This is a genomic window from Pleionea sediminis, assembly GCF_007570825.1.
GTDB classification, from domain to species: domain Bacteria; phylum Pseudomonadota; class Gammaproteobacteria; order Enterobacterales; family Kangiellaceae; genus Pleionea; species Pleionea sediminis.
Genome location: NZ_SUNB01000001.1, coordinates 2,306,859 through 2,360,749, shown reverse-complemented (window position 1 = coordinate 2,360,749; position 53,891 = coordinate 2,306,859). Strand labels below are relative to the sequence as shown.

General features: G+C 40.8%; 53 protein-coding genes (1 of these 53 only partly in view). 33 read left to right on the top strand and 20 right to left on the bottom strand.

Annotated elements, in window-relative coordinates; all coding sequences use genetic code 11:
* Positions 1–576: 576 nt before the first annotated feature.
* Positions 577–1,359, top strand: a complete 783-nt coding sequence (locus FAX86_RS09845) for a peptidylprolyl isomerase (RefSeq protein WP_144393147.1) — start codon at positions 577–579, stop codon at positions 1,357–1,359.
* Positions 1,360–1,373: 14 nt separating this feature from the next.
* Here FAX86_RS09845 and FAX86_RS09840 read toward each other — a convergent pair whose 3' ends face one another.
* The 4 genes from FAX86_RS09840 to tyrS all read right to left on the bottom strand — a co-directional run bounded on the left by FAX86_RS09840 (position 1,374) and on the right by tyrS (position 8,587).
* On the bottom strand, positions 1,374–1,802 hold the full coding sequence (locus FAX86_RS09840) for a hypothetical protein (protein WP_144393146.1): 429 nt from the start codon (positions 1,800–1,802) through the stop codon (positions 1,374–1,376).
* A 520-nt stretch (positions 1,803–2,322) separates the two neighbouring features.
* Entirely contained in the window at positions 2,323–6,363 is a 4,041-nt protein-coding gene (locus FAX86_RS09835) for a hybrid sensor histidine kinase/response regulator transcription factor (RefSeq protein WP_144393145.1), read from the bottom strand.
* Between the two features lie 6 nt (positions 6,364–6,369).
* On the bottom strand, positions 6,370–7,278 hold the full coding sequence (locus tag FAX86_RS09830) for a hypothetical protein (RefSeq protein ID WP_144393144.1): 909 nt from the start codon (positions 7,276–7,278) through the stop codon (positions 6,370–6,372).
* Positions 7,279–7,387: 109 nt separating this feature from the next.
* Positions 7,388–8,587: a tyrosine--tRNA ligase gene (tyrS, locus tag FAX86_RS09825; protein WP_144393143.1), complete on the bottom strand. Its 1,200-nt coding sequence runs from the start codon at positions 8,585–8,587 to the stop codon at positions 7,388–7,390.
* 248 nt (positions 8,588–8,835) lie between these two features.
* Here tyrS and FAX86_RS09820 point away from each other — a divergent pair, with 248 nt between their 5' ends.
* On the top strand, positions 8,836–10,263 hold the full coding sequence (locus FAX86_RS09820; RefSeq protein WP_144393142.1) for a peptidoglycan DD-metalloendopeptidase family protein: 1,428 nt from the start codon (positions 8,836–8,838) through the stop codon (positions 10,261–10,263).
* Positions 10,264–10,265: 2 nt separating this feature from the next.
* Complete coding sequence (locus tag FAX86_RS09815; RefSeq protein ID WP_144393141.1) at positions 10,266–11,387, top strand: anhydro-N-acetylmuramic acid kinase; 1,122 nt, start codon at positions 10,266–10,268, stop codon at positions 11,385–11,387.
* Between the two features lie 80 nt (positions 11,388–11,467).
* Here FAX86_RS09815 and erpA read toward each other — a convergent pair whose 3' ends face one another.
* From erpA to FAX86_RS09800, 3 genes are all read right to left on the bottom strand, one after another.
* A complete protein-coding gene (gene erpA, locus FAX86_RS09810; protein WP_144393140.1) occupies positions 11,468–11,818 on the bottom strand; it encodes an iron-sulfur cluster insertion protein ErpA in 351 nt (116 codons plus the stop codon).
* Positions 11,819–11,984: 166 nt separating this feature from the next.
* Positions 11,985–12,482 (bottom strand): bactofilin family protein, encoded by a 498-nt coding sequence (locus tag FAX86_RS09805; protein ID WP_144393139.1) that lies wholly within the window; start codon positions 12,480–12,482, stop codon positions 11,985–11,987.
* Positions 12,483–12,591: 109 nt separating this feature from the next.
* Complete coding sequence (locus FAX86_RS09800) at positions 12,592–13,290, bottom strand: DUF6776 family protein (protein ID WP_144393138.1); 699 nt, start codon at positions 13,288–13,290, stop codon at positions 12,592–12,594.
* Positions 13,291–13,497: 207 nt separating this feature from the next.
* Here FAX86_RS09800 and FAX86_RS09795 point away from each other — a divergent pair, with 207 nt between their 5' ends.
* From FAX86_RS09795 to FAX86_RS09765, 7 genes are all read left to right on the top strand, one after another.
* Positions 13,498–15,246: a chloride channel protein gene (locus FAX86_RS09795; RefSeq protein WP_144393137.1), complete on the top strand. Its 1,749-nt coding sequence runs from the start codon at positions 13,498–13,500 to the stop codon at positions 15,244–15,246.
* On the top strand, positions 15,246–15,686 hold the full coding sequence (locus tag FAX86_RS09790) for a CopD family protein (RefSeq protein WP_144393136.1): 441 nt from the start codon (positions 15,246–15,248) through the stop codon (positions 15,684–15,686). The genes FAX86_RS09795 and FAX86_RS09790 overlap by 1 nt, the downstream gene beginning before the upstream one ends.
* A gap of 176 nt (positions 15,687–15,862) precedes the next feature.
* Positions 15,863–16,876 carry an aspartate carbamoyltransferase gene (locus FAX86_RS09785; protein ID WP_144393135.1) on the top strand — a complete coding sequence of 338 codons (1,014 nt, stop codon included), beginning with the start codon at positions 15,863–15,865 and terminating at the stop codon, positions 16,874–16,876.
* 101 nt (positions 16,877–16,977) lie between these two features.
* Entirely contained in the window at positions 16,978–18,255 is a 1,278-nt protein-coding gene (gene hemL, locus FAX86_RS09780) for a glutamate-1-semialdehyde 2,1-aminomutase (protein ID WP_144393134.1), read from the top strand.
* A gap of 151 nt (positions 18,256–18,406) precedes the next feature.
* Positions 18,407–19,642 (top strand): methyl-accepting chemotaxis protein, encoded by a 1,236-nt coding sequence (locus FAX86_RS09775; protein WP_144393133.1) that lies wholly within the window; start codon positions 18,407–18,409, stop codon positions 19,640–19,642.
* A gap of 85 nt (positions 19,643–19,727) precedes the next feature.
* Entirely contained in the window at positions 19,728–20,519 is a 792-nt protein-coding gene (locus tag FAX86_RS09770; protein WP_144393132.1) for an SDR family oxidoreductase, read from the top strand.
* Positions 20,520–20,583: 64 nt separating this feature from the next.
* A complete protein-coding gene (locus tag FAX86_RS09765) occupies positions 20,584–22,026 on the top strand; it encodes an aldehyde dehydrogenase (protein ID WP_144393131.1) in 1,443 nt (480 codons plus the stop codon).
* 67 nt (positions 22,027–22,093) lie between these two features.
* Here the strand turns inward: FAX86_RS09765 and FAX86_RS09760 are convergent, their stop codons facing one another.
* Positions 22,094–23,983 carry a DUF885 domain-containing protein gene (locus tag FAX86_RS09760; RefSeq protein ID WP_144393130.1) on the bottom strand — a complete coding sequence of 630 codons (1,890 nt, stop codon included), beginning with the start codon at positions 23,981–23,983 and terminating at the stop codon, positions 22,094–22,096.
* A gap of 164 nt (positions 23,984–24,147) precedes the next feature.
* Between FAX86_RS09760 and FAX86_RS09755 the strand changes: the two genes are divergently transcribed.
* Genes FAX86_RS09755 through FAX86_RS09740 form a run of 4 tightly spaced genes read left to right on the top strand, consistent with a single transcriptional unit; the run spans position 24,148 to position 27,083 of the window.
* Positions 24,148–24,630 carry a YajQ family cyclic di-GMP-binding protein gene (locus FAX86_RS09755; RefSeq protein WP_144393129.1) on the top strand — a complete coding sequence of 161 codons (483 nt, stop codon included), beginning with the start codon at positions 24,148–24,150 and terminating at the stop codon, positions 24,628–24,630.
* 35 nt (positions 24,631–24,665) lie between these two features.
* Positions 24,666–25,571 (top strand): 30S ribosomal protein S6--L-glutamate ligase, encoded by a 906-nt coding sequence (gene rimK / locus FAX86_RS09750; protein ID WP_144393128.1) that lies wholly within the window; start codon positions 24,666–24,668, stop codon positions 25,569–25,571.
* 6 nt (positions 25,572–25,577) lie between these two features.
* On the top strand, positions 25,578–26,615 hold the full coding sequence (locus FAX86_RS09745; protein WP_144393127.1) for a succinylglutamate desuccinylase/aspartoacylase family protein: 1,038 nt from the start codon (positions 25,578–25,580) through the stop codon (positions 26,613–26,615).
* 24 nt (positions 26,616–26,639) lie between these two features.
* Positions 26,640–27,083 (top strand): ATP-dependent zinc protease family protein, encoded by a 444-nt coding sequence (locus FAX86_RS09740; RefSeq protein ID WP_144393126.1) that lies wholly within the window; start codon positions 26,640–26,642, stop codon positions 27,081–27,083.
* On the opposite strand, the gene FAX86_RS09735 is transcribed toward FAX86_RS09740, so the two are convergent.
* Positions 27,080–27,448, bottom strand: a complete 369-nt coding sequence (locus FAX86_RS09735) for a MaoP family protein (RefSeq protein WP_144393125.1) — start codon at positions 27,446–27,448, stop codon at positions 27,080–27,082. The two genes, FAX86_RS09740 and FAX86_RS09735, sit on opposite strands and share 4 nt — an antisense overlap.
* Positions 27,449–27,546: 98 nt before the next feature.
* Positions 27,547–27,900 carry a hypothetical protein gene (locus FAX86_RS09730; protein ID WP_144393124.1) on the bottom strand — a complete coding sequence of 118 codons (354 nt, stop codon included), beginning with the start codon at positions 27,898–27,900 and terminating at the stop codon, positions 27,547–27,549.
* A gap of 92 nt (positions 27,901–27,992) precedes the next feature.
* Between FAX86_RS09730 and FAX86_RS09725 the strand changes: the two genes are divergently transcribed.
* On the top strand, positions 27,993–28,841 hold the full coding sequence (locus FAX86_RS09725; RefSeq protein WP_144393123.1) for a LysR family transcriptional regulator: 849 nt from the start codon (positions 27,993–27,995) through the stop codon (positions 28,839–28,841).
* An 8-nt stretch (positions 28,842–28,849) separates the two neighbouring features.
* On the opposite strand, the gene FAX86_RS09720 is transcribed toward FAX86_RS09725, so the two are convergent.
* The 3 genes from FAX86_RS09720 to FAX86_RS09710 are packed head-to-tail and all read right to left on the bottom strand — an operon-like array spanning position 28,850 to position 30,119.
* A complete protein-coding gene (locus tag FAX86_RS09720; RefSeq protein ID WP_144393122.1) occupies positions 28,850–29,179 on the bottom strand; it encodes a YbjQ family protein in 330 nt (109 codons plus the stop codon).
* A complete protein-coding gene (locus FAX86_RS09715; RefSeq protein WP_144393121.1) occupies positions 29,176–29,616 on the bottom strand; it encodes an anti-sigma factor family protein in 441 nt (146 codons plus the stop codon). The genes FAX86_RS09720 and FAX86_RS09715 overlap by 4 nt, the downstream gene beginning before the upstream one ends.
* A complete protein-coding gene (locus FAX86_RS09710) occupies positions 29,613–30,119 on the bottom strand; it encodes an RNA polymerase sigma factor (protein ID WP_144393120.1) in 507 nt (168 codons plus the stop codon). Before FAX86_RS09710 ends, FAX86_RS09715 begins: the two co-directional genes overlap by 4 nt.
* 144 nt (positions 30,120–30,263) lie before the next feature.
* On the opposite strand from FAX86_RS09710, the gene FAX86_RS09705 reads away from it, so the two are divergent.
* Positions 30,264–30,602: a hypothetical protein gene (locus FAX86_RS09705; protein WP_144393119.1), complete on the top strand. Its 339-nt coding sequence runs from the start codon at positions 30,264–30,266 to the stop codon at positions 30,600–30,602.
* A 20-nt stretch (positions 30,603–30,622) separates the two neighbouring features.
* Here FAX86_RS09705 and FAX86_RS09700 read toward each other — a convergent pair whose 3' ends face one another.
* Positions 30,623–31,435 carry a BPSS1780 family membrane protein gene (locus FAX86_RS09700; RefSeq protein WP_144393118.1) on the bottom strand — a complete coding sequence of 271 codons (813 nt, stop codon included), beginning with the start codon at positions 31,433–31,435 and terminating at the stop codon, positions 30,623–30,625.
* 343 nt (positions 31,436–31,778) lie between these two features.
* Here FAX86_RS09700 and FAX86_RS09695 point away from each other — a divergent pair, with 343 nt between their 5' ends.
* The 7 genes from FAX86_RS09695 (at position 31,779) to FAX86_RS09665 (ending at position 39,890) form a co-directional block, all read left to right on the top strand.
* Positions 31,779–34,802, top strand: coding sequence for a DUF3857 domain-containing transglutaminase family protein (locus FAX86_RS09695; protein ID WP_164503523.1), 3,024 nt, complete (start codon positions 31,779–31,781; stop codon positions 34,800–34,802).
* Between the two features lie 240 nt (positions 34,803–35,042).
* Positions 35,043–35,474, top strand: coding sequence for a RidA family protein (locus tag FAX86_RS09690; RefSeq protein ID WP_144393116.1), 432 nt, complete (start codon positions 35,043–35,045; stop codon positions 35,472–35,474).
* A 25-nt stretch (positions 35,475–35,499) separates the two neighbouring features.
* Entirely contained in the window at positions 35,500–36,030 is a 531-nt protein-coding gene (locus tag FAX86_RS09685; protein ID WP_205859141.1) for a 3-hydroxyanthranilate 3,4-dioxygenase, read from the top strand.
* Positions 36,030–36,851: a cyclase family protein gene (locus FAX86_RS09680; protein ID WP_144393115.1), complete on the top strand. Its 822-nt coding sequence runs from the start codon at positions 36,030–36,032 to the stop codon at positions 36,849–36,851. Before FAX86_RS09685 ends, FAX86_RS09680 begins: the two co-directional genes overlap by 1 nt.
* Positions 36,848–38,140 carry a kynureninase gene (gene kynU, locus FAX86_RS09675; protein WP_144393114.1) on the top strand — a complete coding sequence of 431 codons (1,293 nt, stop codon included), beginning with the start codon at positions 36,848–36,850 and terminating at the stop codon, positions 38,138–38,140. Before FAX86_RS09680 ends, kynU begins: the two co-directional genes overlap by 4 nt.
* A gap of 49 nt (positions 38,141–38,189) precedes the next feature.
* Positions 38,190–39,569: an FAD-dependent oxidoreductase gene (locus FAX86_RS09670; protein WP_144393113.1), complete on the top strand. Its 1,380-nt coding sequence runs from the start codon at positions 38,190–38,192 to the stop codon at positions 39,567–39,569.
* Between the two features lie 21 nt (positions 39,570–39,590).
* Positions 39,591–39,890, top strand: coding sequence for a methyl-accepting chemotaxis protein (locus tag FAX86_RS09665; RefSeq protein ID WP_144393112.1), 300 nt, complete (start codon positions 39,591–39,593; stop codon positions 39,888–39,890).
* A gap of 10 nt (positions 39,891–39,900) precedes the next feature.
* Here FAX86_RS09665 and FAX86_RS09660 read toward each other — a convergent pair whose 3' ends face one another.
* On the bottom strand, positions 39,901–40,326 hold the full coding sequence (locus FAX86_RS09660) for an HIT family protein (protein ID WP_144393111.1): 426 nt from the start codon (positions 40,324–40,326) through the stop codon (positions 39,901–39,903).
* 114 nt (positions 40,327–40,440) lie between these two features.
* The gene (gene mrcB / locus FAX86_RS09655) at positions 40,441–42,648 is read right to left on the bottom strand and encodes a penicillin-binding protein 1B (RefSeq protein ID WP_144393110.1); all 2,208 of its coding nucleotides are present in this window, start codon (positions 42,646–42,648) and stop codon (positions 40,441–40,443) included.
* A 101-nt stretch (positions 42,649–42,749) separates the two neighbouring features.
* On the opposite strand from mrcB, the gene thpR reads away from it, so the two are divergent.
* Entirely contained in the window at positions 42,750–43,325 is a 576-nt protein-coding gene (thpR, locus tag FAX86_RS09650) for an RNA 2',3'-cyclic phosphodiesterase (RefSeq protein WP_144393109.1), read from the top strand.
* Positions 43,326–43,397: 72 nt separating this feature from the next.
* Here the strand turns inward: thpR and FAX86_RS09645 are convergent, their stop codons facing one another.
* The 4 genes from FAX86_RS09645 to FAX86_RS09630 form a co-directional block, all read right to left on the bottom strand.
* Complete coding sequence (locus FAX86_RS09645; protein WP_144393108.1) at positions 43,398–44,681, bottom strand: DUF945 family protein; 1,284 nt, start codon at positions 44,679–44,681, stop codon at positions 43,398–43,400.
* Positions 44,682–44,766: 85 nt separating this feature from the next.
* The gene (gene pepB / locus FAX86_RS09640) at positions 44,767–46,056 is read right to left on the bottom strand and encodes an aminopeptidase PepB (protein WP_144393107.1); all 1,290 of its coding nucleotides are present in this window, start codon (positions 46,054–46,056) and stop codon (positions 44,767–44,769) included.
* A 113-nt stretch (positions 46,057–46,169) separates the two neighbouring features.
* A complete protein-coding gene (gene ribA / locus FAX86_RS09635) occupies positions 46,170–46,754 on the bottom strand; it encodes a GTP cyclohydrolase II (protein ID WP_144393247.1) in 585 nt (194 codons plus the stop codon).
* 160 nt (positions 46,755–46,914) lie between these two features.
* Positions 46,915–47,721 (bottom strand): alpha/beta hydrolase, encoded by an 807-nt coding sequence (locus FAX86_RS09630; RefSeq protein WP_144393106.1) that lies wholly within the window; start codon positions 47,719–47,721, stop codon positions 46,915–46,917.
* A 33-nt stretch (positions 47,722–47,754) separates the two neighbouring features.
* Here FAX86_RS09630 and FAX86_RS09625 point away from each other — a divergent pair, with 33 nt between their 5' ends.
* The 9 genes from FAX86_RS09625 to panC form a co-directional block, all read left to right on the top strand.
* Positions 47,755–48,084, top strand: coding sequence for a Rieske (2Fe-2S) protein (locus tag FAX86_RS09625; protein WP_144393105.1), 330 nt, complete (start codon positions 47,755–47,757; stop codon positions 48,082–48,084).
* 38 nt (positions 48,085–48,122) lie between these two features.
* Positions 48,123–48,833 carry a DNA/RNA nuclease SfsA gene (gene sfsA, locus FAX86_RS09620; RefSeq protein ID WP_144393104.1) on the top strand — a complete coding sequence of 237 codons (711 nt, stop codon included), beginning with the start codon at positions 48,123–48,125 and terminating at the stop codon, positions 48,831–48,833.
* A gap of 193 nt (positions 48,834–49,026) precedes the next feature.
* A complete protein-coding gene (gene dksA, locus FAX86_RS09615; RefSeq protein WP_144393103.1) occupies positions 49,027–49,479 on the top strand; it encodes an RNA polymerase-binding protein DksA in 453 nt (150 codons plus the stop codon).
* 33 nt (positions 49,480–49,512) lie between these two features.
* Positions 49,513–50,457, top strand: coding sequence for a tRNA glutamyl-Q(34) synthetase GluQRS (gene gluQRS, locus FAX86_RS09610; RefSeq protein WP_144393102.1), 945 nt, complete (start codon positions 49,513–49,515; stop codon positions 50,455–50,457).
* Positions 50,458–50,517: 60 nt separating this feature from the next.
* Complete coding sequence (gene pcnB, locus FAX86_RS09605) at positions 50,518–51,873, top strand: polynucleotide adenylyltransferase PcnB (protein WP_144393101.1); 1,356 nt, start codon at positions 50,518–50,520, stop codon at positions 51,871–51,873.
* On the top strand, positions 51,870–52,358 hold the full coding sequence (folK, locus tag FAX86_RS09600; protein ID WP_144393100.1) for a 2-amino-4-hydroxy-6-hydroxymethyldihydropteridine diphosphokinase: 489 nt from the start codon (positions 51,870–51,872) through the stop codon (positions 52,356–52,358). The genes pcnB and folK overlap by 4 nt, the downstream gene beginning before the upstream one ends.
* Entirely contained in the window at positions 52,355–53,008 is a 654-nt protein-coding gene (locus FAX86_RS09595) for a deoxynucleoside kinase (protein WP_246128539.1), read from the top strand. Before folK ends, FAX86_RS09595 begins: the two co-directional genes overlap by 4 nt.
* A 21-nt stretch (positions 53,009–53,029) precedes the next feature.
* The gene (panB, locus tag FAX86_RS09590; RefSeq protein WP_144393098.1) at positions 53,030–53,827 is read left to right on the top strand and encodes a 3-methyl-2-oxobutanoate hydroxymethyltransferase; all 798 of its coding nucleotides are present in this window, start codon (positions 53,030–53,032) and stop codon (positions 53,825–53,827) included.
* A 15-nt stretch (positions 53,828–53,842) separates the two neighbouring features.
* On the top strand, positions 53,843–53,891 hold the beginning of the coding sequence (gene panC, locus FAX86_RS09585; RefSeq protein WP_144393097.1) for a pantoate--beta-alanine ligase. Its footprint extends 812 nt past the window's final position; 49 of the gene's 861 nt are visible here — the first part of the coding sequence; its start codon is at positions 53,843–53,845; the stop codon falls past the right edge of the window.

Below are 53,891 nucleotides of genomic sequence, written 5' to 3'. Positions count from 1 at the left end.
TAATGTCGTGATGACTCTATCAACATGAGTGCCCACACAGATTACTTCATCTAAGTTTTTAAAGAGCTTTTAACCAGGAACTTGCCTTAGTTAAACAACATTGCTTTCTCAACGTCGGGGCGCGAATTATACACCCTGTTGCGGCTGAGTCAACACTTTTTTTGTTACTAAATCGCCTCAAATATCACGATTAAAAAGTTTCAACTCAAAAAGCAAAAAAAGTGAAAAACAAGTCTCTATATTTCAATGAGTTAGCATTTCTGTTTTTCTGCTTTAACTCGGAGCAAATTGCGTTTGCTGCCGAAGTGGGAGCGCATTATATAGATGATTTATGTGATCGCAAGCGCTTATTTAAATTTTTTCTAAATTAATTCGAATTAGTGACAAAAAAGATTAATTATAGCCCAACTTGAGTTATTAATAGCCAAATTGACCCTTAAACTTAAAAAAATGAACGGCTTTATTCTATTTATGCACTATATGGTCGGTGACCTTTAAGCCTTATCTTGCCAAAAAATAACTTTTCACTTAGTCTGCAGCTTACTTAAGAGCAACCAAGTAAATAAGTTATCAAATATGCATAAAAAACTAGTATTAATAGCACTCACATTGTTTACGGCTTTTTGCAATGCAACGATTGTCGAGTTTCAAACCAATCAAGGGAATTTTCGAGTCAATTTATTTGATAATGACACCCCGGAAACAGTCAATAACTTTCTTATGTACGCGACATCGGAGCGTTATGACAATGTGATAATCCATCGATCTGCACCAGGCTTTGTGATTCAAGGTGGTGGTTTCTCGATTTCAACGGACACTAATGATGAGATCCGTATCGAACAGATTGATACTTTACCCCCTATTATTAATGAGCCAGTATTTTCAAATGTTCGCGGCACAATTGCCATGGCAAAAAGCTCAGATCCAAACAGCGCAACAAGCCAGTGGTTCTTTAACTTAGAAGATAATAGCGGAGCCGTTAGTAACGCCAATCTTGATACACAAAATGAAGGCTTTACGGTATTTGGACAAGTAATCGATGATGGAATGGATGTTGTTGATCAGATTGCCGCCTTGGAAGTTTACAACTTTGGTGGAACGCTCGGACAGTTACCATTAATTGATTACACAACTGAAGATTATGCAGATGATGTCACTCCTCTAGAAGAGCAATTTGTGATCATACATTCTGTTGTTGTGATTGATGCCGATCCAGATACTGCAGAAGGCTTAGATCCAGTAAGAAATACGTTAATTAATGAAGTTGATGAAGAGGATGATTTTGACACTGGTAGCTTTGGCTACGCATTAATATCCTTGCTAATTCTAGGAACTCTTCGACGACGCAAATTTCAATAACATGCCCTTATAAGCTAGTGAGGAGGCTTTGCTTCCTCATTAGACTCTCTCGATTTTCGTAGTTTCTTCAGCGTTTTCTCCAAAGTGGTTCTGGCTTTCGAAGAAAGTTCACCACCTTTATACTCCTTAACAACAATAGACTCTAACTGTTCAACGAGAGAATCAACCGTTTGAACTTTATCAACATCGTTGTCATGCTGATTAAACAAGTTAATTCGTCGTTCAGTTTTTCTACCGATCGCCAGCAACTTATTGAAGTGGCTATCTTTATCGCGCTTACCTTCAAAGATATCAATCAAAGTTAAGAAAATGGATGCCGGACTGAGAAGAATATCGCGTAACGCATCGGCAGCAAGCTTCAACTGAAACACCGCAAGACGCCTCACTTGATGTCCGACACTTTTCGCGCTTTTTTCCGTTTGTTTTGAATTGTTATCTACCACAAAATATGACTCGCAATTAACACACTGTATTTCCCACTGTTCAACAGTATATCAACTCGGAAATCAAATTCGAAAACAATCCTTAATATCCTTTGACAGAAATAAAAACATTCGAACCAATATCTGAATGAATTTAAGAAAAAAGGCGCTGATAAGCGCCTTTTATTCGTCAACATATTTATGTGCTTGAAACTTTAGCACATCCATCCTTAGTCGTGATTTATCCCAAACTGTTTAATAACCAAACATCATCCTTTAAAATATAAGTTCCATCCTTAGCTAATAATCCGTTCGTTAATTAAACACTTTTAACATTTGCCAGATACATACATTGTTTGTCCTTAACTCCAAAACCAATGTTCCATCGCTTCAATAAGCTCTGCATCAACTGACCGAAGCCATAGTACAAAAACCTTAAATTACCCGCTCACAAGAATCGGACATTCACTGTTAAATTCCGGACAAGTAGAATTTGGTGTTAAAATTCAACAAGTTACAATGGCGAATACTTTAGGATAACTCAAGAAAATTCACCGGGAACTTGCCCAGTATATTTTTTAAATTCCTGACTAAAATAAGAGTGGGAAGAAAACCCAGCTTTTAATGAAACAACAGAAGGCGCCTCCCCATCTCTTAAAAATAAAATTGCTTTCTCCAAACGAAATTGCTTAATCAACTCTACAGGAGATAATCCCATTAAAGCTTTAATCTTTCGTCGCAATTGTCGTTCGCTCATATACAGTTGTGCGGATAAAAAACCAACGGATAATTTGGCACTCTCATAATTTTCATTCAAAATTTGATTAATCCTGCAAACGAAATCAGCATCTTTATCGGATTTAGCAGAATTAACCTCCGCTCCAAAATCCAACTCAAACTTGGCGTCAGCTCTTCCTAATGAAACTTGAGAATAAAATGACTGCAAGTTCTCTCTAAGCCTCAATAGACTTGAAACTCGAACAATTAATTCGTCATCTTCGAAAGGCTTTGTCAGATATTCATCTGCTAATAATTTCCAACTCTGCATACGACTCGCTTTATCAATCCTGGCTGTGAGCATCAACATTGGAATATGACTCGTTTTATTATTCTCTTTTAAAGATTTGCATACTTGATGACCGCTTATTCCAGGCATCATTACATCGCAAATAACAATATCAGGAATCAAATCTTCAGCTATCTGTAAGCCACTTTCACCATCAATCGCCGTAACACACTGGTAATTCTCGCAAATGACCTGATAAATGTATTGGCGCATTTGTGGATCATCTTCAATAACAAGAACTACAGGCTTATTATCGTCGATCTCAAACTGCTCAATCGATTCTTTTGCCAAACTACGATTTGAATCCTGTTGTTTCCCATTTCTAGTAAAAGATTTAGAACTGCGTTCGATCACACAAGGCATTTCAATCTCAAACTCAGTGCCAACATTCTCTCTGCTTTGAACCCAAATACTGCCTCCATGCGCATGAACTATTTCTTGCACAACAGATAAGCCAACACCGCTTCCATGTGCTTGCAAAGGCCTATTATCCCCGCGCTCGAACTTTTTAAAAATACGCTCCTGAATGTTGTTAGCCATACCAATTCCCGTATCACTAACTCGAATTTTTAAAAGACTAGAATCACTTGTGATGCTCAGTTGAATACTTCCATTGTGCACATTGTACTTAATTGCATTAGAGAGAAGGTTAGACAGAATTTTCTCTATTGAATCATGCAATACTTCAACACAAATTCCTTCTTCAATATAAGAAACGAAGCTTAACTGACTTGATTGTGCCGCATATTCGTAAGCATGAACGATTTCAATCAGTAAACTATCCAAGATATAAACTTGTTTCGGTAATGCTTTATCAATCTTCAACTTTTCGATTTCCAGCAACTCATCTACTAATTTGAGCAGTCGCTCGGCGTTGGTCTGAATTAAGTTCAATGCGACGTGTTCTTCGGGCCTGACTTTTTCGAATAAACGTTTTACTGGACCAAGAATAAGTGTCAGTGGCGTTCGGAATTCGTGAGATATATTGATAAACTCGTTATTTTTTTGCTGGAGCAACTTTTCAACAATATTCTTTTGAACCGCAAGCTCCTGAGTACGCTCTTTCACTGAAATTTCTAACATCTCTGCACGCTTCCTTAATGCCTGAGAACGGTAGTAGTAGATAACAATGGGCGAAAAGATAATCGTCAAGGCATACAATAGTTTTGCCCACCAGGTTAACCAAAATGGTGGAGAAACCCGTATTTCTAAAGCTGCATATTGATCAGTCCAGTTTCCATGAATATCCGATGCATTAACTAAAAGTCGGAAATCACCGTGCGGTAAATTAGTATAAACAGCTCTCTTATTGCTAGCTTCAGCAGGCAACCACTCTTGATGAAGCCCTTCGAGCTTATAACGATACTTTATTTTTAAAGGCGCTATGAAATTGGGAGCTGAAAAATCAAAACCAACCACACTATCCCGATAGCTTAAGTTAATTCTAGTCGCCACTAAAAGAGATTTTCCATCAGTAAACCGGTTCACTTTATCAAGCTCAACTTTTCGATTGTTCAGGTAGAAATCTCTGATGATAGGTCGATTATAATTATTCATGGTGGTGAGAGAAATTGTGTTGAATTCATTAAATCCATTCAACCCAGCGAAATATAGTTTATCATTATTCTTAGAAATATCAGCCGCTGTCGTAAACTCACTTCCCTGTAATCCTTCATCCACGGTTATATTGAGAAGATGAGTAAAATCATTTTCGAGAACAAATATTCCATTATTTGAACTTCCCCAAACTCGCCCTGATTCATCTTGTAAAACTCGATATACAGTATTACTCGGTAATCTATTCTCCGAGTGGAAATGATTGACAATATTATCTTTACTTGCGAAATACAGCCCATCCCCCAGAGTAGCAATTGCCAGACCACCATTCTCTAAAAGTTCTAAGTCATATATTGTTGTTTTTATACTTTTTAGCTCACTGTCCAGGCTGTCTCGCTCAAACTGCAATGTACTGGTATTTAGCCGATCAATACCATACTGAGTTCCAATCCATAATGACGTTCCTGCTAATTCAAGCGAATATATTTTATTATTAAATAAAGAACTCTCAGCTTCATAAAAATGTTCAAACTGATTTTTTGAATAGCTAAAACTGGATAGCCCTCCCGATGTCCCAAACCAAACTTTATCTTCGCCATCAAACTCAATAGCAAAAACATCTGCATCAGAAATACCGAATTTGGATTGATCAGGTAAATAATGCTTTGCTTCATCACTGACTAAGTCGTATCGAATTAATCCACCGCCAGAAGTACCTATCCACAGCTCACGCTCTTTTCCAATTTCAAATGACACAGCTCTCTTTAAGTAAGAGTTAATATCTGCTTTATCAGAAACTAAGTTTTTACAACTGTTATTTTCGATTTCGATAACAGATAGACCTCTCCCCCAAGATCCAATAATGAGCTTGTCATCTATTGCTCTTATGGCGTAAATCACATTTGATAAGTTACAAAAATCTTGGAATGAACGCTCAGAATAATGTTTAACATATCGATTGTAATAACCATAAAAAGCGCCATGTAATTCAGTTCCAACCCATATACTGTTTTGATTATCCACAAATACCCGATTTACCATAATCGATGTATCGGTATTTAAAGTTCGAGTAAGATGATGAATTTTTTTCGACAAAAAATCATACTTTAAAGCACCTTTTTGAGTAGCCAAAATCACTTCACTGTTTGAGAAGGAGACAACCTGATTAATCATGGTTCTTTCTTTAGGCAACTCATGTGTCTTTGGACCAATAATAAGGTCCAATTGATTTGACACTAAATTCAAACCATACAATCCCTCGTAGGTTGCAATTAACAGATAATTGTTAAATAAATCTAAATTTTTTACAGGTTTTTTCAGACTTTTAAATGAAGAGTCTTTTGAACTAGTGTACTCAATGAAGCCAGTATGATTCTTTCCTTTCAACCAAAGTCCTTTATTAGTTCCCACCCAAACTCTAGAGCTCTCATCAACAACCAAGCTTCTTATTTCAATTTTATTTCGGCCATCATTGTTTTTCGAAGACCTTAATTTATAGCTCGAAATAACTTTATTATCTTTGATTAAGAAAATGTACCCCGTGTTCGTTCCCAGCCAAAAAGAATCCTTGTCTGAAGCTACTTCTTTGAGAACGCCGACGTTCTCTTCATTGGGCAATGAAAAAACAGAAATAAACCTATCCAAGATTTTATCATATTGATATAACCCATCGTTGGAGATTGCATTCAGTTGGTCATTTTTATCTAAAATAAGGCGAGAAATTAATGAGCTTTTCTTGGCTCTATTCAAATAGTATTGCTTAACTTCATATCCATCGAATTGATTAATACCATCTAGAGTCGCGATCCAGATAAGTCCATCTTTACTTTGAGCTATGTCTGTAACAGTAACCTGGTTTAACCCTTGCTCTCTCCCTAAATGAGTGTAATCTATGAGTTGCTCTGCGCTGTATAGAACATTTAAAAAAATAAAAAAGGCAAATAAAATCCAACAGCGCATTTATGACTAGGTAGGACAAATTTCAGCAATAAGACTATCACAAGAATCCGGAGGTCCTGGATTTGGAGTATTTACAATGTTGCTTCCAACATGTCGATATATACCGCCAACAGCAGCAGACGTTTGTGAACCGCCGCGACAGACTTCTTGTGCCGTTTGGTGCTGAACAAATTTACTTCCTGTAATTTCTAAGAAGCATAAAAGCTGACCTTCTAAAGATGCTCTTTGAGACAATAGATTGCCAAATTGATCGAGCCAGCGGTTTTGAAAAACAGAGAAGACACGCCATTGACGTGAATTAGATGTTGCGTCATCTGCGTACATATAGACAACCGCTCTATCGCGCGTAAAAAACCTTACGAATAAAGGCTCTTTTAGAAACAAAAACGGATTCAAATTTATGTTCACCATTCTCGACTCAATAAATGAACGAGCATTTGTCAGAAACTGGCTGTTACCAGACCAGTCAAATCTACTCGAGCTTAAAAATACCAAGTTTTCATTATTACTTATTGGCAAATGAGTCTGAATACCAGTTCCCTCAACATTAATAAAATGTCCCATCCTGCTAAGCGAAAGAACAGAGCTTCTATAATCCCTGAAATATCGAAGCGTTTGCGCAGAATTATTAATAAAGCTAGCTTCAACTGAAGAATTAACATGATTTTCATTGTTACGAGTAACAGCAACTGATCGAACCACTCGAGTACGAAGATTCGCTAAGACATACCGTTTAATATCAGGCGCAGTTCTAGAATCTGGATAGTAATTAAGATAATGCGACCTTGCTCTATATAAAAACTGGGAATCTGTCGAACAATAAGAGCACTGAAGGTAAAAGGTATTTTTATAATAAATATCAGCTTTCGCCGCAATACATACGATAGAGATTAACAACAAGGCAATCGTTTTCATTTTTTTAGTCCTTTATTGTTTGTAGGCTGGAATATATCACTTCGATATTTTCCAGCCAATCCCTGAACTCATTAATTTCAGATTATTAAATTAACTTTTTATGTCACCGCTATTTCAAATCTACTTTCGCGATTTTCTTTTTACCAGCCTGAATCAAGTAACTGCCTGGTTCCAACATAAGTGATGGTTCAACAACCTTCCAATCAACTTTCACTCTGCCATTTTTTAACATGTCCTTTGCCTGCGCAGCGTTAGTTGCTAACCCCGCTTTATTGAGAGCTCGCCCAATTGGCATCGAGTTCATATCACCTTCCAATTCTAATACAACTTCCGGGCAGTCTTCGGGTATTTCACCCTCTTTTATAATGTTACCAGCTCCCTTGTGGGCGTTAGCTGCAGCTTCCTCACCGTGAAATCTTGCCACCAACTCTTTCGCCAATTGAATTTTAATATCTCTCGGGTTAGCACCTTGCTCAACCTCTTTTTTAAGCTGTGCAATTTCGGTCAATGGACGAAATGATAAAAGCTCAAAGTATCGCCACATTAACGCGTCAGGAATCGATACTAATTTTTGGAACATTGTACCCGGAGCATCGGTTATTCCAATGTAGTTCCCCAAAGACTTGGACATTTTTTGCACGCCGTCTAACCCCTCGAGTAAAGGCATCGTTAAAACAACTTGGGGTTTTTGTCCGTAATCTTTTTGCAGTTCTCGCCCCATCAATAAGTTAAATTTTTGATCCGTGCCACCAAGTTCAATATCACATTCTAGTGCCACAGAATCATAACCCTGCACCAATGGATACATAAATTCATGAATCGCTATCGATTGGTTATTGCTATAACGCTTTTTAAAATCATCTCTTTCAAGCATTCTTGCAACCGTTTGGTGTGAGGCCAGCTTCAACATTCCTGCCGCCCCTAACTCTCGACACCAAGTTGAATTGAAAGCAACGGTCGTTTTTTCTGGATCCAGAATTTTGAAAATTTGCTCTTTATAGGTTTTGGCGTTTTCAACAATTTGTTCTTCAGTTAATGGTGGTCGCGTCGCACTTTTCCCCGTTGGATCACCAATCATTCCCGTAAAATCACCGATCAGAAAAACCACTTCATGACCCAATTGTTGAAATTGACGCATTTTATTTATCAGAACGGTGTGCCCCAAATGCAAATCAGGTGCAGTAGGATCGAATCCTGCCTTAATTTTGAGCGGACGATCGAGTTTTAGCAATTCGATTAGTTCTTCCTCGACCAAAATTTCATCTGCGCCGCGTTTTATCTCTTCCAGTGCAGTTTGATTACCGCTCATCATGCTCTCCCAAAGTAAGATCCGCTTACGGAATACTTTTAATACATTAAATTGAAATCTTTGTGCTTAATCGGAGTCCAAATTCCCAACAAGCAACTATTTTGAGTTAAACTTAACAAAAATCCGAGATAAAACGACAATACGAAGCTTTGCTTGCTTTTGTAAAAACTCGCCAATCAACGGAAAGCGACATTTTAACGGTAAGTAAGCAAAAATTGTATTCCTTAAAGGCAGTATTCTAATAAATCATGATAAAACAGGATTACAAATCGAGCAGTAAACGAAGAACTCTACTTCATGAACCTATTTTTCATCATATCCGACTCCGTTGGGGAGAAATTACAGCCGTTGCTGTCGGAATACTATTATTAGGTCTCGCCTTATCAAGTGGAGAGGACGAACTTGAAGATGCAGGGGTTACTGAAGAGGAGCTCGCGGAAATTCCTCAAGAAGAACGCTCGGAACCCGTGTTCACTTCTGATGCTGAGCGAATTCCACTAGCAATCAATTGGGATTCAACCAGCTCATCAACGCCCGATGTTCTGGAGCCTGAGCGGCCACCATTGCCTACCGACACCATTCAGCGAGTCTCAGTTGAGATAAAGTCTGGTGATACATTATCCTCAATCTTTAAAAAACAGGGCTTTTCTCCGCGTGACGTCTACAACGTGACGCAGAACAAAACGGCCCAATCTATATTACGCAAAATTCGTCCAGGCAAAACCTTAGTCTTTGAAGCATCAGAAGACGGCACTTTAGAACATCTGTATTACCAACTGTCAGTCAATGAAACTCTTCAAGTCACCCGAGTCGAAGATGGCTTTGATGCAGAAGTAAAAAAGCGCCCCATCGAAAAACGACAAGCATTCGCTTCGGGCATTATTGAAGACTCTCTATTTAATGCCGGTAAACAGGCAGGAATGAGCGACGGACTAATCATCAAACTGGCGAATATTTTTGGTTGGGATATCGACTTTGTCCTTGATGTCAGAAAAAACGATAGCTTCGCGCTAATTTACGAAGAAAAATACCTCGATGGAGAATTTATCGGCAATGGTGAAATCTTAGCAGCGCAATTTATTAATCAAGGCGATGTCTTTCGCGCCGTTCGATACAAAGATTCTAAAGGCGATGAAAATTACTTCACTCCTACCGGTAAAAGCATGCGCAAAGCATTCTTAAGAACCCCGGTTAACTTCATGTACATAAGTTCCAACTTCAATCCTCGTCGCTTTCATCCCATACAAAAAAGATGGAAAGCCCATCGAGGAGTTGACTATCGGGCTCCAACCGGCACACCGGTTTACGCAGCAGGCGATGGCAAAGTCACCGCATCTAGCTACAATAAATACAATGGCAAATACGTCTTCATTCAACACGGCAATAGTATCGTTACCAAATATTTGCACCTGTCGAGACGTGCTGTGAGTTACGGTAAACGCGTAAAGCAAGGGCAGGTTATAGGCTACGTTGGGAGTACGGGCATGTCGCAAGCACCGCATTTGCATTACGAATTTGTCGTTAACGGCGTTCACAGAAACCCGAGAACCGTTAAACTTCCCGAAGCACAACCCATCAACAAAAAGGAAGAACCTTTGTTTGAGCAAAAAACTCAGCCACTTTTAGCGAGTCTTAATGCTTATCAAAGACTGATCGCCAACAATTCAGAAGGTTAAACATGAGTGAACTCTACATCGGTTTGATTTCAGGAACATCAGCAGATGGTATTGATGCCGTAGTTTTAGACTTTAGCAACAACCAAACAAAAGCGGTTGCAGAACAAACTTATCCTTATCCTGAGCAAGTCCGAGAGGAAGTCTTAAGTTTGTCTCAACCATTGTTATCGAAAGAAGGCCAACGCATTGATCGCCAAGGACACCTCGATCATCACTTGGGAAAACTTTTTGCAGAGGCCGCTAGAAATGTTTGTAAGACCGCCGAAATTTCAATGAGTGAGATAGTGGCTATAGGAAGCCACGGTCAAACCATTCGCCATCGACCACAAACGCAAAACCCTTTTTCTCTTCAACTGGCCGACCCCAATGTCATTGCTTGGGAAACTCAATGCGTTACCATCGCCGACTTTAGAAGAATAGACATTGCTGCAGGTGGTCAAGGAGCACCTCTGGTCCCTCTTTTTCATCAGCAAATGTATCAATCAGAGGCTGCAAACCGAGTCATTTTAAATTTAGGCGGTATCGCTAATATCACCTGGCTACCCAAAGATGGACAGCAAGTTATAGGATTTGACACCGGCCCAGCAAATGCGTTGTGTGATTATTGGATCGAACAACACCAAAACAATGATTACGATGTGGAAGGTGCATGGGCAAGATCAGGACAAACCAGCACGGAATTACTCAAACACATGCTTGCAGATCCTTACTTTCAACTACCCGCACCTAAAAGCACAGGCCGAGAGTATTTCGATGCTCAATGGTTGCAACAAAAGTTGAAAGGAGCCGATCCGCTTCCTCCTGAAGATGTCCAAAGTACTCTTGCGGAGTTGTCGGCTCAATCAATAGCGCGACACATTAATAAACTGCCAGGTCCTTGTGAAGAACTCCTCGTCTGTGGCGGAGGAATACACAATCATTATTTAATAGAGCGCATTGAAGCAGCGCTCAACGGTGACATACCAGTTAATCCTTTGAACCAAGGTGGTTTGAACAGTGACTTTGTCGAAGCCGCAACATTTGCCTGGCTAGCAAGAGAGAGAATTAGCAATAGACGAGTTGATTATCGCTCGATTACTGGCTCAAACAGCCCACTTTTAATGGGAGCGGTTTATCACCCCTAGCCCAATTTTAAATGTAAAGAGCAACTGAAAATATGATGATAATTTTTATTCAGTTGCGAGCAGAATAGACTTAAATTTGATTACAGGGAAAATGAAGAACCACAGCCACAAGTTGCTGTCGCGTTTGGATTATTAATGACAAATCGAGCGCCTTCTAATCCATCAATATAATCAACCGTTGAACCGGCTAGATATTGGGCACTTAAAGGATCAACTAACACTGTCACGCCTGACTTTTCAACTCGAGTGTCATCTTCCGTCACATTATCATCGAATTTAAAGCCATACTGAAACCCAGAACAGCCGCCACCAGTCACGTAAACACGCAAATGAAGAGCAGCATTGTCTTCATCTTCAAGCAGTTCGCTGACTTTCGCACAGGCTGCGTCCGTAACCTCAAGAATCGAAGGCATTGATTCATTTTCTAACATAAATTCAGCTCTGTAGTTTATACGACACCCTATTATCCCAGCCATTACCCTGATGATTCAAGCAATTCATAACCCCAAAACAGATAGGGCCTCTCTTGAGGAAGGTTTCAGTAAAATGCGGTAGATAGAGGTAAGACTCGAACAATATTCGAGTCTTTTAGAAAAATTACGAAGCCGTTTTTTGAGCTTCTGTCGGAGTATCTGTTGGCTTGTCTGATTTGTTCACTTTAGAGCTAGACTCAGTCTTAGGACCCGCTTCTCGATGATGATTTAATAGTTTAGGCTTATCATCGCGATGAACCATTTTTCCGTTCACTTCAGCCCCCATAGCCATTTCGATAAGCTTGTAATAGACGTCACCGTCAATATGAGCAGAACTTTCTAATTCAACGTGCTCTGTAGCATAAACATCACCCTTAACTCGGCCTAAAATAATAACGTGCGGAACATCAACCTGCCCCTCTATAACACCGTGTTTACCGATAGTAAGCAGTGACATTTCAGGTTCTTCCGACTGGATATTCCCTTTGACATATCCATCAATATAAAGCACTCCCTTAAACTGAATGTCGCCTGTAATTTTTGTATCTCGAGTAATGAGAGTATCTGCTGCGCCAGCTTTTGGGCGAACGCGAGATTTATCTTTTTTACTTTTTCCAAACATGAGTTCATGCCTTTTGATTAGAACAATGCTTTTGAGCTTAACATTATTTCACCCTAGTTGAGCAATCCAAGTTACTCAACTTTGTGAATCCCACCAGAACTTTTTATTTCTAAACAGACCAGTTGAACTTGCGCGTCGCAGTTTGAGATTTTCGACCAGATGTTGTCGCAGTAACGCTAATCGCTTTAGGCTCAAAACCAGGAGGAAGCGTTATCTGACCTTTGATATGCTGAAAGTACTTAAAAGTAAAATCAAAATCTTTGTCATCTAACCCACTGATTTCTTTAAAATTATATTCTTTAGGTTCCCCAGAAAGCAAGCCGTTAACCACTATTGTCACATCACCTTTTAAAAAAACATCATGTTTTTTTACTTGAGTAAGTGCCAACTGAAAGTCAAAGCTTCGTTCAGAAATACCTTCTCTCAGTGTGAAGTCAGAAATATGTAATCCTTTAATATCTTTCTCCGGCGCCATTATGCCCCGATAAAAAGCCAACTCAGTATCCATTGAATCAATCGTTTGCTTAAGAGCTGTAATGGTCTCCATTATCTCTTCGCTGGCTTGTGACTCAACATCCGCCGAACTCTGCAACATGATATTCTTTTGCTCTAAAGACGTAATTTGATTGGCATACTCTTCAACCTGCCGCTCTAATAAGTCTTTTGAATCAATGAGTTCCAGCCTCTCTTCCCGTCCATCCAGACGACCGAAATAAAACGCTGTAATCAACAAAACGACCACAATGACGATCCATAACAGATACCAAAGCGGGCTTCTCTTCTTTGTAATAATTAAATGATCTGACATATAAAAACTTCAACTAAATGCGCTGATTTGTCGGACAAAATCTGGCATGCTTAATGGCGAGTAACAGATACAAAGACTCATTAGGCATCAAAGAGTTCCGGTCAACAAATCAATAAGTTGCCTACTATAATTAAAGTTCGAACTGTTCCTCAAGTAAAACTTGTGCTTGACAAACAATAACCAAAATAAGGTCTACATGAGCGTTGAATGTCAATAATTGACTCTTTAAGACTCCGACTTGGCAGCGTCGATGCTATTTTATTGCTCGCCATTGTAGGACTAGCCAGCGGAATCTTAGCCGGTGCCTCCAACATTTTATTTCGGATATTTACCGAGAGCGGTATCGTGCTTTGGCACCCCAAAACAGACCAGGGCGACTTCGAAGGACTATCCTGGCACTTTCACCTTGGAATGCCCATTGTGGGCGGATTACTCGTCGGATTACTATTGCAAAAACTGAGTAAACACCGGCGCGCGGTGGGAGTAAGCCATGTTTTGGAGCGTATGGCTTTCCATCAGGGGTATCTTCCCTGGAAAAACGCCCTTGTTCAATTTTTCGTTGGTGGACTGACACTAGCCTCAGGAATGTCAGTTGGTCGTGAAGGTCCAGGCATTCACCTAGGTGCCGCTAGCGGCAGTTGGCTGGGCCAACGATTAAAGCTACCCAATAACAGTATTCGAGTGCTTGTGGGGTGTGGTTCCGCTGCCGCCATTAGTGCCAGCTTCAATACGCCATTGGCTGGGGTTATTTTTGCCATGGAAGTCATCATGATGGAGTACACGATTGCAAGCTTCATCCCTGTCATATTGGCATCCGTTTCAGGAGCTGTTTTATCACGGGCGGTGTTTGGCAACGCAGTTGCATTTGATGTGCCTGCATTAGAGCTCGTTTCCCTGTGGGAAATGCCTTATTTCCTTCTAATGGGAATTATCATTGGCTGCTTGGCCGCCGGCTTTATTTACAGCACAACAGCTATGGTTAAACTGTCGCACCAATGGCCTGTTTGGATACGTTGCAGTCTATCGGGTGTAGCAGTAGGAGTTATTGCTCTTGGCATTCCACAAATAATGGGAATTGGGTACGACTCGGTTAACGCAACTCTTCAAGGTGATTTTGGTTGGCAACTGTTAGTGCTTTGTTTAGTCGGCAAACTCGTGGCGACAATCTTTTGTTCGGGAATGTCGATGCCTGGTGGTGTTATCGGTCCCAGTTTCTTTATTGGTGCTATGAGTGGCGCAATTATTGGCTTCGTGGGTCACCAGTTTTTCCCTGAGCACTCATCGTCTTATCCTTTTTACGCGATGGTTGGCATGGCAACAATGATGAGCGCAACCCTGCAAGCACCATTGGCAGCATTGATGGCGCTTCTGGAATTAACAGGAAATCCTGGAATTATTTTGCCGGGTATGTTCTCAGTGGTTGTTGCTAACTTGATGGTTTCACAAGTATTTAAACAAAAATCGATGTTCCAGAGCACTATGAATGCGAAGGGCATGACTATTAAATTCAATCCATTAACTCAGTTTTTGCGCCGTGTTGGTGTCGCTGGCACCATGGATCGCTCAATAGCAGTTCACGATCGCCACATCCGTTTACTGGATGCCGCCCAGATTCTCGAAAATCAACCACGCTGGTTACTCATCCGAGAAGACAATGTCCCCATATCACTGATGTCAGCAAACGATCTTGCACGTTACATGATAGAACTGGAATCTTCCGAAGAAGCCATGCCTAAATCTATCGATTTGCTAAAAATTCCTGCCGACAGACAAAATATTTCTTCTGTTTATTTGCAAGCGACTTTGGAAGAAGTGCTCGATACTCTTGAGCGTGATGGCAATCAAGCTGCCTATGTATTTCGAACAACAGCCCCAATGACCGAAAAAATATATGGAGTTATCACCCGAGATGCCATAGAGTCGCACTACAGCTACAAAACAACAAAAGCAAATTAATGCAGTTTTTAATAGAGTACAGCCTGTGGCTTAAAGCACTTCATTTAATATTCATCGTCAGTTGGTTTGCTGGTATTTTTTATTTGCCTAGAATCTTCGTCAATATTCAGCTTACCGACTCCCAAGAGGTTAAAGATCACCTCAACATAATGGCCAGGAAGCTCTACCGATTCATTACGCCGTTCATGGTTCTTACTATTATCTTCGGTACTTTACTCACTATCGTAAGTTGGGGTTACCTGAAAGCCGCGGGATGGTTTCACACAAAAATGGTGCTCATCGCATTGCTAGTCGCTTATCACTTCGTATGTGGTCATTATCGAAAGCTTCTCGAAGAAAATAAGTGCAATAAATCCCATGTTTTTTTCCGCTATTTTAATGAGTTTCCTGTTTTAGTTTTATTTGCCGCAGTCATTTTAGCGGTAGTTAAACCCTACTAGTGAGTAAGCTTTGCCTGCTATTTTGCTCATTTTCTCAACTGTTTGATAGCGAATTTTACTTTTCACGTGGCGCATGAGAAGAGAAAATAACTCATCGGCCGGGAAAGACTTTCCACTAAAAAACGTCTAAAATAGCGCCTCAAACGCATCTCCTATCTAGTTGAGGTTAACTCTTTATGTTTCTTAAAGGCCGGCATATTTTATCGGTGCGCGATTTCGACTTGGAACTTATCGATCAGCTTTTTGACGTCGCATCAGCCATGCGGCCATATGCAACTCGCAAAAAAGTTACTCGTGTTTTAGAAGGTGCCATTTTAGGAAATATGTTTTTTGAGCCCAGCACCAGGACCCGAGTCAGTTTTGGCTGCGCATTCAATTTACTTGGCGGCGAAGTCAGAGAAACGACAGGCCTCTCTTCATCCGCTTTGGCAAAGGGCGAGTCACTTTACGATACTGCACAAGTTTTATCAGGTTATAGCGACATCATTTGTATGCGTCATCCAGATGCTGGCTCTGCAGCGGAATTTGCAGTTGGCAGTCGCGTCCCCGTTATTAACGGCGGTGATGGTCCGAATGAGCATCCAACTCAGGCTCTCCTTGATTTATTCACGATTAAACAAGAACTCGCGACTCAACAAAAATCGATGCAAGATTTAAGCTTAACAATGCTAGGCGACTTAAAGCATGGAAGAACAGTGCACTCACTGGCCAGTTTATTATCTTTATATTCGGGTCTAAAAATTCAATTGGTCTCACCACAAGCTCTCGCTATGCCAACAGAATACGTTGATATGTTAGAAAATGCAGGTCATCAGGTTTACGTCAGCGATAAACTGGACGACGGCTTACCTTCAGCCAATATTATTTATCAGACCCGAATTCAAGAAGAGCGCTTTGCAACTCAAGAAGAAGCTAATCGCTATCGCGGATATTTCAGGCTCAATAAGAAAGTTTATTTTGAACACTGTCAGCCAAACGCAGTCATTATGCACCCACTACCCCGCGATTCTCGAAATGATGCCAATGAGCTCGACAATGACCTTAACTTCGAACCCGGACTCGCAATTTTTCGACAAACCGATAATGGAATTCTCGTCCGAATGGCTCTCTTTGCATGCATTTTAGGAGTTGAGAATCAATTGGTGAAATATGAGCGCCCAGTCAACTGGTTTAATGGGTTAACCAAATAATGAATAAACCTTTTGCTGATGAACAAAAATAAAACGCTTTAACTGTAGAAGCGCGATTAACCGTAAAACTAAACACGAACAACACAAGATAATTCTTAACTATGAGTAATGAAAATTTATACCAAAAAGCAACGCAGTACATTCCTGGCGGAGTCAATTCTCCGGTAAGAGCCTTCAATGGCGTTGGCGGCGATCCTGTATTTATCAAACGAGCCGACGGCCCCTACGTTTATGACTCCAACAGTAAAGAATACATCGATTATGTTTTATCCTGGGGACCAATGCTCCACGGACACAATCATCCGACTATTCGAGAAGCCGTTATTAAGGCAGCAGAAAATGGCTTGAGCTTCGGCGCGCCCACGGAAATTGAAATACAAATGGCCGAACAAGTTTGCCAAATGATACCCTCAATGGACCAAGTAAGAATGGTCAATTCTGGAACCGAAGCGACTATGTCGGCAATTCGATTGGCCCGCGGTTTCAGTGGTAAAAACAAAATCATCAAATTTGAAGGGTGCTACCACGGCCACGCTGATTGCTTGCTTGTCAAAGCTGGTAGCGGAATGCTAACGCTGGGCGAGCCTACATCACCCGGTGTTCCGGCTGATTTTGCCAAACATACCCTAACCGCGACATTTAATGACCTTAAGAGCGTCGAGTCGCTGATGAAAGCTCACTCAGATGATATCGCTGCGGTCATCATTGAACCGATTGCCGGAAATATGAACTGCATACCACCAGTCGATGGATTCTTGGCTGGATTAAGAAAACTCTGCGACGAATATAAATCGGTTCTTATTTTCGACGAAGTCATGTGCGGCTTTCGAGTAGGGACAGGTAGCGCACAAGCCCTCTTCGATGTTACTCCCGACTTAACTGCGCTCGGCAAAGTTATCGGCGGCGGAATGCCTGTTGGTGCTTTTGGCGGTAAAAAAGAAATTATGCAACACCTGGCGCCTTCCGGGCCAGTTTATCAAGCGGGTACCTTATCCGGTAACCCCGTCGCCATGGCAGCTGGGCTAGCATCTCTTCAGTTAATGCAAACCCCGGACTTTTTCGACAGCATTTACCAGTACACAAAAAGCTTAACGGCGGAAATGCAATCTTTGGCTGATGAAGCCAGCATTCCCTTTACCACCAATCATGTCGGCAGCATGTTTGGATTTTTCTTCACCGAGGAAAGTAAAGTTACTACTTATCAACAAGTTGCGAGTGGTAATATCGAGAGGTTCAAAAAATTCTTCCATCTTATGCTCGATGAAGGCGTATACCTGGCCCCTTCCGCATTTGAAGCAGGATTTGTCTCAAAAGCACACACACAAACGCAATTAGACAAAACCCTGACGACCGCGAAAGAAGCGTTATCCAAGCTATAAAGAAAAGACGCGTAAATCAAAGCTAATCTTATTTAATCACCTGCATTTGTACTTTGGTCTCGTTAATTAGCGAGACCAAAGCGCTAATTATTGCTTCATAGCCTATTCAGACTACACTTAACCTAAAATATTCGAAATCAAAAAAGGGATTATGAAGTTACTCCATCGAGTGGGTTTAGTTATTATTCTTGTTCTGGCCAATTGCGCCTTCCTGCTCTTTGCTCTTTTTGAGTCTAGTGAATCATTTCCGACAAGCATATTTGCTACAAGCTTGGTGCTTACTGCGCTTACCGTTACGATGGTGCTATCACTGATAAAATCAAAATCCAGAGGCCACGATCAAATCATCATGGTCCTAGATAAAGTTTCAACGCAAAAATCATCATTTACTGAGCGAGTAACAATAGATGCACATGATGAAAATGCCGAGTTAGCAACTCACTTAAATAGCATGCTTAACAATACGCAAAATTTGTTGATGGACGTTAGCCAGGTTGCTGCACTCGTTAACAGCAAAATAATTGAAGCAGAGCATGAAATTAGTGGCTTAACAGGAAATACACAAACCAGCTTTCATTTAAGCCGTTTAACGATTAAATCAGTATCAGAAGTTAGTGGTGTAGCCCAAGAAATCGCTCACAATTCCGAAAAAACAGCCAATGCAGTTTCTGAGGCTCAAAGGGCCAGTAGTGAAGGCAGTGGTCAGATGGCACAAACATCCAATATCGCACAGACTATGGGCGAACAGATGAAAGCGCTGCGTGACAAAATGAGTGGCTTCAACGACAAAAGTCAGTCCATGTTGAAAATGGTTGATATGATAAAAAACATAACAGACCAAACAAATTTATTAGCACTCAATGCAGCGATTGAAGCAGCTCGTGCCGGAGAAGCCGGACGTGGATTTGCCGTGGTTGCAGATGAAGTGAGAAATCTGGCGCAAAAAACACAATTATCCGCTGATGAAATCACAAAGGAACTTTCTGAAAACCTGGAGGTTAACGAAAGCTTGATGCGGCAGGTTGATGAAGCGACCGATACAACATTTAATATGCTCGATAGTTTACAGCAAACTCAAAAGTCGATGGAACAGATTAACGAAAGTATTGTTACGATAAGCACGATGGCTGAAGAAATTGCAAGTTCATCCAAACAACAATCTGACGCCACCAATAACATCAACACAATTGGTGAAACCATCGAGCGACTCTCTGAAGACACCAATAAACGAATTCAAATTCTCATTCAACACATGCAAGGGCTGATGACGTATTCAGGGTCTCTTGATGAACAAGTCAATAAGTTTAAGCAAGCCAGTGGTCAGAAAGATTCTGGAGAATCCTCCACATCAAATAGTGAGTCAGAAGATAACGTCGAGCTATTTTAAGTCTGACCACTCCTCGTTCCCTCTAGATTTATCCTAGTGAATAATTCAGAATACCGGATCCATAAAATGATCACGGTAAATTTAAATGATGAACTTAGATATTTCTGGAAAACACGCGTTGGTTTGTGGCAGTAGTCAGGGTATTGGAAAAGCAATTGCTCAACAACTTGCAGCTCAAGGCGCTAACGTTACTTTGTTTGCCAGAAACGCAGAAAAATTGGAAGAAGTAAAAAGTACTTTAGACACTTCAAAAGGCCAAACTCATTTTGTGATTACAGCTGATTTTTCAAAGACAGCTCAGGTAAAAGAAACGATCGAATCACACTTAAATTCAGTCAATAGCTTTGAAATACTTATAAACAACACCGGAGGTCCCGCACCTGGCCCGGCTCATCTTGCAGAGTCACAAGCATTCATTGACGCATTCAATCAGCATCTAATTAATAATCACAATTTAGTTCAAACAATATTACCTGCAATGAAATCCGCAGGATATGGTCGAATCATCAATGTCATCTCAACCTCAGTAAAACAACCGTTACCAAACCTTGGGGTATCGAATACTGTTCGAGGCGCAGTCGCTAACTGGGCAAAAACGTTAGCCAACGAACTTGGACAGTTTAATATTACAGTAAATAATGTACTTCCTGGCGCAACTAATACGGTGCGACTTGAAGCAATTATAAAGAATAAAGCCGCAAAGCTCGAAAAGTCTATTGAAGAAACCGAGGCACTAGAAAAGTCAATTATTCCGATGCGCCGATTTGGAGAACCAGCAGAATTTGCAAATGTGGTTGGTTTTCTTTCGTCACCAGCAGCTGCCTATGTTACTGGCGTAAACATTCCCGTTGATGGTGGTCGAACAGGCTGTCTGTAGTTTTCGATTAAATCGCGATTGCGGGCTTAAAATTTTATTTATCAAACAATCATGCGGACACAAAATGAAGTATATTGAAAATTATATAAACGGTGAGTTTTGCGCACCTGCGAGTGGCGAGTACCTTGATAATATTGAGCCTGCAACCGGAAATGTTTATTCAAAAATTCCCGAGTCTGATAAATCAGACTTAGAGCAAGCTGTTCAGGCTGCAGAAAAGGCCTTTCCTAAGTGGTCAGCAATGTCGACCGAAGATCGCTCGCGATTAATGCATAAATTAGCCGATGCTGTTGAAGCAGCCGGCGATCAACTCGCAAAAGCAGAAGCAATTGACAATGGAAAACCCGTTGCCTTTGCCAAAGCCGTCGATAGCTACCGTGCTTCCGCTAACATTCGCTTTTTTGCCAATGCCTGCACTCAGTTTTCCAGTGAAAGCCATAACATGGGAGAAACAGGTGTCAATTACACATTAAGAGATCCCATTGGCGTTGTTGGAACCATTTCACCATGGAATTTTCCATTGTATTTATTTACCTGGAAAGTCGCACCCGCATTGGCTAGTGGAAATACCGTCGTTGCAAAGCCTTCGGAAGTGACACCAATGACAGCCTATCTATTTTCGAAAATTTGTCATGATGTCGGCATACCTAAGGGAGTCATTAATATTTTACATGGTAGTGGTCCAAATATTGGACAGCTGTTAGTAGAACACAAAAAGATTAAAGCCATCAGCTTTACGGGCGGAACAGCAACAGGAAAAAAACTCGCTGCGACTGCCGCACCGATGTTTAAAAAATTATCTTTGGAACTGGGTGGAAAAAATCCCACTTTAGTCTTTGCTGATTGTGACTTCGATCGAACTGTCAACGAAGTTGTTCGATCTGCATTTTCAAATCAAGGACAAATTTGTCTATGCGGTTCTCGTATTTATATCGAACGAAGCATCTACGATAAATTTAAACATGCTTTTATTGAAAAAGTTAAGCAATTAAAAATTGGTGACCCTTTAGAAAAAGCAACTCAACACGGTGCACTCGTCTCTAAACCACATATGAAAAAAGTTTTATCTTATGTTGAACTTGCACAACAAGAAGGTGGAACCGTTTTAACTGGCGGAAAACAAGTGACTCTGGATGGTCGATGCGAATATGGCTTTTTTGTCGAGCCAACAGTGATAGAGGGTTTAACGTTAAACTGCAGAACGAACCAAGAAGAAATTTTTGGTCCTGTTTGCACAATACAACCTTTTGATTCAGATGAAGAAGCCTTATCACTTGCCAACGGAACAGACTATGGACTTGCAACTTCAATCTGGAGCAATAATTTAACCCGCTGCCATAGTCTTGCCAAACAATTAGACTTTGGCATCGTATGGATTAATAGTTGGCTATTACGGGATCTGAGAACTCCGTTTGGCGGCATGAAATCTTCAGGCGTTGGTCGAGAAGGTGGTGAAGAAGCCATGCGCTTTTTCACCGAACCGAAAAATGTGTGTATCAAATATTAAAAGTACGTTCGCCAATGAGATCTTAACTTTTTACAGTAATATTCAGTTAAGATCTCTTAATTAAAAACTATGAGCTTTTCTTAGCAATCCATCGTTCTACACGTTGCTCTAGTACGGTCATTGGAACAGCACCACCCAATAGCACTAGATCATGAAATTCAGCTAGATCAAATTGCTCGCCTAATTTCTTTTGGGCATTTTCTCGCAACTCAACAATTTTCAACATTCCTAATTTGTATCCTAGCGCTTGTCCAGGCCAAGCCATGTAACGCTCTATTTCAGAGACAACTTCAGAGTCTGCCGATCCTGTTGTATCAGCCATATATTTAATAGCCTTTTCTCGCGTCCATTTTTTATGATGCAATCCAGTATCAACAACTAAACGGACCGCGCGAAAAAGTTCTGCTTGTAATCGTCCCAAATCACCAAATGGATCCTTCTCATACATGCCTATTTCTTTAGCAACTAATTCCGAATACAGAGCCCAACCTTCGACATAAGCATTGTATGGCGCGATTCGACGTAATAAGGGCAAATCATCTTGCGCTAAATTAAGAGCAATTTGCCAATGATGTCCAGGATTGGCCTCATGATAAGTTAACGTCTTAAGTCCATACTTTGGATTCGCTTTCATATCACGCAAATTTATCCAATAAATACCTGGTTTACTGCCATCCAATGCTGGAGGCGTATATTGACCTCCTGGCGCTCCATCTTGAACTTCTTCAGGAAATGCTCTCACTTCAACTTGATAGGGCGGCTTAGTTTTAAATAAATCGCCCATTTTGGCATTAATTTCTTCAATGTATTTATTTAAGTCGGCTAACAAAGTTGCTCGTCCTTCATCTGAATCCGGATATAAAAATCGCGACTCCAAATTGATACGCTTCATTTTCTGACCGACACTTCCTTTGTTATATCCCATCGGATTCAATATTTTATTCATCTCAGCGCTTATTCGCTTAACTTCATTTAAACCTATTTGATGGATATCATCGGCTCTCAACGTTGAATTACCCAACTGTAAAATGGCATCTTGATAATATTTTTCACCATTCGGTTGCGCCCAAATTCCATCTTCTTCGCGCGCTTTGTCTAACGCTGCAGCAACATTCTCTGCCACCGATTTGTAAGCCGGATAAACAACATCTTCCATTTGTCTTGTCAATTCATCAGTCAAAACTGCTTTTTGGTCAAGAGATAAAGAGTCAACACTTTCAATTTTTTCAAAGAAATTAATTGCCAAGGGGTGCTTTTCTGGTTTCGGCTTCGTAAATTTATTGAGATATTTTAAAGCCCCTTGTAAAACTTCTTTAGGAGGAATCCACCCTTTTTCCATATCGTAATTAAACTTTTGTACAATGCTTTGAGTGAATTGATCAAATTGTGCTAATCGAGCTATGTAGTCCAGGGCTTGTTGCTCATTGGTAATTGGCTGATCATTTTGAATGGTTCGAGGAATGTCGAGCAGAGGACCATTAATTTGGTTAATAATATAGGGCGATAATCCCATCCACACATCAATATAACCGATATCAAATTCAGGATGACCTGCGTAATAGCGAACAATATCTGCCATCACTGCTTGATTATCGGCAGCAGATGCGTTGTCGGCAGACTTTAGTTCCTTGAATGATTTTGAAATCTCGAACAAAGTTTTCCTAAACTTTAACTCAGCTTCTGGAGAATAATCAGGCAATTGGTTATTGTAATATTCTCCCACTTGCTCCAAATCCAAACCATATAGAGTGGCGTCAACAGGCCGACCTTGAAAAAGGATTTGGCTGGCTCTTTCACTGAGCTCATCGAAATTAAGCGCCGAATTAACCGGCTCAGTTTTTGCTTCCGGTAACTTAGAGAGCTCAGGATGAGGCGGCGGTGGCTCATCATCATTGCTGTCACATCCAGTAATAATGAACAAAAAGATTAAAAGTAACCCACAAAACTTTATTTTCATATGAGATTCCCTATTCTGGTACGTCACAGTTCTTTTACTATACTGTTGAGCTGTAGGATAATGTCTGTAGTCTGACATAACACCTGCAATATTTCGAGATAAGAAAGCAGGATTGTTATGTTACCCAAATCACTTTTTAGAAAAAAACTAACAGGATTTAAGTAATGCCATCATTTGATATTGTTACCGAAGTCGATAACACCGAAATTAAAAATGCGGTCGAAAACGCCAATCGAGAACTGACGTCTCGCTATGATTTTAAGAATGTTTCAGCTACGTTTGAACTTAACGATGACAGCGTTAAAGTTTCGACTGAAAGTGATTTTCAGGTTCAGCAAATGATGGAAATTTTGCGCAACCAATGCACTAAGCGCTCCATTGATCCTCGAGTATTAAAAACAGGTGAAACCATACATTCTGGAAAAATGTATTACAAAGTTGTTAACTTTATTCAAGGTATCGATAAAGACGTTGCCAAAAAATTGGTTAAAAATATTAAAGATTCCAAGATAAAAGTACAGCCCTCCATTCAAGGTGACAAAGTTCGAGTAACTGGCAAAAAGAGAGATGATTTGCAATCCGCTATGAGCGTTATTAGGGAACTCGACTTGGGTCAACCGTTCCAGTTTGATAACTTCAGAGACTAACTCATAATAAAATTTAAAGGGGCATCAACACTATTATGAAAATCGCTATTCTTTCGAGAAATCCAAATTTATATTCAACACGCCGCCTTAAAGAATCGGGTGAAAAAGCTGGGCATGACATCGAAATTATCGATACCCTCCATTGTTATATGGATATTACCAGTAATCGTCCAGCCGTGCGTTACAAAGGTGAAGCTTTACCCAAATATGATGCGATCATCCCAAGGATAGGAGCCTCAGTCACCTTTTATGGAACTGCCGTTGTACGCCAGTTTGAAATGATGGGAACTTTTTCAATCAATGAATCGGTCGCAATCAGCCGCTCAAGAGATAAGTTACGTTCACTTCAACTGCTATCTCGAAAAGGTATCGGATTGCCCAAAACAGGGTTTGCTCGCCACCCAGACAAAATCGATGACTTATTAAAAGTTGTTGGTGGAGCTCCGGTAGTAATTAAGCTACTTGAAGGAACTCAAGGCATTGGCGTTGTACTCGCAGAATCTCGCAAAGCCGCCGAAAGCATTATTGAAGCCTTTATGGGACTTAAAGCGAATATACTCGTGCAAGAGTACATTAAAGAAGCCGGTGGAGCCGATATTCGATGTCTCGTCATAGGCGGAAAAGTGGTCGCAGCAATGAAGCGCCAAGCAGCTCCTGGAGAGTTCCGCTCTAATTTGCATCGAGGTGGTAGCGCAGAGCTCATAAAACTGACTCCAACCGAGAGAAAAACAGCCGTACTAGCAGCCAAAGCAATGGGACTAAATATGTGCGGAGTTGATATATTACGCTCTAACAGTGGCCCAGTCGTAATGGAAGTAAACTCCTCGCCCGGATTAGAAGGTATTGAATCAGCGACAGGTAAGGACGTTGCCAGTATGATTTTTGAATTTATTGAAAAGGAAGCCAAACCCAACAAAACAAAAACCAAAGGAAAAGGTTAAAAATCAGTGGTAAACGATTTTGAAATTGCAGGCGAAACCATTAAGCCAGGTGAAACACGGAAGTTAGAAATTCCGATTGTGCGTCTTTATACCGATACGAGCATGTTTTTGCCGGTATATATAAAGCATGGTCGCAAACCTGGCCCAACACTGTTTATTAGTGCAGCAATACATGGCGACGAACTCAATGGCGTCGAAATCATTAGTCGTGTCATTAATAGTAAAAGCATTAAAAACCTGAAAGGAACATTAATTGCTGTTCCTTTGGTAAACGCCTATGGCGTACTGAATCACGACCGATATTTACCTGATAGACGAGATCTTAATCGCAGTTTTCCAGGCAGTAAAAAAGGGTCTCTCGCCAGTCGCATTGCTCATATATTCATGCAAGAAATCGTAAAAAAGTGCGATTATGGCATCGACCTTCACACAGGAGCGATACATCGCAGTAACTTGCCACAGATACGCGCCAACTTAGACGACCCGAAAACTTTAGCAATGGCGAAAGCTTTTGGCGTTCCAGTAATTATAAATTCAAACTTAAGAGATGGCTCCCTGCGCGAAAGCGCCAACGAGCTCGGAATTTGCATGTTGCTTTATGAGGCAGGCGAAGCTTTAAGATTTGATGAAATGAGTATTCGCGTCGGTTACCGTGGCGTCGTAAATACGTTGCGACACTTAGGCATGCTCGCCAAAAGTAAAAGTAAACGCACGCCTTTGGAACCTTATGTTGTTCAAGAAAGCGGTTGGGTTAGAGCCCCCGACAGTGGTTTTATAACTCACATACACCAATTGGGTGACTATGTATCGAAGGGAGAAAACCTGGCAACAGTCAAAGATCCCTACGGAGAAATCATCGATACGATCAACAGTCACGCAGACGGTGTTATAATTGGAAAACAAAACATACCTTTGGTTCATGAAGGTGAAGCCGTATATCACATTGCTTATTTTAAGCAACGAGAAGAGAGTGTCATAGAACGATTTGAAAAGTTTCAGGACTCATACGGAAATACAGAGATCCCCCCAGAATCTCAATCTTAATCTTCACTGGTAGAGGAAAAACAAATGACCAATCCGAATCCACACAAGCAAACCGTCGGTATCACCGAACTGTGTGATTTGCCAGAGTTAGAAATTGTCGACCTACATGTTCGAGTCGACACAGGTGCAAAAACGTCTTCGTTACATGTCGATAATCTTCAAGAGTTTGAAAAAGCCGATCAATTATGGATAAGCTTTGACATTCATCCCGACTATCATAACGTTGAAAAAATTGTTCGAAGAAAAGCAAAAGTAAAAGCGATCCGCTCAATTAAGAGTTCAAATGCAATAAAAGAAAATAGGTATGTCATCGATACCATCATAAAAATGGGAGACAATGAGTGGTCGATCGAATTAACACTGACTGATCGCTCAGGAATGACATACATGATGCTTCTTGGACGCGAAGCGATGCAGGGCCGACTGATTGTCGACCCAGAATGCGAGTATGTTCTTGGCGGAAGTTAAGCTTCTAAAGCCTCGTCGAAAGTATCGTCGAGGTCATCATCTGAAACATCAAATTCCGAATCGTCTTCAACAATGCGCCGAGTGGTTAGCCATACAGGCGCACGGTTGCTGCGCTTGAGATACTTTATCCAGGTTTTCTCTGCTAAAGTTTCTGCTTCCACTTCACCGCGAACAACTCGAATGAATTGCTCATCTTCCTCGGTTGTATTTTGGACCAAACCAGCCATTAACGCCCGAAAAAGATTGCCATTTTGTTCTAAGCAATCCACCTCAGCAATGGTGAAATCACCCGATCGAGAAAAACCATAGGGGTAATGCTGATCATCAAAAAAGCGTCGACTTAAAAAACTCTCACGTGTCTGCATAGCTAAGACCTCCAACTAATTAACACTCGCTTTCTACCAAAACTTTTAAGAAATGTTTAACAAAACAATTCTATCGTTATGATAAAAAAATTTGATGGTTATCCACTTACTTGATCAAGAAGCGCTAACAGCTCATCAGAGAGACACTTCTCAAACAGTTGTTCAAACTCTTGCCCTTCGTTTTCTTGAGCACTCTCAGCGCAACGCTCTTCAATCGCATAAGCGTCGTCATCTGAAACTGGCTCGTCAGTTTCAAAGGTTCTTCCTGCGAAACGACTTTTACATTGAGAAACCATAGACTCTAATGCAGAAGAATCAAGCCCTAATTTTCCAGCCGAAAATTGACAAATATGATCAAGCTGCTCATCGGTGCTTGCCAATGCATTCATCGGTGAAATAAAGCTTACAGTTAAAGCAAAAGTACTAACGGCCAGTAAAGATTTAATGGTCATAAACAGTCTCCAAAAGAAAATTCTCGATGGAATAGTGGACGAAAGCTGGGGTAAGATAAAACGAAATAAATTACTCTTAACGAGAAAGAAAATTGTACAACCTCGATATTAGCCTGCTTAGAACCTTTCTCGACGTCAATAAAACGAGGCATTTTGGCAAAACAGCTGAAAACCTGTATTTGACGCAATCGGCAGTTAGCGCGCGAATAAAGCAGCTTGAAGATATTTTAGGCGTACCTTTGTTTCAGCGTTTCAGAAATAACATCCAACTCACGCCGCAAGGTGAAAGACTGGTCCATCATGCCGAACTCATACTTAACAGTTGGACTCAAGCAGTGCAAGATGTCTCTTTACCCGAGTCTGTATCTCAGCTTGTCATTGGCGCACCACAATCGCTGTGGGAAGCCAAACTGGCCATTCTGCCTATTCGATTGATTGAATCAAACAACGACTTACATACTCGCACCGAATCGCTAGACAGCAAATCAATATTGAGGCGTATTCAAGAACGCACATTGGATATTGGCTTTGTGTTTGATCCTCCGAAGATAGATGAAGTCAACTCGGAACACATTACGACCATCGAGCTCAAACTTTACAGTTCGTCGAAAATGCGTTCATTTAACGATGTCGAAGAAAATCATTATGTGATGGTAGATTGGGGGCAGGGATTTTCGGCATTGCACGCCAAACACTTACCTCAAATTCGGTCTCCACGCTTGCATGCTAACGACTGGTTAATGGCCGTTGAATACCTGAATCAAGTGGGAGGGTTCGCATTTTTACCTACTAGTTTGGTTGAAAGCCATCAGTACGAACTGTTTCCAGTAGAAGATGCGCCTTCTATGGAACGAGAAGTGTACATGTGTTTTCATCGCTCCTTAGAAAGCCGGCCAGGATGGGACGAAATTATTACCTCTGCCCGGAAGGCCTTAACTTAAACGTAGGACTAAATTTTTTTCAGTTTCACTGCCGTACCATAAGCCAGCAACTCGGCTGCACCTTGAGCCATTAAACTGGTTGAAAAGCGAGTTCCAACTACGGCGTCAGCACCAAGAGAGCGTGCTTCTTCAATCATTCGATCTAGAGCCTGCTCTCGACTTTCAGCCAATAGTTTGGTGTACTCGTGCACTTCTCCGCCCACAATACCTCTCAAACCAGCTAAAATGTCTCGTCCAATGTGACGCGCTCGTATGGTATTACCTCGAACCATTCCTAACGTTTTTTCTACAGTGTAGCCAGGCAACTCGTCACTGGTCGCAATAATAATATGACTCATAAATCAACTCCTCGATATTTATCCGTTTTTCTTGCTACTAATCGTTGACGTAAAACACTCAAAAATAAAAATGCAATGCCGCCATAGATCGAACTAATAATGAGTTTAAGCCAAACGCTCGTTGAGTCTTCAATTAAAAATTGGTAAGCCGTTACCCCAACAAAAAAAGAGACGCCCACAATCAATAGAACCCAACCAAAATAAGATAAACCTTTTGCCGGCTTATCAGCCATAATTTTATGCATTTCTTTCTCACTCATAATCGGTTTCTCCATAATTTCGATACTCGACTTCATCTCCAACAAATCAGCGTACAATTTATTGCATTGTTCACATTGCTCGAGGTGAGCATGGACCCCTTGTGATTGCTGTTGAGTTAATTCACCATCCAGATAGCCGGACAACATCAGCTCAATCTCTTTGCATAAGTTACTCATTTATCGTCACCTTGTTGCAGTAAATTTCGCAGCGCCAGGCGTGCCCTATGTAACCGAGACATTACAGTTCCAGGCTCAATTCCCAGAATATTGGCAATATCGGCATAACAGAAGCCTTGCCAATCTTTGAGTAAAATAATGTCTCGATGTTCAGCAGATAATGCGGTCAAAGCTTGTTGTAGCTGCGTTTTCATGAGCGCTTGCTCATATTGATTATCAGGCTCATGATGCCCACAGGAAGGCGAATGTTCTTCTTCCAATACCTCTGCTTTGCGTTTTTTTTTCGCTCGAATCCGATCGATCACTTTATTTCGTACAACTTTAAACAACAACATACGAAACTGATTAGATTCCGATGGAAGTCGCGGTTGCTTTAACAATGAATACAATGCATCCTGAATCACATCTTGAGCATCATCGCGACACTTTAGCATGTTCATTGCCATCGCAAAGGCACCTTGTGAATGCTCTTGAATCATTTGATTAACCAACGAACTTTTCATCCATTTTGCTCTCTAATACAGGAATAACGTCTCACCTGATAAAATATTCCCTCTTTCTACATTTAATTACTGTAAAATCCGAGTGAAATACAATAAAACTAATATAAACGCTTTTAAATCATACAGTTAAAACTTAGGTCAATTATGGAACTTTTTCTGCTTTTTAGTATTCTCATCATTCCTGTTGTATTACTAGCATCACCCATTCCCGTGTTTACCTTGAAAGGACGTCCTGACATTGCAACCTATTACATTTGTTGTTTGCTAGTTGTGCAAGGCGTTATTATTGCCACTCATACAAATCAAATAAATCAAGCTGCTGGCTGGATAATGATTTTGATAGGTATCGCTTACTCTTTGGGATGTGTCTGGGTGTGGCAAAAAACGCAAGAACTAAGCTGGCGTTTAATTTCAATTGGTTCAATTGCCATTAACGGTTTATTAATCTTTATCGGATTTCAGTTCTTTGAAATGACGCTCTAAGTAAGAGCGTCATTGCTGATTCAAACTTCCATATGATCAAAAACCGCGTGGGGTTTCGTAAAAATATCTTTATAGGCGCAAAATACAGAAGCATAAGCGACGGGCACAAAAATAAGTAACCCAATAAACGCAGGTATAACGGAGAGAATAAATAAAGCAATCATAATCCCTGAATAAATAATCAGAGGTAATGCATTATGCAAACACGCCATAAAGCTCAAATAAACAGCCTGTAAGACAGATACTCGATGAACAGCAATAAGGACAGGAGCAAAAAGAGTTGCCATGAATAACGGAATCATAGCAAGCATTAACATCAAAAATTTAATTCTAAATTCTTCAGTTGCAATAAGTTGGCTCAATGCCTCTGGAGATTGTTGACTCGCTTTTGAAAAAGCCTCAGACATATCACCAAACACAAGAACTTGAATGACACCGCTTAAAACACTGGCAACGAGTGCCAAGATCAAATATTTAACAATTTGTCCTTGCTTAAAACCTTCGAATAAATAACTAACTACAAATGGCCGCCCTTCATAAATCGCTTTACAGCCCAGCATTAAACCACCCGCCCAGATATATTGAGTGATGTTTAGCAGTAACTGACCGCCGGTACCCAGTGAGGCAGAAACGAGTAAAATAGCTAATCCAATTCCAACAATAGCAAGCCAACTGCTGGGAGCACTTTGAAAATAGCCAAAGCCGTCTACAATCCAACCCACACCACGACCAACAGCAACCGAACGAGGAGTAGTTAGCTCTAACGACTTTGGTAGACTCGAATGCTCAGTATTTTCCGGCTCGCCATTGTTTTCTGGCTCATTTTCCGACATCACAACTCCGACAACTCAATATACACGATAAAAACCAGCCGCAATAAGACCAAAAAAGAGCGCTTTGAGTCAAGTATTTCGCCCTCTTTACGGTTGGGCCAGTCATCTTTTACTGGCCCGCATCTAAGTTTTCACTTGTAACTTATTGTTTTTAATTACGGCCTTATATTACAGAGTTAGTTTCGACTAAGGGGAAAAATATGACAATGTTCATATTGCCACTCTTCCGCCAGTGTATATTTTACTCAAAATACTTCTCCTATGTTAGGATTCAGCTCCAGTGTAAGAATCATTTTAATCACTGGATTGAATGACTAAGGGATTGGAAAAGAAGTTAATACCGATGAAAAAAATTGTTCTATTCTGTTTGATATTTATACATACCCATGGATTGTGTGAAACAATCGAGCTAAAACCCCGACCCAACTGGGTTGAACACATCCCAGTCGATCATCAAGCAGCAGTTCCCGAGTCAAAAATAAAAAATGGCATCTATTACTTACTAGCCGATGCCCAATTTCGAGTGACCAGAAATAATAAAGAGTATCTGTACTCCAGAAATGTTCGAAAAATCGTTAATCCAACTGGCGTCGAGCAATCTTCTCAGATCAGCGTTGACTATGATCCCAGTTATGAAAGTATCGAGTTTCATGACATAAAGGTCATTCGTAATGGCCAGCAAATCGATAAGTTTTCTACGGCCAAGATATCCATACTGCAACAAGAGAAAGATCTCGATCGCTTAATTTACGATGGAAGAAAAACCATTAGTATTATCCTCGATGATATTCGTGTTAATGATATTCTCTCTTACAGCTTTACCTCTAAAGGCAGCAACCCAATATTTTCTGGAATTACTTCCAGGAGTTTTGGACTTCAATGGTCCGTTCCATTAAAACATCGTAATATCAGAGTTCAGTGGGAAAAGGAAAAAACTTTATATTCGAAACTCCACAATACAGAAGAGAAGTTACAGGTAATCAATAAATCCTATGGCAAAGATTATATAGTCAGCATTTACGATACCAAGCCTTTGGCAACCGATAGCAATGTACCAGGATGGTTTGATAAATACGCATTTATAGAATTTAGCGAAACGAAGACTTGGCGCGACGTTATCAACTGGAGCTTGCCACTTTTTCAGAACGCCGTCTCTGAACATCAATCGATTAAAAATGTCGCGGATGACATTCGCTCACAAACAGAAAATAAAAAAGAGCAACTAGCTCTGGCATTAAACTACGTTCAAGACAACATACGCTACTTCGGCATCGAAATGGGAACAAACTCACATGCGCCCTCTCCAGCAGAAGAAACGCTAACTCGTCGCTACGGTGACTGTAAAGATAAAACGGTCTTGCTCATTTCAATTTTGAAGCAATTGAATATTGGCGCAAGTCCAGCATTGGTAAACACCTATCGAAAACATCTAATTGAAGAAGGTCTACCAAAAGTCAACGCATTTAACCATGTTATTGTCAAAGCTAACCTTGATAATGAAGATTACTGGCTCGATCCAACACGCACTTACCAAACAGGACAGCTTAGTAACATCTACCAACCCAATTATCAACGCGCTTTGGTAATAACTCCTAAAGCAACTCAACTCGAAAACGCAACGCCAAAAGTAAGCGTTGGAAGTTATGTCATTAAAGAATCTTTCTTCATTCCAGAAGATCGAACAAAAGCTGTCAAATATCAATCAACGAGCCAATACAAAGGTGTTGATGCAGAAATAATACGTTCCGACTTGGCCAGCGTCAGTCTCGACGATACGAGAAAATCCTATTCGGACTTTTACAAATATTATTATCCCGAAATTTCAGTCGTTGAACCTGGCTTGTTTGAGCTGCAAGATAACGGAGAACTGCATACTAAAGAGTCTTATGAAATAAACAATTTTTGGAAAGAAAAGTCAAAGGAAAGCAAAGCATACGGATGGTTTTATGCCAATATTTTATCAACCAATCTTGCAGACGACTCTGATCGAAATCGTACCGATCCTTTAGCAGTAAGCTTTCCATTCGATAAAAAACAAGTTATTAACATTACTTTTGAAACCAACGATTGGGAGTTCGAGCCAGAATCAACGGTGATTGATAATGACTTTTTCTACTATAAAAGTAGCGTCGCGTTTGAAGAGCAAACGCTAAGGTTAGAGTATCATTTAATAAACAAAGTAAGTTACATCCCCAGTGATAAGCTGAAAGATTATTTTGATGCCTTGAAAAAAGTTCGGAAAGATTTAAGTTATGGTATTTTTCAAACAATACCTGAAGCAAACAATAAAAAATCGAGTGAAGATACCTTAATAATAAAGCAAGATGAAGCCTTGAGCGTATCGGAAAGTTCAGATGTCTCACTAGACTCCGCATTGTTTGTGCTTGGCATAATCGGAATATGGCTAATATTAATATTATCGAGCGTATTGCTTTGGCATCGTGATGTGACGAAAAATCCGTTTTCAGGAAAAATGCTTTATTACCCCATCACATTTTCAAAGTTGCTGATAATGCAATTTTTAACCTTCGGTATTTTTGGCATTTACTGGTTTTATCGAAACTGGAACTACGTAAAACAAACCAATCACCATCCCATCATGCCTATTGCCCGTGGAATATTTCATGCGTTTTGGTATTACCCACTGTATCGGCATTTGTATGAAGCCAGTCTATCTGTCATGGGTAGAACTAAGCTACCTTCGAAATATTGGGGTGCTGTTCTTGCATTTCTATTTTTGATCGCCAATATTGGCGCAGGATTTATCAGCTTTACAGTGTTAGTAATACTATTTTACTCCTTACTACTTTGGCCTCTAGTCGATGTCATTAATCAACTCAATGCTACTCAATCAAAAGCCATTCACTATAATTCAAGCTGGAAACTACGCCATGTACTCTTGGCAATTTGCATTGTTCCAGTGTCATTATTTGATCTCACCAGCCAAATTGGTTTGACACCCAGTGAATCCATAATTCCGGGCGATCAACTGCTTGCTCATGACATCAAATATCTACAACGTAAAAAAGTAATTAAACCGGGTCAAAAAATTGAGTATTTTTACAGTGATGCACTCCTGTTTATTAGAAACGATGGCAATGGATTCACCAAAGATCATGTTTTCTCTTATTGGAAAGAGAACGATACGTTACATGTCGATACCGCTAAGTTCAGCGATATTAAGAATATGAATGTGCAGTACTCAAACTCAGGATTAATGGCGACAGTTCTTACCATTACTCGCAAAGACGATAGCGAATTTTTGCTGTATTTATCAAACGAAGCAGGTAAGGATCGAACTTTTGTTGCAGAACTGAATCGACTCTGGCACCAAAACAATGCCCTAGCTTTGTTGAAGCAAGAATAGGCTTTATGGCCCGGATGCTTTTATCTGGGCTTTACAATTTGAAGCTCAAGCGGTATAAACGCTGAGTATGAACATACTATTTAATAAAATCTCTTCTGGTTCTATATTTGCCAGCCGTCGTGGCTGCAAATCTTCTTTTGTCTAGCCACAACGCTGCTAGACGACCTGTATTAAGTACATTTGGCGCTCCACGCCTAAAAGCAATTAACTCGACTCAATCTCTACCGAACGGAGAAGCTAATGAGCCATAATGATTCAAATCAACGATTCGACTCTCAAAAAGCCCCTGAGCCAGTCGGCCTTTACCCTCACGCTCGACGTGTTGGCAATTTGTTGTTCCTGTCAGGCGTCGGTCCAAGACAGCGCGGCAGTAAAGACATCCCTGGTGTGAGCTTAGATGCCGATGGAAATATCACAGATTATGATATTGCGACTCAATGTCGAAGTGTTTTTGACAATGTCCGTTGGATACTAGAGGAAGCCGGCTCAAGCTGGGAGCAGCTGGTTGATGTGCAAGTATTCCTGACCAATATGAAAGAAGACTTTAATACTTACAATGAAGTCTATGCCGAATATTTTAAGGACAACCAACCTTGTCGAACAACCATTGAAATTAGCTCACTGCCCACCCCAATTGCAATCGAGCTAAAATGTATTGCAACGATAGAGTAAGTGAACAATTGAGAGGACTCTGATTATGAGTGCACCAATGCAAGTTTTAAATTTCCAAAAATGGATTGATGAAAATCGCGACAAATTAAAGCCCCCAGTGTGCAACAAAGAAGTTTATCGCAATGGCGATATGATTATTATGGTGGTTGGCGGTCCTAATGGCAGAAAAGACTTTCATTACAATGAAGGCCCCGAATTCTTCTATCAACTTGAAGGTGAAATGTTACTTCGAACCCAGCAAGACAATAAAGTTGTCGACTATCCGATAAAAGCGGGCGAAGTTTTTCTTCTTCCCCCCAAAATTCCACACTCTCCAGTTCGATTTGAAAATTCAATTGGACTCGTTGTTGAGCAAGTTCGAAGAGAAGAAGAAACCGATGGATTAATGTGGTTTTGCGAGAGCTGCAATCACAAGCTTTACGAAGAATATTTTCCACTTAAAGATATCGAGAAAGACTTTGGTGCCGTCTTCAACCGATTTTTGTCCAGTGAAGACTTGCGTACTTGCGATGAGTGCGGTCATGTCATGCCACATAATAAATACGAATTTGACTAATGAAACTCATACTGGACATTGATAAACAATTATTTACAGTGAATAGCTCAAGTCCTATATCTCTCGCTATTCCATTACTGTTTGATGGTGCACAACCTAATCATTTTGGCGCACCAAAAGCCAGTGCCAAAGCGATTGAGTCGGATGGCTTCATCGGCGACACCTCCCGCGGTGGCAGTTGTAACGTTAAAGAAATATCGTTTGTGCCTCATTGCAATGGCACACATACCGAGTCGGTGTCACACATTGTTAGTGACTCTATTCCGGTCGGAAAACTTGCACAATCACTCATTCCAGCGACGGTTATCTCGGTAATCCCTCATTCGCCTTCAGAAAGCACTGATTACTATCAGCCCAGTCTCGAAGCAACCGACCGTATCATTAGTAAAAAACTGCTCACTGCAGAGCTGTCTGAAATTAACAGCCCTCTTTTAGAGGCCCTCATTATACGAACATTACCCAATAGCGAAAAAAAGCAGGCTTGTACCTACTCCAATGAACAGCAGCCTCCTTTTTTCACTAACGATGCCATTGAGTATTTAAATGACAAAGGCATCAAACACTTACTAGTTGATATTCCGTCTATCGATAAAATGTACGATGATGGAATACTATCGAATCATCATATTTATTGGAACGTGCCACAACGCTCTCATGTTGCTGTACCGGCAACTCACACAGAAAAAACGATTACAGAAATGATTTTTGTCCCAGAAACAGCTGCCGATGGTCATTACTTATTAAGTTTAAATATACCTTCTTTTGAGTCTGACGCAGGACCCAGTCGTCCAGTTATTTATCCTTTAGAGAATCAATCATGAACCAAACGTTTGAATTTCAAAATACTTTAGAATTTGCCAAAGAGCTCGATCAACTCGATCCTATAAAACACATGCGAAGTCAGTTTCATATTCCCAAACAATCCAATGGTGATGACGAAATTTATTTGTGTGGAAACTCTTTGGGATTGCAGCCCCAAAAAACACAAGAGTACTTAACTTTTGAGTTGTCTCAATGGCAAAAGTACGGCGTAAAGGGGCATTTTTCGGGAGACTTCCCATGGATGCCTTACCATGAGTTTTTAACAGAAGGTCTGGCCAATCTAGTTGGCGCCAAACACAGTGAAGTTGTTGCGATGAACTCCCTAACAACCAATCTTCACTTAATGATGGTAAGTTTTTATAGACCGACAGATACTCGACATAAAATTCTTATCGAAGATCATGCCTTCCCTTCCGATCATTATGCCGTTGAGTCACAAATCAAATTTCATGGCCACAATCCCGAAGATTCAATGCTACTGATAAAACCACGTGAGGGAGAAGATACCTTTCGAACCGAAGACATACTTAAAGTAATAGAAGATGAAGGTGACTCCATTGCTTTAATCATGTTACCGGGGGTTCAATATTATAGTGGTCAAGTATTTGATATGGCGGCTATAACCCAAGCGGGTCATGAGAAAGGTTGCGTTGTTGGTTTTGATTTAGCTCACGCGACTGGCAACATTGAAATGTCGTTACACGACTGGGACGTTGACTTTGCCTGCTGGTGTCATTACAAATATTTAAATTCAGGAGCAGGAGCGGTTGCAGGTTGCTTCGTTCACGAGAAGCACCACAAAAATAAAGATCTTCCACGCTTTGCCGGCTGGTGGGGACATAATAAAGACACTCGATTTAAGATGGATAACCGCTTTGATCCCATTGAAAGTGCCGAAGCTTGGCAACTGTCAAACCCTCCCATTTTGTCCCTCGCTGCTATTCGAGCATCCCTTGATACGGTCAAAGAAGCAGGAGGGATTCAAGCTCTTCGAGAAAAGTCTCTCAAATTAACTGGCTATCTTAGATATTTACTTAATGAGGAGCTGGCATCGGATGTAAAGATAATTACCCCGGAAAAAGATAACGAACATGGGTGTCAATTAAGTTTGACCATAGACACTCACGGATTAGATGGCCGCTTAGTTTTCGAACGCATTGAAGCCGCAGGAGTTACAGGTGACTGGCGATATCCTAACGTTATCCGCGTTGCCCCCGTTCCTCAATACAATACCTACGAAGATTGTTACCGCTTCGTGCAAATTTTAAAAGAAAGCTTAACTCAATAATAACCTGAGAATGACATCCGCTTTTTCATAAATGCATTTGGGAGAGACAATGAGCCAACCAAAAGAAAAGATTACCTTGATTGGTGCCGGACTCGTCGGTAGTTTATGCGCTGTATTTTTGGCCCGTCGAGGATTTAATGTCGAAATATTTGAACGTCGTCCTGATATGCGGAAAGAAGATATATCAGCTGGACGCTCGATAAATCTCGCTCTAGCCAATCGTGGCATTTACCCATTACAGCAAATTGGATTAATGGATCAAGTTCAAGCCATGTTAACCCCCATGAAAGGCCGAATGATCCATGATAAAAGCGGCAACCAAGTTCTCCAGCCGTACGGACATCGACCTGAAGAAGTTATCTATTCAGTTTCTAGAGGTGATTTAAATAAATTGTGTATGGACACTGCAGAGAATAGTGGCAACGTTACTATTCACTTTAATCAACGCTGCACCCACGTTGACTTTAACAATCTCTCATTAACCGTTGAAAATGAAATAACAGGACAAGTCTCTCATCATCCTTTTGAAAGAGTTATTGGTACCGATGGAAGCGCCTCTGCTGTCCGTGAAGCGATCCATCAACACACCACAGAAAAAAATACAGTCGAGCCATTAGGTCATAGTTATAAAGAGCTTTCGATTCCTCCAGGTGAAAATGGCGATTTTCAAATTGAGCCCGAAGCACTGCATATATGGCCACGCGGTGGCTATATGGTTATTGCATTACCAAACCGAGATAAAAGCTTTACGGTTACTTTGTTCATGCCAAATTCCGGCGAAATAAGTTTTGAGTCAATCAATGATGAAGAAAAGCTCATTAATTTTTTTAAGAACGACTTTCCTGATTTGCTTCCTTTATTGCCAGAACTTACCCGAGATTACTTTGAGAATCCAACAGGAAGTTTGGCCACTGTTCGTTGTTCGCCATGGCATCTTGAAGACAAAGCCCTACTTATTGGCGATGCTGCTCATGCAGTTGTTCCTTTTCACGGACAAGGCATGAACTGTGGATTTGAAGATGTCTCTGAGCTCGATGCACAAATTCAAAAATATCAGGGCGATTGGTTATCAATTTTTAGCGAAACGGAACGACTGAGAATAGACAACGGCAACGCAATCGCTGATATGGCAATAGAAAACTATATCGAAATGCGAGACTCTGTTAATAACCCTCAATTTATACTTAAAAAGCAGCTCGCCTTTGAACTAGAAAAACTTTGCCCAGATCAATTTGTACCGCGTTATTCTATGGTCATGTTCCATCGTTTGCCCTATGCTGAAGCTAAGGCTCGTGGTGTCATTCAGAATCAGATTTTAGAGCAGCTCACTACAGGAAAACAAACTATCGAAGAAGTTGATCTCGAGTATGCCAAAGAATTGATCGATAAAAACCTTTCACACGTTGAGTTGAATCCAACCACAAACTAAATTAAATATCAGGCCTTCCTTATGGCAGGCCTCTTTTCTGTTCAAAAAATTCACCTTTTTCTTAGAGAAGCAGAGACCAATCAAAGCAAAATGGAAAAGTTTGAAAGTAATGTAGCAACGATAAACGATATGAACTCGATGATTGCAACAGCGATTGAGCAACAAACAGCTGTCATGAATAATGTAAACGAACATGTTCATGAAGTAAGAAACTTAAGTGAAGAAAGCAAAAGCCTCTCATCAAAAGGATTAGACTTAAGTAAAGAGCTTAATGCTATCAGCAATACTTTAACAAACTCACTTAGCCATCTTAAAATATGAAGCTTTTATATTAAAGCAGTTTCTGAGCGACTAATTCCTTTCTTATCTTTTCAATTGTCGACATGCATTCTTCGTTTAAATAGTTCTGAGGTGGATGAGCCCCCCAAACAGGTCCCGGCCAAGATTTATCGGTTTCGTAACGAGCGATAACATGAACATGTAATTGGCGAACAATATTACCCAACGCACCAATATTAATTTTGGTTGGTTGATAGAGCTTCTTCAATAACCGACTGACATCTGCGATTTCTGTCCATAATAATTTTTGATCCTCCGTTGAAAGCTCGTACATTTCCTGAACTTCATTAACCCGAGGAACTAATATGAGCCAAGGGTATTGATTGTCATTCATTAATAGCAATCGACTCAAAGATAAATCTGCCACCAAGTGACAGTCAGCGTCCAACCTTTCATCCAATATAAAATTTTGCTGCATAATTTTTTATTATTTTCTTCCGTTGCTCGCAAAGATAAACATTTTCACCCCTGCTCTGCAAGCAGAAATTTATATTTCCTTATAAATGAGACTAATAAACAAACGATTGCTGTACTATTCATCACACTCACTGAAAGATTCAGGTAAATACCCCGCAATAAAAGGAACACAGTCAGCAAACCAACCAGAACTCGCAGTGACAATACCTTTAGGTCGGCGTAGTTCTAATGCTTCATTTTCGATTGACAAGATAAGGTCACCCCAAACTCGCATTGCCCCCGAAGCGCCCGTTAATAAAGCAGGCTCATTATTATCAACGCCCACCCAAACGACGGCGAGATACCTCGCGCTAAAACCAACAAACCAACTATCCTTTAATCCATCTGTTGTACCTGTTTTTCCAACAACTTGATAATTAGGCATTCGATTATTCAAACTGCTTGCAGTTCCTTCCTGCACCACTTTTCGCAATAACTGACTGGTTAAATATATAACTTCCGGTGAAACTACCTGTTCAGCCGTTGAGGGATATCTATCCAAAGTTTTTCCATCAGCATGGATAACACTGGAAATAATATTAGACTCGACTTTTAATCCATTCGATGAAATAACTTGATATAGCTTAAGCAGCTCCCAGGGTGACATTTCTTGGGCTCCCAAGGCAAATGAAGGAAATGCATATAGCTTTCGTGAAAAACCAAATTCGTAAAGATTATCAATGACATTTTCAATGCCAACATCCAGTGCCAGGCGAGCAGTTGATAAATTGTATGAGTGTGTCATAGCCTCTGCGAGCGTAACCTCACCTTGAAACTCTTTATCATAATTTTGCGGCGTCCATTCCGATCCATCGGTTGCTGTAAGAGTGAAAGGCTTGTCTTCAACTTTTGTCACCAAAGAAAATTTTGATGCTCGCTGTAAAGCCGTTAAGTAAACAAAAGGCTTAATTGCCGACCCTGTTTGTCGATAGGCATCAATTGCTCGATTAAATCCGGCATAGCCAGGATCTCGATCGCCAACCACCGCTAGCACATCACCGCGCAATCGATCACTGACAACAGTAGCGCCTTGTAAGTTTTTTGGGACAGAAGGATAGTTATTCGTTAACCAAGAAATTCTCTCTTTTAGAGCTTGTTCTGCCGAAAACTGAATACGAGGGTCAATCGTCGTAAAAACAGAAAGATCATGGTGTTGTAATTGCTCTAGGGAATAATGCTGTTTTAGTTGTCGTCGAACCATTCCGATTGCAGCAGGCATCCGACTAACTTTGCTTTGCGATTTAGGAACCACTTGCAAAGAGCGCTGTAAAGCAAGTTGCATTTGCTGCTCAGTAATGGCTTTAAATTCTAGCATTTGATTCAGTATTAAATTACGGCGCTCTAAAGCTCTTTGCTGATGACGTCGCGGGTCATAAAAAGACGGCCCTCGCACTAAAGCAACGAGTGTCGCAATTTGAGACAAGTTTAATTGGGATATATCTCGATCAAAATAAAAACGGCTAGCCTTTGCAAAACCATGAATAGCTCGAGCACCATCTTGTCCAAGATAAACTTCATTCAGGTAAGCTTGTAAAATTTCATCTTTAGAATATCTGGCTTCAAGAGTAACAGCCATTATAGCTTCGCGAAATTTGCGCCATAAAGTTCGCTCGTTTGTGAGGAAGTAGTTTTTCACTAATTGTTGAGTTAGCGTGCTACCGCCTTGGGTAACTCGACCTTCTGACAAGTTTTGTGATAATGCCCGGCCTATTCCCTTAAATGAAATTCCCATATGCTCGAAAAAACTTCTATCTTCAGAAAGAATAAGTGCATCCACTAATAAAGGAGGTACTTTGTCTAACTTTACGAGCTCACGATCTTCAGAAACGAGAGGGTTAATGCGATCAATAAAAAGAGGATCGAGTCGTGCCGGTTCATTGCTTCCGTCAATGATACGACTTTCTGAGATTATACCATTCTTAATCACTACACGAATTTTTCGACTCGCTATAAATCCTTCGCTAAAAGGAAAGCTCCGTACAAAAATAATGAATTCCGATTGATATTGCTCAAATTCACCTGGTTGAGTCGCTTTAATAACTTTCCGATAATTAAGCTGACGTAACTCCCACAACAAATCTTCTACTTGAGTTCGCTCCCCTTCTAAAAGGTTTTTAGACCGTGCATAAACTTTGGCAGGAACGAGCCATCGATTGGTTGCAAATTTTGTCTGAATTTCTGCATCGCTGTATATAATGAGACCAATGAAAAACAGACTGCCAATAATCGAAAGTCGAATAATAAACTGCTTTATCGCTGGCCATTTTGTGTTCTTTTTGCCCATACACCAATTAGCAACGTCAGGTTTAGATTTAATTTTATACGTTAGACTGATAGTATCATAGTTAGTGCTGTTTAAATTGAAAACCTGACTTCCTGCTAATTATGAATTTAAGTGCCAAGGGCCGACATCGACTATTTTTTGCTATTGATTTCGAAGACGACTTCAAAGATAAGATTGCACAATGGACACTGTTACTCGATATTAATGGGCGTCGAGTCGCTCCTGAAAATTATCATCTGACGCTGCAGTTTTTAGGTGACGTCAATAATCATCAAGTATTTGATATTATTGATACTATGGAAATACCGGAAATAAAACCATTCGAACTATCTATTAATAAGACCGGATATTTCCCGAAAAACGAGCTGTTGTTTTGCGAGCTCGATGAAGGTCTCGAAAAGATTCAAACTCTCTCTACATTCATCGCCAAAAACTTGCAGTCGCTTTCATTTATAAAAAGAGAAAAAAAGCGGTTTCATCCTCACATTACTATTGCGCGAGATGCTAAGCCTCCCGTGGACTTTGAGGTTTTAGAGAACATAACAACGAAAATTAAATATTTCTGTTTAATGGAGTCAATATTTATCAAGTCAGGTATACATTATGAAGTTGTTGAGTCATGGCCCTTATACACTCCGACGGATAAAGAAAAAATTTTAGGATTGGACTTACTGTAATAATAAAAAATCAGTTAAAAAAAAGAGAGCTAGAAAGCTCTCTTTTTCTATACACCTCAAAGGTAAATGAAATTACATACCTTGCATTGGTTGACCATTAACTAATGGCATACCATTTTTGAAGGTAGCTTCAACTTTAAGTGTTCCGTTGTCTTTAACAACATAGTTCATTTGCGCCCACTGATCTAACATTGGCGCCATGCCTTTCTTTGTAAAAAAGGCTTCTGGAGCAGAAGCTTCAAGAATGGCATCAACTGCCATCATAGTGCTCATCGGATTTGCAGGGTCAACCTTATTTTTATCAACATTAACATCTAACATTGCTTTAATAAGGCCATCTTCCGTTGTAATTTGAGTGTCTTTAACTTGAATATTCGGACCATTTTGAGCCAGTTGCATCATGGTATTCATTAATTGCATTTGGTAGCCCTGAACATTTTCACCTTTCAATGCAGACTCTTGCATTTTTCCGCTAATTTCACCCAATTGTTTCATTGAAGCCATATCTAAGTTGTTGAAATAAATATTCAATGAACTATCAGTAAATTTCTCACCAGCAACGTTAACAAGATCCGATTTCAAACTCATTGAAACGTCCATTGCTTCGCCTGACTCTTGAACATCCGATTTATAACCGAGTTCCATTTTAGCTAGCTTAAAAAACTGTTGAGCGTCCTTAAATACAACTTCATCAATTGTGTAAGCGCCAGCACCTGAATAAATTGCTGTGCCATCAACAAAACTTCCAGAAACCAATGTTTGATCGAAAGTAAGATTTACACCACTTACGGTCATACCATCTTCACCCTCAGCAGTGACGGTTAGTCCCGGCCAAGAAGCATCACCTTTAACGGTTTGGTAACCAGCGTCTGATACGAAATGAAATTCTGCCGGAGACATGTTGATTTGAGCATCTTTATCAGCGAAATCCAAACCCTTGAAGTAAATATCGCCTTCAACACCGCCAGTAAAACCCGTTAAAATATTAATGTCGAACAAATCCTCAGCATTAACGCCTTCAGGAATGTCCTTTTTCATTTCTTCACTTGGTAACAAATCAGCACTGATATGAATTAAGCCAAACTTAATTCCGTCATTGGTGAATAAGATTGGTCCGTAAGAATTCGTTTGCTCAATCGAAAATAAAACTTCAGACTGACCAGCACCCTTAACATCCATCTTCGCAGTGCTAGAGAAAAGTCCTGACTCTTCACTAACAACTTCAGCTGACAACTGATATTTCTTCATTTGCTCAATTTCTTGAGCCATTAAGTCACCAGAAGTTGACTTAATAAAAATAAAAGCCCCCAGGTAAACCACGATTAATATACCCAAAGCGATTAATAGCTTTTTCATAGTAATTCCTTAATTTCCAACAATTTAAAATTTTTGAAGGCGCTGCCTCTAAGCAAGTAGTCAGCCTCTGGTCGGATATCTTACACTATTCCTCGAGCAGAGTTCGAGCAATGGTTCTAATTCCTTTACCAGTGCCGCCTGCAGACAAATAACCACTATCGGAACCCAACATACAAGCGGCAAGATCAAAATGCGCCCAACGGCGTCCTTTAGCAACAAAACGAGATAAAAATCCAGCAGCATTACTCGCACCACCTGGACCGCCACCTTTTATTGGCCGACTATTCGCTGTATCAGCATAATTTGATGGTGCTAATGCAGCGTGAAATGGCTCTAAAGGAAGCGGCCAATGATTTTCATTTTCTGCTTTCGAGAATCCAAGAATTTCATCAGATAGTTGCTTATCGAAGCTAAAGACCGCGTTGTAATGCTCTCCTAATGCTGTGACAGCAGCTCCCGTTAAAGTCGCCGCATCCAAGATCAACTCAGCACCCGATTCACTTGCCAAAATTAAACCATCTGCCAGCACCAGACGACCTTCAGCATCCGTATTAACAATCTCAACAGACAATCCATTTTTATAAGTGAGTACATCACCTAATTTATAAGCATGTCCGCTAATTAAATTTTCGGCACAGCACAAATACAGTTTTACGCGTTTATTTAGCCCGCGACTGATGGCTAAGGCAAGCGCGCCAGCGACAGTTGCAGCGCCTCCCATATCGGCCTTCATATGCAGCATAGATTCGCTTTGTTTAATACTGTAACCGCCGCTATCAAAAGTAATACCTTTACCTACCAAGGCGGCAATTGGGGCAGCATCACCCCATCCGTCAGGACAAAAATCTAACTCCAATAAAACTGGAGGGCGAACACTACCACGGCCAACTCCATGAATACCGACTAATTCATGATCGAGTAATTCTTCACCCTCGATAGTTCTAAAACTCACATTCTCTGGAGCGAACGATGCGATAAAGTCGGCTGTATCTTGGGCTAGAACTTGCGGCGACATTTCTTCTGGTGTTCGGTTAACTTGTTGACGGGTCCAATAACTGATCTTTATTAAATTCTGAAGATCTTTATTTTCTTCATCAGAAAGAGAATGATATTGAACTTCAGGAATTCCTTTTGGCGAGTAAACTCCTTGAGCAAATGCAAACTGCTTTTCGAATCCCCAGTCGTCACCCGATAATTGAAAAGAACGAAATCCTAATGCCAATAACTGTCGGGATGCCGATTGAATTTGTTCAACGTCCATAACACCGTTTAAATGAACAGTAACCGAATCGCCTTCAAATGAGATGTTGGCTTTTTCATTCCATACACCGCTAGCAGGTTGACTGGACAATTTTACGGTTAAAACATTCGCCATGAGGGCTCCTATTAATTTATTTCTTGAATGATCTTCTCAGCAGAGAAAACGAACCAAATTGTTTTACTGAATTTAATAGTGCAAATTGTCAGATTGAAAGCCAAAGAACAGGGTTAGAACAAATGCCCCAGCTTGCCATGTTTCGTCGAAAGATATTTTTCGTTGTGCGGATTCTTACCATACTTCATTGGTACCCGTTCAACAACATTGATACCCGAAGCTTCTATTGATTCTACTTTACGAGGGTTATTGGTCATCAATTTAATATTCTTAATATTCAATGCCTTAAGCGTGCGGCCAGCTAATGTAAAATCTCGCGCATCAGCATCGAAGCCTAGCGTCTCATTTGCTTCAACAGTATCCATTCCTTGATCTTGCAACGCATAAGCACGGATTTTATTAACTAGCCCGATTCCACGCCCCTCTTGCCGCAAATACAACAACACGCCACGTCCAGCCTCTGAAATCTTTTTTAGTGCGGCTTCCAATTGTGGCCCGCAATCGCAACGCATACTAAACAAAGCATCGCCCGTTAAACATTCAGAGTGAATACGCACCAAAACAGGCTCTTCGCCCGTTAAATCACCCATCGTCAGGGCTACATGCTCTTTCTGAGTATCGTTATCCTCAAGTGCATGAATTTCAAACTCGCCCCAAATAGTGGGCAACTTGGCTTTCGCCGCATCAATTAGTGCCATAAATATTTTCCAATCATCCGAATTATCGGACACACTGCCTGGCAAGGACTTCGGTCGAAGGATAAAAAAATCGAGTTTCGTCATTGCTTAAATGGTTCTGCCTTACACCCATTTTACATGAAGCGCCTTAAAAGCTGAATGTTTCTTAAATTTCGCTGTTTTAGTGTTTGGACGGAGCCGCAACCAGTTTTTGATAGTACTCGACGGCATCAGTCAAGAACCGCTCCCAATCGGCAGGACAATGTTCATGATCACCAGGCTCCATCATTAACTGACTTTCAGAAACTACATTTGCCAAAACGCGACTGTGCTCAGCGGGAATCACATCGTCAGATGCGCCATGTAAAATCAAACATGGAATATCAAGCTGACGCAAGGTGGTTAGAGTATTCAAAGAATCATTCAATAAAACGGGGGGTATCCATTTCTTGGCAATAAATGGCCTTAACGATGTAAACGTCGACATCAGCCAAAGACAACGCAGAGTTCGAAGCTTGGCTAGCTGAGTGATAACCCCACCTCCCATTGACCGACCTAAGCCGATTATTTGTGATGCATCGACACTCGGTTGGGCAATCGCCCAGTCATAAGCGGCGCAAAATGTTTCTTTTAATTTTTGTACCGAACAAACACCCTCACTTCGACCATAGCCAGGAAACTCGACTAGCAGGCAGTTCATTCCTTGGTTTTGTAGCGTACTCAATCGCTCGTACCAGCCATCGATCAGCCCCATTTGTCCGTGCGCAACGATCACAGTTGGTAATGCCCCTTCACCAGAGCCAGGCAAAAATAAGGCCTCTGTTTTCCCCCATTCGAAATTAAGCCAAAAAGTTTCAACACTCAAAGGCTCTGACTGTTTTAGTTTGTGTGTTGGAAAGAGTATTCTATTTTGGCAAATCCAAAAATAGCCCCAATATGCAGCAAAAACCACCACCAATAAAAGAATGCTCAAAAAAATAAGATTCAACTAAACTACCTCTAAAGTCAGATGGGATAAACCATGCTCAAACTTTGCCAGATAAATGAGATAGACCCCAATAAAGGGCTCGTCGTCGATATTAAACCTGACGAAAGTTATATTATTATAAACGCTCTCGGTACTATTCGAGCCTACTTAAATGACTGTCCACACGCAAATGCTCGACTAAATTACGACGGCGACCGAATTATCGCACTCGATGGATACCATATTTTTTGCACGGTACATGGCGCTCAGTTCGACCCAAAAACAGGGCGATGTGTAAGGGGCCCATGCCTCGGTCAACACCTCAGACCCGCGGAAATAAAAGTAGATGACGATGCAGTCTGGCTTTTGACCCGCCTATCTTGAATGCTTATACTCCGCTTTTTTTAAAATAAAGCCGTATTATGAAGTTCAACTCACCTTTAATTCAGGCAACTTTAATCAAACGATACAAACGATTTTTGGCCGATGTTCGACTGAAAAATGGCGAAGAAATTACGGTTCATTGCCCTAATACTGGCTCAATGAAAGCCTGCTGGGAACCGGAATGGACAGTCTATCTTGAAGACTCCAACAATCCAAAACGCAAATATCAATACACTTGGACCATTGCAGAAACTCCGTCTGGCGAGCGCATCGGAGTTAATACTCACTTAGCAAACAAGTTAGTAGAGGAGGCGATTTCAGCCCAATTGATTAGCGAGTTATCGAATTACGACTCGGTGCACAGAGAAGTTAAATACGGCTCAGAAAATAGTCGTATCGATTTTTTACTCAAGTCAAAGAATCGAAAACCCGCATATGTCGAGGTGAAAAGCGTAACGTTAAAAGAGGATGATGGAATCGGCTATTTCCCCGATGCAGTTTCTGCTCGAGGGCAAAAGCACTTGCGAGAGCTCATAGAACTCGTCAAAGACGGTGAAAACCGTGCTATATTACTATTCTGCGTGCAGCATACAGGCATTTCAAAAGTTAAAGCAGCAGCACATATCGACCCAGATTATGCCAAGCTGCTAAAAGAAGCCCATCAAGCCGGTGTTGAGATAATCGCCTACGGTGTCGACATCTCGCCTGAGGAGATGGTAATTTCACGCGAAATAACGGTTTGTTATTAGACCTTCAAGTTGTGAATTAGTCGATTTTAAAAGCTTGAACTCTGGTAATTAATCCCCATAATGCCTATCTGTCGCGGATTAAGTGTGGTATATATCCGTGGCTGGGCTTATCAGCGAGTGGCTAACAAGAAGAAAGATTGGCCCGCCACTCGTCCCGATGATGTATTAACTTTGATTAGGCTGGGAGCGGTCAATGGCTCAAAAATCAACGAAAGCGGCAACGTCAACAACTCTAGGTAACCTAGGAATTGCCCCCTATAAGGAAAAGAAAGGCGAAGAATATATGAACGCTGAACAGCGTGCTCATTTTCGCAATATATTGGAAACATGGAAGAAACAGTTAATGGAAGAAGTTGATCGAACAGTAAGCCATATGAAGGATGAAGCCGCAAACTTCCCCGACCCTGTCGATCGTGCAAGTCAGGAAGAAGAATTCAGTCTTGAGCTACGAACACGTGATCGTGAGCGCAAGCTATTAAAGAAGATTAAGGGCGCTATTCAGGAAATTGATGACGAAGAATACGGCTACTGTGAATCCTGTGGTGTCGAAATCGGCGTAAGACGCCTTGAAGCAAGACCAACTGCAAACCTTTGCATCGATTGTAAGACGCTGGATGAAATCAAAGAAAAGCAGCTCGGCAAATAGATTTTCAAAAGGGCGCTAAGCGCCCTTTTCTCTATGCAACCCCAGTCACCAACACGCACCATCACTGAACCGTACCGTGGACGCTTTGCTCCCTCTCCTACGGGACCACTTCATTTCGGCTCACTCATTGCCGCGCTTGCCAGCTATTTGGATGCCAAAGCTAACAATGGAAATTGGCTGCTCCGTATTGAAGATTTAGATCCCCCAAGAGAGCAACCTGGTGCAACGAATAAAATTATTAAAACACTCGAGTCATTCGGCTTTCAATGGGATGAAGCCATTGTTTACCAGAGTCAACGACATCAACGTTACCATGAAATTCTCAATGAACTAGCAGCGCAAAACGCCACCTATGCCTGCTATTGTTCACGTAAATCCATTCGAGAAATGGGCGGCATCTATCTTAATCACTGTCGTGCTATTAACAAAATCAGTAATCAACCTCATGCAATACGCCTAAAACAATCATCGACTCCCCTGCCATTTGAAGACCCTGTTCAAGGAAAATTAGAGCAATCCGATCAGCAAGCTTTGGAAGATTTTGTGGTCTTTCGGAAAGATGACCTATTCGCATACCAACTAGCCGTTGTGGTTGACGATATCGATCAGCGCATAAATTGCATCGTACGAGGTGCTGACTTATTAGATTCAACACCAAAACAGTTACGCCTTTACCAGCTTCTTAACGCGACCGCTCCCTCTTACTTGCACATACCATTAGTGTTAGATTCATCAGGCAGCAAACTCAGTAAACAAAATTATGCGCCCGCCATAAAGCCCAGAGACGCTTCAAACAATTTATATCGAGCGCTCCAGCTTCTGGGACAAAATCCAGAAAGCCAACTCCAATCAGCCACCTGTGAAGAAATATTGGCCTGGGGTGTCAATCACTGGCAATGGGAGCGAATTCCAAAAACAATGAATCTCAAAAATCAGCCATTAGGAAATGAAGGTGAGAATCACGAAGCCGAAGATTAACTCTTCCATAAATTGTGGTTGCTGGTATGATTGCCGGCTCAATAATAAACCTATTGCCCAATGATCAATAAGTTCTGGAAAAACCTATTTAAAAAAGAACCTGCTCGAGCCACGCGCTCCGAGCCCGTCGTATTAAGACGAAATGATCATAGCGTTTCAAGAAAGCTCATTAGTGCCAATGCTCTAAAAGTTCTTAACCGACTGCATCGGGCTAATTACCAGGCCTATCTGGTTGGCGGTGGAGTACGCGATATATTACTTGGTCTGCATCCTAAAGATTTCGACATTGCAACCAACGCAACACCTGAAGAAATCAAAAAACTATTTAGGAATTGCCGAATTATTGGCCGTCGATTTCGATTAGCTCATATACTTTTTGGTAGAGAAACCATTGAAGTGGCAACTTTCCGCGCGAACCATGACCAATCAAGTCCGCATGGTCAAACTCATGCATCAGGCATGCTAGTCCGCGACAATGTCTATGGTTCACTCGAAGAAGATGCCGAACGACGAGACTTTACGGTAAATGCCCTCTACTACTCCAGTGACGACTATACGGTTAGAGATTTTACCGGTGGCTTGGCCGATTTAAACCAACGTCATTTAAGATTAATAGGCGATCCGCTAACTCGATATCAAGAAGATCCCGTTCGCATGTTGCGAGCCGTTCGCTTGGCAGTAAAACTCGGATTAACTATCGAAGAAAATACAGCCAAGCCTATCGCACCCAATGCTCAATTACTTAGAAATGTATCGGCTGCACGCCTATGGGATGAGAGCCATAAACTATTTTTAGCCGGGCATGCGCAAGACACCTATCGCGAATTGCGTAATTACGGTCTATTTAGATACATGCTGCCCGCAACTCAGCAATCTCTTGAGTTAGACGATAAAGATACCTTTAATCAGTTCATTCTTGCCGCATTAGAAAGTACTGACCAACGTGCTAAACAAGAAAAGCCGATAACACCCGCATTCTTGTATGCGGTATTTCTGTGGCAACCTTTACTGCACCGTGCAGAACAATTAGTTGAGCAGGGAATGAGTAAAAATGATGCTTTACACAAAGCTATGAGCCAGGTGCTAACAGAACAATCACAATTCATTTCCATTCCTAAACGGTTTTCTCTGGTAATACGCGATATGTGGGCTCTTCAATCGCGATTAGAGTACCGAACGCACCGTTCTTACAAATTATTAGAACACCCCAAATTCAGAGCAGCATACGATTTTCTTGTGTTGCGCTCTCAAGCTGACGAAAAACTCAACAGCATTGCCAACTGGTGGACACGTTATCAAGAAGCCTCACCAGAAGGTCAGCGCAGCATGATTCAATCATTATCAGGAAAGAAGAAATTTAAAAGTAAACGCAAAAAACGTCGTTTTCCAAAAAAGAATTCAAAAGAAAATTCATGACCGAAATAAATGCTTTTATTGGTGTAGGCAGCAACCTGGATAATCCAGTTCAACATGTGATTCAAGCACAACAAGACTTAAATAACATTTTAAAATCTCAAGTTGTTCAGTCCTCCTCGCTGTACCGTTCCGCGCCTATGGGCCCACAAGATCAAAATGACTACATCAACGCAGTTGTTAAAATCTCAACAGCGCTTACTCCTCTGGAGCTGCTAACGGCTTTGCAGCAGATCGAAAATCAACACGGACGAGTGAGACAAGGAGAACGCTGGGGACCAAGAACTCTCGACCTGGATCTGTTACTCTATGGCAACAAATCAATTGACCTGCCACAATTGAAAGTGCCACACTACGGGATGAAAGAGCGCAACTTTGTTTTGTTGCCACTGTTTGAAATTGCAAAAAACCAAGAACTACCTGATGGTACGCGCTTAATTGAATACGTAAACACTATTGATCAGTCAGGCATAGAGAAACTATCGTGAGTGATAATAATCCGCAAAAATTAATCGCCGTCGAAGGTCCAATAGGCGTAGGAAAAACCACTCTAGCTCGCAAGCTAGCAGAGCATTATCAAGCTGAGTTATTGTTAGAAAATGCCGAAGAAAATCCGTTCTTACCTCGTTTTTATCAAGATCCCAAAAGTGGCGCTTTACCGACTCAATTGTATTTTTTATTTCAACGAGCCCAACAGCTCAAAGAATTAAAACAATCAGATATGTTCAAGTCGGCTTATGTTTCCGATTTTTTAATGGACAAAGATAAACTTTTTGCTCAGCTTACTCTCGACTCTGACGAACTAGCACTTTATCAACAAGTTTACGATAACTTAACTATTGATACGCCTACTGCTGATCTCGTTATCTATTTACAAGCGCCAGTTGATATTTTGTTAGAGCGAATTCGCAAACGGTCGAGTTCTTTTGAATCAACGATTCAGAGAGAGTATCTGGTAAAAATTTGCGATGCTTACATGGAATTCTTTCATTATTACCAAGGCTCGCCATTGCTAATCGTCAATACGAATGGTTTTGATTTGGTTGATCGTCAAGACGATTACCAACGATTAATCGAACGAATTACTGAAACAACTTCAGGCCGTCATTATTTTAATCCCAAACCAGATATCCTTTAAATTTTAAAATTAACTATCATTATGAAAAAAATCACCATTCAAACTCTTCAAGAACTTAAGGAGCGCAACGAACCTTTTGCTGTGCTCACAGCCTACGATGCAACTTTTTCTCGACTGATGGATGATGCTAATGTCGAAGTGATTTTAGTCGGTGATTCTCTCGGAATGGTCATTCAAGGGCACGACTCAACGGTTCCTGTTACGTTAGAAGATATGTGCTACCACATTAAAAATGTTAAACGAGGTGTTAATCGTTCACTTATTATTGGTGATTTACCCTACATGAGCTACGCAACACCAGAACAGACCTATATTAATGCAACACGCATCATGCAGTCAGGTGCCAACATGGTTAAGCTTGAGGGTGGCCAATGGTTAACAGACACGGTAAAAGGTCTAACTGAACGCGGAATACCAGTTTGCGCCCACCTGGGTTTAACGCCGCAATCTGTCGATGCTCTTGGCGGATTTAAAGTGCAGGGAAGAGATGACAAAACGGCCAAACAACTCCTTGAAGATGCTCAAGCATTACAAAATGCAGGAGCAAAATTATTGGTCTTAGAATGCGTTCCTTCAACCCTCGCAAAACAGGTGACTGAGTCATTAACCATTCCAACTATTGGAATTGGTGCTGGTGCTGATTGCGATGCGCAAGTACTTGTATTGCAAGATATGCTAGGACTTAATACTCAGTTTAAGCCTAAATTCGTTAAAAACTTTATGGCTGAAGTTCATGGCGATATTAAAGCAGCCATCGAACTCTTTGTTTCTGAGGTTAAAGCGAGAAACTTTCCAGGTGATGAACACAGCTTTAAATAATAACGATTATTAACTATGAAACTCTTTCAAAATAAAGAAGAATTACAGGACTTTGTTCTCGAAC

Excerpts from the sequence above, each read along its gene's own strand:
- FAX86_RS09845 (WP_144393147.1), top strand. The coding sequence starts at position 577 with ATGCATAAAAAACTAGTATTAATAGCACTCACATTGTTTACGGCTTTT.
- FAX86_RS09835 (WP_144393145.1), bottom strand. The coding sequence starts at position 6,363 with ATGCGCTGTTGGATTTTATTTGCCTTTTTTATTTTTTTAAATGTTCTA.
- FAX86_RS09830 (WP_144393144.1), bottom strand. The coding sequence starts at position 7,278 with ATGAAAACGATTGCCTTGTTGTTAATCTCTATCGTATGTATTGCGGCG.
- tyrS (WP_144393143.1), bottom strand. The coding sequence starts at position 8,587 with ATGAGCGGTAATCAAACTGCACTGGAAGAGATAAAACGCGGCGCAGAT.
- FAX86_RS09820 (WP_144393142.1), top strand. The coding sequence starts at position 8,836 with ATGATAAAACAGGATTACAAATCGAGCAGTAAACGAAGAACTCTACTT.
- FAX86_RS09815 (WP_144393141.1), top strand. The coding sequence starts at position 10,266 with ATGAGTGAACTCTACATCGGTTTGATTTCAGGAACATCAGCAGATGGT.
- erpA (WP_144393140.1), bottom strand. The coding sequence starts at position 11,818 with ATGTTAGAAAATGAATCAATGCCTTCGATTCTTGAGGTTACGGACGCA.
- FAX86_RS09805 (WP_144393139.1), bottom strand. The coding sequence starts at position 12,482 with ATGTTTGGAAAAAGTAAAAAAGATAAATCTCGCGTTCGCCCAAAAGCT.
- FAX86_RS09800 (WP_144393138.1), bottom strand. The coding sequence starts at position 13,290 with ATGTCAGATCATTTAATTATTACAAAGAAGAGAAGCCCGCTTTGGTAT.
- FAX86_RS09795 (WP_144393137.1), top strand. The coding sequence starts at position 13,498 with ATGTCAATAATTGACTCTTTAAGACTCCGACTTGGCAGCGTCGATGCT.
- FAX86_RS09790 (WP_144393136.1), top strand. The coding sequence starts at position 15,246 with ATGCAGTTTTTAATAGAGTACAGCCTGTGGCTTAAAGCACTTCATTTA.
- FAX86_RS09785 (WP_144393135.1), top strand. The coding sequence starts at position 15,863 with ATGTTTCTTAAAGGCCGGCATATTTTATCGGTGCGCGATTTCGACTTG.
- hemL (WP_144393134.1), top strand. The coding sequence starts at position 16,978 with ATGAGTAATGAAAATTTATACCAAAAAGCAACGCAGTACATTCCTGGC.
- FAX86_RS09775 (WP_144393133.1), top strand. The coding sequence starts at position 18,407 with ATGAAGTTACTCCATCGAGTGGGTTTAGTTATTATTCTTGTTCTGGCC.
- FAX86_RS09770 (WP_144393132.1), top strand. The coding sequence starts at position 19,728 with ATGATGAACTTAGATATTTCTGGAAAACACGCGTTGGTTTGTGGCAGT.
- FAX86_RS09765 (WP_144393131.1), top strand. The coding sequence starts at position 20,584 with ATGAAGTATATTGAAAATTATATAAACGGTGAGTTTTGCGCACCTGCG.
- FAX86_RS09760 (WP_144393130.1), bottom strand. The coding sequence starts at position 23,983 with ATGAAAATAAAGTTTTGTGGGTTACTTTTAATCTTTTTGTTCATTATT.
- FAX86_RS09755 (WP_144393129.1), top strand. The coding sequence starts at position 24,148 with ATGCCATCATTTGATATTGTTACCGAAGTCGATAACACCGAAATTAAA.
- rimK (WP_144393128.1), top strand. The coding sequence starts at position 24,666 with ATGAAAATCGCTATTCTTTCGAGAAATCCAAATTTATATTCAACACGC.
- FAX86_RS09740 (WP_144393126.1), top strand. The coding sequence starts at position 26,640 with ATGACCAATCCGAATCCACACAAGCAAACCGTCGGTATCACCGAACTG.
- FAX86_RS09735 (WP_144393125.1), bottom strand. The coding sequence starts at position 27,448 with ATGCAGACACGTGAGAGTTTTTTAAGTCGACGCTTTTTTGATGATCAG.
- FAX86_RS09730 (WP_144393124.1), bottom strand. The coding sequence starts at position 27,900 with ATGACCATTAAATCTTTACTGGCCGTTAGTACTTTTGCTTTAACTGTA.
- FAX86_RS09720 (WP_144393122.1), bottom strand. The coding sequence starts at position 29,179 with ATGAGTCATATTATTATTGCGACCAGTGACGAGTTGCCTGGCTACACT.
- FAX86_RS09715 (WP_144393121.1), bottom strand. The coding sequence starts at position 29,616 with ATGAGTAACTTATGCAAAGAGATTGAGCTGATGTTGTCCGGCTATCTG.
- FAX86_RS09710 (WP_144393120.1), bottom strand. The coding sequence starts at position 30,119 with ATGAAAAGTTCGTTGGTTAATCAAATGATTCAAGAGCATTCACAAGGT.
- FAX86_RS09705 (WP_144393119.1), top strand. The coding sequence starts at position 30,264 with ATGGAACTTTTTCTGCTTTTTAGTATTCTCATCATTCCTGTTGTATTA.
- FAX86_RS09700 (WP_144393118.1), bottom strand. The coding sequence starts at position 31,435 with ATGTCGGAAAATGAGCCAGAAAACAATGGCGAGCCGGAAAATACTGAG.
- FAX86_RS09695 (WP_164503523.1), top strand. The coding sequence starts at position 31,779 with ATGAAAAAAATTGTTCTATTCTGTTTGATATTTATACATACCCATGGA.
- FAX86_RS09690 (WP_144393116.1), top strand. The coding sequence starts at position 35,043 with ATGAGCCATAATGATTCAAATCAACGATTCGACTCTCAAAAAGCCCCT.
- FAX86_RS09685 (WP_205859141.1), top strand. The coding sequence starts at position 35,500 with ATGAGTGCACCAATGCAAGTTTTAAATTTCCAAAAATGGATTGATGAA.
- FAX86_RS09680 (WP_144393115.1), top strand. The coding sequence starts at position 36,030 with ATGAAACTCATACTGGACATTGATAAACAATTATTTACAGTGAATAGC.
- kynU (WP_144393114.1), top strand. The coding sequence starts at position 36,848 with ATGAACCAAACGTTTGAATTTCAAAATACTTTAGAATTTGCCAAAGAG.
- FAX86_RS09670 (WP_144393113.1), top strand. The coding sequence starts at position 38,190 with ATGAGCCAACCAAAAGAAAAGATTACCTTGATTGGTGCCGGACTCGTC.
- FAX86_RS09665 (WP_144393112.1), top strand. The coding sequence starts at position 39,591 with ATGGCAGGCCTCTTTTCTGTTCAAAAAATTCACCTTTTTCTTAGAGAA.
- FAX86_RS09660 (WP_144393111.1), bottom strand. The coding sequence starts at position 40,326 with ATGCAGCAAAATTTTATATTGGATGAAAGGTTGGACGCTGACTGTCAC.
- mrcB (WP_144393110.1), bottom strand. The coding sequence starts at position 42,648 with ATGGGCAAAAAGAACACAAAATGGCCAGCGATAAAGCAGTTTATTATT.
- thpR (WP_144393109.1), top strand. The coding sequence starts at position 42,750 with ATGAATTTAAGTGCCAAGGGCCGACATCGACTATTTTTTGCTATTGAT.
- FAX86_RS09645 (WP_144393108.1), bottom strand. The coding sequence starts at position 44,681 with ATGAAAAAGCTATTAATCGCTTTGGGTATATTAATCGTGGTTTACCTG.
- pepB (WP_144393107.1), bottom strand. The coding sequence starts at position 46,056 with ATGGCGAATGTTTTAACCGTAAAATTGTCCAGTCAACCTGCTAGCGGT.
- ribA (WP_144393247.1), bottom strand. The coding sequence starts at position 46,754 with ATGGCACTAATTGATGCGGCGAAAGCCAAGTTGCCCACTATTTGGGGC.
- FAX86_RS09625 (WP_144393105.1), top strand. The coding sequence starts at position 47,755 with ATGCTCAAACTTTGCCAGATAAATGAGATAGACCCCAATAAAGGGCTC.
- sfsA (WP_144393104.1), top strand. The coding sequence starts at position 48,123 with ATGAAGTTCAACTCACCTTTAATTCAGGCAACTTTAATCAAACGATAC.
- dksA (WP_144393103.1), top strand. The coding sequence starts at position 49,027 with ATGGCTCAAAAATCAACGAAAGCGGCAACGTCAACAACTCTAGGTAAC.
- gluQRS (WP_144393102.1), top strand. The coding sequence starts at position 49,513 with ATGCAACCCCAGTCACCAACACGCACCATCACTGAACCGTACCGTGGA.
- pcnB (WP_144393101.1), top strand. The coding sequence starts at position 50,518 with ATGATCAATAAGTTCTGGAAAAACCTATTTAAAAAAGAACCTGCTCGA.
- folK (WP_144393100.1), top strand. The coding sequence starts at position 51,870 with ATGACCGAAATAAATGCTTTTATTGGTGTAGGCAGCAACCTGGATAAT.
- panB (WP_144393098.1), top strand. The coding sequence starts at position 53,030 with ATGAAAAAAATCACCATTCAAACTCTTCAAGAACTTAAGGAGCGCAAC.